At 60.5% G+C, this 49,099-nt stretch carries 43 protein-coding genes; 21 read left to right on the forward strand and 22 right to left on the reverse strand.

Features of this window, described 5'->3' with window-relative positions:
* The first annotated feature begins 580 nt into the window (after positions 1–580).
* Positions 581–2,146 (forward strand): sensor domain-containing diguanylate cyclase, encoded by a 1,566-nt coding sequence (locus YA0848_RS31200; protein WP_198712342.1) that lies wholly within the window; start codon positions 581–583, stop codon positions 2,144–2,146.
* Between the two features lie 30 nt (positions 2,147–2,176).
* Here YA0848_RS31200 and YA0848_RS31205 read toward each other — a convergent pair whose 3' ends face one another.
* From YA0848_RS31205 to YA0848_RS31215, 3 genes are all read right to left on the reverse strand, one after another.
* Entirely contained in the window at positions 2,177–3,217 is a 1,041-nt protein-coding gene (locus YA0848_RS31205) for a DMT family transporter (RefSeq protein ID WP_169902496.1), read from the reverse strand.
* 61 nt (positions 3,218–3,278) lie between these two features.
* Complete coding sequence (locus YA0848_RS31210) at positions 3,279–3,614, reverse strand: hypothetical protein (RefSeq protein WP_034099746.1); 336 nt, start codon at positions 3,612–3,614, stop codon at positions 3,279–3,281.
* 114 nt (positions 3,615–3,728) lie between these two features.
* On the reverse strand, positions 3,729–4,307 hold the full coding sequence (locus YA0848_RS31215; protein ID WP_034114842.1) for a DUF4337 domain-containing protein: 579 nt from the start codon (positions 4,305–4,307) through the stop codon (positions 3,729–3,731).
* 164 nt (positions 4,308–4,471) lie between these two features.
* On the opposite strand from YA0848_RS31215, the gene YA0848_RS31220 reads away from it, so the two are divergent.
* Entirely contained in the window at positions 4,472–5,158 is a 687-nt protein-coding gene (locus tag YA0848_RS31220; RefSeq protein WP_034099744.1) for an HAD-IA family hydrolase, read from the forward strand.
* A gap of 48 nt (positions 5,159–5,206) precedes the next feature.
* On the opposite strand, the gene YA0848_RS31225 is transcribed toward YA0848_RS31220, so the two are convergent.
* Entirely contained in the window at positions 5,207–5,953 is a 747-nt protein-coding gene (locus tag YA0848_RS31225) for a 3-oxoacyl-ACP reductase family protein (protein WP_169902495.1), read from the reverse strand.
* Positions 5,954–6,079: 126 nt separating this feature from the next.
* On the opposite strand from YA0848_RS31225, the gene YA0848_RS31230 reads away from it, so the two are divergent.
* Positions 6,080–7,003, forward strand: a complete 924-nt coding sequence (locus tag YA0848_RS31230) for a LysR family transcriptional regulator (RefSeq protein ID WP_169868641.1) — start codon at positions 6,080–6,082, stop codon at positions 7,001–7,003.
* Between the two features lie 13 nt (positions 7,004–7,016).
* On the opposite strand, the gene YA0848_RS31235 is transcribed toward YA0848_RS31230, so the two are convergent.
* The 3 genes from YA0848_RS31235 to YA0848_RS31245 all read right to left on the reverse strand — a co-directional run bounded on the left by YA0848_RS31235 (position 7,017) and on the right by YA0848_RS31245 (position 10,491).
* Positions 7,017–7,745, reverse strand: a complete 729-nt coding sequence (locus YA0848_RS31235; RefSeq protein WP_099312247.1) for an aspartate/glutamate racemase family protein — start codon at positions 7,743–7,745, stop codon at positions 7,017–7,019.
* A 13-nt stretch (positions 7,746–7,758) separates the two neighbouring features.
* A complete protein-coding gene (locus YA0848_RS31240; protein WP_169902494.1) occupies positions 7,759–9,288 on the reverse strand; it encodes an NCS1 family nucleobase:cation symporter-1 in 1,530 nt (509 codons plus the stop codon).
* 468 nt (positions 9,289–9,756) lie between these two features.
* Entirely contained in the window at positions 9,757–10,491 is a 735-nt protein-coding gene (locus YA0848_RS31245) for a phosphoadenylyl-sulfate reductase (protein ID WP_184315809.1), read from the reverse strand.
* A gap of 151 nt (positions 10,492–10,642) precedes the next feature.
* Between YA0848_RS31245 and thrH the strand changes: the two genes are divergently transcribed.
* Positions 10,643–11,260: a bifunctional phosphoserine phosphatase/homoserine phosphotransferase ThrH gene (gene thrH, locus YA0848_RS31250; protein WP_034114837.1), complete on the forward strand. Its 618-nt coding sequence runs from the start codon at positions 10,643–10,645 to the stop codon at positions 11,258–11,260.
* Positions 11,261–11,364: 104 nt separating this feature from the next.
* On the opposite strand, the gene pabB is transcribed toward thrH, so the two are convergent.
* The 4 genes from pabB to rloA form a co-directional block, all read right to left on the reverse strand.
* Positions 11,365–12,708, reverse strand: a complete 1,344-nt coding sequence (pabB, locus tag YA0848_RS31255; protein WP_123478839.1) for an aminodeoxychorismate synthase component I — start codon at positions 12,706–12,708, stop codon at positions 11,365–11,367.
* Between the two features lie 100 nt (positions 12,709–12,808).
* A complete protein-coding gene (locus YA0848_RS31260; protein ID WP_034099736.1) occupies positions 12,809–13,795 on the reverse strand; it encodes an alpha-L-glutamate ligase-like protein in 987 nt (328 codons plus the stop codon).
* Entirely contained in the window at positions 13,795–15,327 is a 1,533-nt protein-coding gene (rloB, locus tag YA0848_RS31265) for an osmotic stress tolerance membrane protein RloB (protein ID WP_034099735.1), read from the reverse strand. Before rloB ends, YA0848_RS31260 begins: the two co-directional genes overlap by 1 nt.
* 5 nt (positions 15,328–15,332) lie before the next feature.
* Positions 15,333–15,869: a retropepsin-like aspartic peptidase RloA gene (gene rloA / locus YA0848_RS31270; protein ID WP_034099734.1), complete on the reverse strand. Its 537-nt coding sequence runs from the start codon at positions 15,867–15,869 to the stop codon at positions 15,333–15,335.
* A gap of 268 nt (positions 15,870–16,137) precedes the next feature.
* On the opposite strand from rloA, the gene YA0848_RS31275 reads away from it, so the two are divergent.
* From YA0848_RS31275 to YA0848_RS31305, 7 genes are all read left to right on the forward strand, one after another.
* A complete protein-coding gene (locus YA0848_RS31275; RefSeq protein WP_034099733.1) occupies positions 16,138–16,860 on the forward strand; it encodes a GntR family transcriptional regulator in 723 nt (240 codons plus the stop codon).
* Positions 16,857–17,750 (forward strand): methylisocitrate lyase, encoded by an 894-nt coding sequence (gene prpB, locus YA0848_RS31280; RefSeq protein ID WP_034099732.1) that lies wholly within the window; start codon positions 16,857–16,859, stop codon positions 17,748–17,750. Before YA0848_RS31275 ends, prpB begins: the two co-directional genes overlap by 4 nt.
* 41 nt (positions 17,751–17,791) lie before the next feature.
* Complete coding sequence (gene prpC, locus YA0848_RS31285; protein WP_034099731.1) at positions 17,792–18,919, forward strand: bifunctional 2-methylcitrate synthase/citrate synthase; 1,128 nt, start codon at positions 17,792–17,794, stop codon at positions 18,917–18,919.
* A gap of 137 nt (positions 18,920–19,056) precedes the next feature.
* Complete coding sequence (gene acnD / locus YA0848_RS31290) at positions 19,057–21,651, forward strand: Fe/S-dependent 2-methylisocitrate dehydratase AcnD (protein ID WP_034099730.1); 2,595 nt, start codon at positions 19,057–19,059, stop codon at positions 21,649–21,651.
* 11 nt (positions 21,652–21,662) lie between these two features.
* Positions 21,663–22,853, forward strand: coding sequence for a 2-methylaconitate cis-trans isomerase PrpF (gene prpF / locus YA0848_RS31295; protein ID WP_169902493.1), 1,191 nt, complete (start codon positions 21,663–21,665; stop codon positions 22,851–22,853).
* Between the two features lie 129 nt (positions 22,854–22,982).
* Positions 22,983–24,467, forward strand: coding sequence for a 2-methylcitrate dehydratase (gene prpD, locus YA0848_RS31300; protein WP_034099729.1), 1,485 nt, complete (start codon positions 22,983–22,985; stop codon positions 24,465–24,467).
* 148 nt (positions 24,468–24,615) lie between these two features.
* Entirely contained in the window at positions 24,616–25,530 is a 915-nt protein-coding gene (locus tag YA0848_RS31305; RefSeq protein ID WP_169902492.1) for a hypothetical protein, read from the forward strand.
* A gap of 67 nt (positions 25,531–25,597) precedes the next feature.
* Here YA0848_RS31305 and YA0848_RS31310 read toward each other — a convergent pair whose 3' ends face one another.
* Genes YA0848_RS31310 through YA0848_RS31330 form a run of 5 tightly spaced genes read right to left on the reverse strand, consistent with a single transcriptional unit; the run spans position 25,598 to position 31,092 of the window.
* Positions 25,598–26,326 (reverse strand): alanyl-tRNA editing protein, encoded by a 729-nt coding sequence (locus YA0848_RS31310; protein ID WP_034099727.1) that lies wholly within the window; start codon positions 26,324–26,326, stop codon positions 25,598–25,600.
* A 2-nt stretch (positions 26,327–26,328) separates the two neighbouring features.
* Positions 26,329–27,321: a serine O-acetyltransferase gene (locus YA0848_RS31315; RefSeq protein WP_034099726.1), complete on the reverse strand. Its 993-nt coding sequence runs from the start codon at positions 27,319–27,321 to the stop codon at positions 26,329–26,331.
* A gap of 37 nt (positions 27,322–27,358) precedes the next feature.
* Positions 27,359–28,273, reverse strand: a complete 915-nt coding sequence (locus YA0848_RS31320; RefSeq protein WP_034099867.1) for a PLP-dependent cysteine synthase family protein — start codon at positions 28,271–28,273, stop codon at positions 27,359–27,361.
* A 24-nt stretch (positions 28,274–28,297) separates the two neighbouring features.
* Positions 28,298–30,160 (reverse strand): molybdopterin-synthase adenylyltransferase MoeB, encoded by a 1,863-nt coding sequence (gene moeB, locus YA0848_RS31325; protein ID WP_034099725.1) that lies wholly within the window; start codon positions 30,158–30,160, stop codon positions 28,298–28,300.
* Between the two features lie 38 nt (positions 30,161–30,198).
* Positions 30,199–31,092, reverse strand: coding sequence for a DMT family transporter (locus YA0848_RS31330; protein ID WP_167389909.1), 894 nt, complete (start codon positions 31,090–31,092; stop codon positions 30,199–30,201).
* Positions 31,093–31,252: 160 nt separating this feature from the next.
* On the opposite strand from YA0848_RS31330, the gene YA0848_RS31335 reads away from it, so the two are divergent.
* Positions 31,253–32,677 carry an aminotransferase-like domain-containing protein gene (locus YA0848_RS31335; RefSeq protein ID WP_040269118.1) on the forward strand — a complete coding sequence of 475 codons (1,425 nt, stop codon included), beginning with the start codon at positions 31,253–31,255 and terminating at the stop codon, positions 32,675–32,677.
* A 69-nt stretch (positions 32,678–32,746) separates the two neighbouring features.
* Here YA0848_RS31335 and ppsR read toward each other — a convergent pair whose 3' ends face one another.
* Positions 32,747–33,565: a posphoenolpyruvate synthetase regulatory kinase/phosphorylase PpsR gene (gene ppsR, locus YA0848_RS31340; protein WP_034099722.1), complete on the reverse strand. Its 819-nt coding sequence runs from the start codon at positions 33,563–33,565 to the stop codon at positions 32,747–32,749.
* 177 nt (positions 33,566–33,742) lie between these two features.
* Here ppsR and ppsA point away from each other — a divergent pair, with 177 nt between their 5' ends.
* The 8 genes from ppsA to YA0848_RS31380 all read left to right on the forward strand — a co-directional run bounded on the left by ppsA (position 33,743) and on the right by YA0848_RS31380 (position 41,838).
* On the forward strand, positions 33,743–36,118 hold the full coding sequence (gene ppsA / locus YA0848_RS31345) for a phosphoenolpyruvate synthase (protein ID WP_184315807.1): 2,376 nt from the start codon (positions 33,743–33,745) through the stop codon (positions 36,116–36,118).
* Between the two features lie 105 nt (positions 36,119–36,223).
* On the forward strand, positions 36,224–37,213 hold the full coding sequence (locus tag YA0848_RS31350) for an alpha/beta fold hydrolase (protein WP_034114829.1): 990 nt from the start codon (positions 36,224–36,226) through the stop codon (positions 37,211–37,213).
* Between the two features lie 187 nt (positions 37,214–37,400).
* A complete protein-coding gene (rraA, locus tag YA0848_RS31355; protein WP_034099719.1) occupies positions 37,401–37,892 on the forward strand; it encodes a ribonuclease E activity regulator RraA in 492 nt (163 codons plus the stop codon).
* Between the two features lie 25 nt (positions 37,893–37,917).
* On the forward strand, positions 37,918–38,913 hold the full coding sequence (locus YA0848_RS31360) for a zinc transporter ZntB (protein ID WP_034099718.1): 996 nt from the start codon (positions 37,918–37,920) through the stop codon (positions 38,911–38,913).
* Between the two features lie 86 nt (positions 38,914–38,999).
* Positions 39,000–39,245 (forward strand): hypothetical protein, encoded by a 246-nt coding sequence (locus YA0848_RS31365; RefSeq protein WP_005790375.1) that lies wholly within the window; start codon positions 39,000–39,002, stop codon positions 39,243–39,245.
* 2 nt (positions 39,246–39,247) lie between these two features.
* Positions 39,248–40,072: a mechanosensitive ion channel family protein gene (locus tag YA0848_RS31370; RefSeq protein ID WP_034099717.1), complete on the forward strand. Its 825-nt coding sequence runs from the start codon at positions 39,248–39,250 to the stop codon at positions 40,070–40,072.
* A gap of 87 nt (positions 40,073–40,159) precedes the next feature.
* Positions 40,160–40,750, forward strand: coding sequence for an RNA polymerase sigma factor SigX (sigX, locus tag YA0848_RS31375; protein WP_034114827.1), 591 nt, complete (start codon positions 40,160–40,162; stop codon positions 40,748–40,750).
* 107 nt (positions 40,751–40,857) lie between these two features.
* A complete protein-coding gene (locus YA0848_RS31380) occupies positions 40,858–41,838 on the forward strand; it encodes an OmpA family protein (RefSeq protein WP_034099715.1) in 981 nt (326 codons plus the stop codon).
* Positions 41,839–41,897: 59 nt separating this feature from the next.
* Here YA0848_RS31380 and cobA read toward each other — a convergent pair whose 3' ends face one another.
* From cobA to YA0848_RS31405, 5 genes are all read right to left on the reverse strand, one after another.
* On the reverse strand, positions 41,898–42,641 hold the full coding sequence (gene cobA / locus YA0848_RS31385; protein WP_034099714.1) for a uroporphyrinogen-III C-methyltransferase: 744 nt from the start codon (positions 42,639–42,641) through the stop codon (positions 41,898–41,900).
* Between the two features lie 24 nt (positions 42,642–42,665).
* Positions 42,666–44,336: a bifunctional protein-serine/threonine kinase/phosphatase gene (locus YA0848_RS31390; protein ID WP_169868875.1), complete on the reverse strand. Its 1,671-nt coding sequence runs from the start codon at positions 44,334–44,336 to the stop codon at positions 42,666–42,668.
* Entirely contained in the window at positions 44,336–45,547 is a 1,212-nt protein-coding gene (locus tag YA0848_RS31395) for a nitrate/nitrite transporter (protein WP_034099712.1), read from the reverse strand. The genes YA0848_RS31390 and YA0848_RS31395 overlap by 1 nt, the downstream gene beginning before the upstream one ends.
* Positions 45,548–45,754: 207 nt before the next feature.
* A complete protein-coding gene (locus YA0848_RS31400) occupies positions 45,755–46,330 on the reverse strand; it encodes an ANTAR domain-containing response regulator (protein WP_034138952.1) in 576 nt (191 codons plus the stop codon).
* Positions 46,331–46,343: 13 nt separating this feature from the next.
* Entirely contained in the window at positions 46,344–47,570 is a 1,227-nt protein-coding gene (locus YA0848_RS31405; protein WP_099312259.1) for a CmpA/NrtA family ABC transporter substrate-binding protein, read from the reverse strand.
* Positions 47,571–47,841: 271 nt separating this feature from the next.
* Between YA0848_RS31405 and sctC the strand changes: the two genes are divergently transcribed.
* Positions 47,842–49,099: type III secretion system outer membrane ring subunit SctC (sctC, locus tag YA0848_RS31410; protein ID WP_198731490.1), on the forward strand; the 1,258-nt coding region annotated here is incomplete at its 3' end.

A 49,099-nucleotide genomic window follows, 5' to 3' on the forward strand; every position in this document is an offset into this window, starting at 1 on the left:
ATTCAATAATACTTAAAGGTTACCTTTTGGACTATACATAAAATCCTTTAAAATCAATATGTTGAGCTTGAAAATCGGTCAAGATTACTTATGTTACTCTTTTTTTGTCCCCCCTCAAGATTTCGAATTTCAGCCCCCTACACGTGTGATGCGCACGCGTGCTGAGGTGCATGCAGATGCTGGTGGGAATGGCGTGGGAATGCTTTCGGGCAACAGGCACCGCTGGAGCCCTTGTATTCCGTGGCCTCCCCCTGCCGATCGAGGGTGCGGGTACTTTCGAATCTCTCCTTCACCGCCACATTCTACAAACACAAACCCCCGGTTTCTTAACAAGATCCGGGGGTTTGTGGTTTCTGGCGTTCTTAAATACAGGGCTTGGCAGGCTGCGCCGTGCCCTCGCATGCAGTCACTCAAACCCCGCAAGCCCTTGATGCCTCAAGTGCCTGATGGGCGCCAAGCTCGGCTTGAGATGCCCGCATTCTTGCCGGTATTCACTTCGAATCGGTCTGGCTACCTGTGCGGGGCGACTCATACGTTATCTTGTTCGTTATACAACCTCTGCCTTGCCCGGATTGTGTAGATGACCACTCGACCGAAGCCCACGCTCAACCTTCGTAGTTTGATTCTTATTTTTGTACTGCTTTCTGCTGTTGCGACCCTGGTCAACAGTTTCTGGGTCATGTTCAAGATCCAGAAGCAGGAACTCATTGAAGGGGCGCTGGACGTCAATAAAAACTACGCCGCCCGTATCGCCCGCAGTGTCGAGCAGGTATTGGACGCCGATCTCGATAAATTGAAATATGGTGCAGCGGGTATTGGCAAAGCGTTTGGCGACAAAAGTGCTTTGAGCCGTGAGGCCAAGCGCTTATTTGAGCAGGACGCCAGTTTCAACTCCGTACTGGTCGCCAGCGCGGACGGTACCATCATTGCTTCCGCGCCTGAAAACCTTCAACTCAATGGCCGCACGTTGCAGCACAAAGAACCTTTGACGCTGCGCACGCCGAAAATCAGCAACGCCTTCAGGTCGATCTCCGGCAATTTGGTGGTGTTTATCTCTCAACCCATATTCGGTACGGGCGGAGAGTATCTGGGCTTGATCGGCGGCACTATCCGGTTGGAGCAGAGCAACACCCTTCAAGCCCTCATGGACACGAATGTGCGCAAGGATGGCGCGCATTTCTACTTGGTCGACGCTGCGCGCCAGGTGCTCTATCACAGCGATCCTGCGCAGATAGGCAGTGTCAGGGGCACGGACCTGATCGCCAGCGCATCGCTCCGCGAGGTCTCAGGCACCTTACAGGCTAAGGATGAGTACGATGTGCAAATGCTCGCCGGTTTCGCTCGGGTGCCCAGCAGCGGTTGGGGGGTGATCTCGCAGCAGCCCTTGGAGAATATCCAGGCAGTTCTGCGCCGGACGATGACCAAAGTCGCTCAAGGTATAGCCCCGTTGGCGCTGTTCGGGATCGTTCTGATCTGGTGGTTGGGCGCAAGGATCTCGGCCCCATTATCGCGGCTGGCCGACTGTGCCAAACGGCTGGACATGCCTGACAGCTACGCGCGCATCAGCGCAGTGCCTGCGCGTTATTTCGAAAGTTGGCAGATCCGCCGAGCGCTGTTGCTGGGCGCGACCCTGTTGCAGGAAAAGATCGGCAAGCTCAATCATCAGGCCCATACGGATGCGCTGACGGGGCTGGCCAACCGCCGGGCCATGCAGGACGTTCTGGCGTTGTGGCAGGAGACAGGCAAAGCGTTTGCCGTGGTTTCGGTCGACATCGATCATTTCAAGCACGTCAACGATACGTTCGGCCACGGTGTGGGGGATGAAACGCTGCGCGCCATTGCCGAACTCATGCAGCAGAACTCACGCGCCAACGACATGCCTTGCAGGGTGGGGGGAGAGGAATTCGTCTTGTTATTGCCGGGCAGTTCGCTGCAAATAGCGGCCGATGTCGCTGAGCGGCTGCGCGCCTCAATCGAGGCGGCCAGCATCGAGACGGTCGGGCGTATCACCGTCTCAATGGGGGTGGCGCTGTGGCGTCCTGAGGTCGAGTCGATATCGGCCGTCCTTGAGAGAGCTGATCAACTGCTATACCAAGCCAAGCAAAGCGGCCGCAATCGCGTGGTGGTTGAGCAGGTGCCGGACTGAACTGCGACCAGCCGTCACGCCATTGGGCCCTCAATGCCTGTGGCGATGATGCACATCCGGAAAATGCGCGTGGCTATGCTTGATCGGGCTGTGCACGTGCACATGGCTGTGTGGCTGATTGGGGTCCCAATCAAACGCATGTTCATGCTGATGATGTTCGTCATGCACATGCCGGTGCCCGTGTTGCGTGGCTTCGTGCTGATGTTCATGGGCGTGGCGTTCGGTCAGGTGCAGCCACACGCCTACCGCCATTAACGCCGAGGCCACCCAGAACGCGATCGACACCGACTCGCCCATCGCCAGTACCGCCAGGGCGGCGCCGAGAAAAGGGGCGGTGGAGAAATACGCCCCGGTGCGTGCGCTGCCCAGGCCGCGCAGGGCCAGTACAAACAGGACGAGGCTGATGCCGTAGCCGAGGAAGCCCACCAGCAGGATTGGCATCAGTTGAGCTGTGGCCGGCCATTGCGCGCCGAGGTAAACGGCCAGGCCGGTATTCACCAGCCCGGCGATCAAACCTTTGATGCCGGCGATAAATACTGCGTCCGAAGCGGAAACCTTGCGCGTCAGGTTGTTATCGATGCCCCAGCACAGGCAGGCCAGCGCAACTGCCAGCGGCCCGGTCCAGTCGCGACTGGCGCCGGCGCCGTCCGACCAGGACAACACCACACCGCCCAGCACAATCGCGATCATCCCCAGGACGATACGGCGGTCGGCGTTTTCTCGGAACACCAGCCAGGCGATCACGGCGGTGAGCACCGATTCCAGGTTGAGCATCAACGAGGCCGTTGCGCCGGCGGTGCGGGTCAGGCCGTACATAAGGGCGACGGGGCCGAGGATGCCGCCGAAGAGAATGGCGCCGAGCAACCAGGGCCATTCATGGGGTGTCAGCCCGCTGTGCTGCCAGCCGCGATCGCGGATCAGGCGCACCACGCCGAGGCCGAGGCCACTGCCGAGGTATAGCAGGCCGGCCAGCAGAATGGGCGAGAGGCCCAGGCCGAAGTGTTTTGCGAGCGGGGTGCTGGCGCCGAACAGGGCGGCGGCGCAGAGGGCATAAACGATGCTGAGGTTCATGGGCCATCCTCGGAGGGTCAGCCCATGATACGTCGCGGGCGCAGGGGAACGCCCGAGGGATTTACTGCGCGGTTTTCAGCTTGACCACATCACCGGAGATCTTGGTGGTGTAACCGCTGAGCACCCAGGCCCAGAACCATTTTTCCTGCACTTGGGTGTTGATCAGAGCGTCGCCGCCTTTTGCCTTGATGGCCGCTTCTTGTGCGCGGACGAAACGGCTGTTCTGACCGATCGGGATCACGCCGAACAGCATGATGCCGGTGGCGCTGGCTTCACTGTGACCCAGCACGGTGTATTGGTTGCTGTCGTACTGTGGGGATTTGATGGCGGTGCCGGTGCAGCCGGCCAGGGCGAAACCGAGTACTGCGGCTGCAACTACTTTGCTGACGTACTTCACTGTGTAACTCCATGGTCTAAAGCCCAAGATTCAATTCCTGGGGGCGCGTACTGTAATCGCTGCATAGACGAATTGAAACGAATCTGAACGATTAGGCTCGTTCACGCCGCGCGGCTAAACATGCAGCCACGCCAGCCCGCCCAGCACCATGGCCACGCCTGCGGCCGTATACGAAAGTCGCTTCAACCACTCCTTCCTCGTCAACAAGGTAATTGCCGCCAACGAAATCGCGATCTGAATCGCAGTCATCGCCTGGGCCCAGCGGTGGTGCCGATGCAGCGCCTGTTCAGATTTTTCATCCCACTCCCGTGAGGTGGCTTCAAGTTTTTCTGCCTGTTGGCGCACGGCCTCCTTCTGGCTTTTGTAGCGTTCGATCTCTTCCCGATAATGCGCAGCATCCACGCCGGGGATATGGGTGGCCAGCTCCGCCAGGTTTTGTCGGCTGGACTTGGCCTGGTAGTAATTCCACTGGTTGGCGGCTTCGGTCTTGATGATCGCGGCGTTGTTCTTGTCCATCGCCGCTTCACTCTCGGTGGAACCGGCCTGGTAGCTGAGCATGGCGCCGAGGGTGGCCATTAACGCGGTCATCACGGCGATGCGGCTGGCGAAACTATCCCCTCGGGCGTGGGCATGTTCGGTGGTGTGTTCGATATGTTTTTCGTGGGGGCTGGGGACTTCGAAGGCTTCGGACATGGCGGCCTCTGTGAACGGCGTGAGGGATACTGATTCTTCACCAGCCAAGCTGTCGCGATCCTGTCCGCGACGCAGGATCAACCTCGCCCAAAGGGTTGCCCGCAGGTCAATGTGACCGCTATTGTGCTGAAACCTTTTAGTCCTTCCCCCAAGGATCCGTTGTGATGAATGCACCGCGTACCGCTGTCCCGATCAAGGCTGTGATTTTCGATATGGACGGATTGTTGCTGGACACCGAAGGCATCTACACCGAAGTCACGCAGATCATTGCCGAGCGCTACGGCCGTTCTTATGACTGGGGGATCAAGCAGCACATTATCGGGCGGGGTGCCCAGGACCTGGCCGAGTATGTGGTCAAGGCGCTGGAATTGCCGATCACCCCGGCCGAATTTCTGCGCATCCGCGAACCGTTGATGAGCGAGCGTTTTCCCAAGGCATTGGGCATGCCCGGCGCCGAAGCGCTGGTTCGGCATTTGAAGGCGCACAACATCCCGATTGCCGTGGGCACCAGTTCCTCGCGCAATTCGTTCGGCCACAAGACCACCTTGCACCGCGAGTGGTTTGCGTTGTTCGACACCATCGTTACCGCCGATGACCCGGAAGTCGGTGCCGCTAAGCCCGCGCCGGACATTTTCCTCACCGCCGCACGCCGTCTGGGGGTCGAACCCAAGGATTGCCTGGTGTTCGAAGATTCGCCGTTCGGCGTGACCGCGGCAAAGGCTGCGCAAATGACCGCCATCGCTGTGCCCGATGAAGCCATGGCCGACAGCAAGTACCACCACGCCGACCAGATCATCCGCAAACTCGCGGACTTTGATCTGGCGGCGTATGGCTTACCGCCGATGTCCTGATCACGCACGGCCAAAACAGGGAAGGGGGCTTGCCCCTTCCCTGTTGGCTCAGGCGCTGAAACCACCGTCGATAGTCAGGCTGGCACCGGTGATATATCCGGCCTCTGGCCCCGCCAGATACGCCACAAAACTGGCAATCTCCTCCACATGCCCGTACCGCCCAATGGCCATCAAGCCGACCAAGCTCTTGGCAAAATCGCTGTCGGCTGGGTTCATGTCGGTGTCCACCGGGCCGGGTTGCACGTTGTTGATGGTGATACCGCGCGGCCCCAGGTCCCGTGCCAAACCTTTGGTCAACCCCACCAGCGCGGCCTTGCTCATGGCATACGGTCCGCCGCCGCCGAAGGGCATGCGCTCGGCGTTGGTGCTGCCGATATTGATCACACGGCCGCCTTCGCTCATGTGCTTGGCGGCTTCTTGAGTGGCAATAAATACGCTGCGCACGTTGATCGCCAGGGTCTGGTCGAAGTCCTCCAGCTTGAAGTCTTCCAGCGGCGCAATGGCCAGCACGCCGGCGTTGTTCACCAGGATATCCAGGCGACCGAACGCCTTGACGGTGGCGCTGACGGCGTTGCGGATCGCGGTGGCGTCGGCGCTGTCGGCGTGGATGGCCACAGCTTGGCCGCCTGCGCTGATCACGCTGTTTTGCAACGCCTCAGCCTTGGTCGCCGAGCTGACGTATGTAAAGGCAACGGCGGCCCCTTGGGCGGCCAGACGCTGGACGATGGCGGCGCCGATGCCGCGGGAACCGCCTTGAATCAAGGCGACTTTGCCGGTCAGGTTGTGTGCAGTCATGTCGATCTCCTGTCTGTTCAAGGCGGTATGCCCTGTTGTTGCAGCCAAGTATCGACCTGCCTCACCCAGGCCGGTAGACCGTGATTGCTATAGTCTGTGTAAACCAAAAGTTTAGGGTGAGGCGGTATGGAAAGCTTTGGCAGTATCGAATGCTTTGTGCGCAGCGCCGAAGGCGGCAGCTTTGCCGAGGCTGCGCGGCACTTGAGCCTGACCCCGGCGGCGGTGGGCAAAAGCGTGGCCAAGCTTGAAGCGCGCCTCGGCGTGCGCCTGTTTCAGCGCAGCACGCGGCGCCTGACCCTCACCGAAGCCGGCAAGCTGTTCCTCGATGAAGTCAGCGCAAGCCTTATCACCATCCAGAACGCCGTGGCCAACCTGGCCAGCGCCGAGGGGCGGCCGGCTGGCACACTCAAGGTGAGCATGGGCACGGTGTTCGGTAATCGTTATGTGATGCCGCTGCTGGGGCAATTCACTGAGCGCTACCCGGATATCAGCCCGGACTGGCACTTCGATAATCGCCAGGTGGACCTGATCGGCCAAGGCTTCGATGCGGCCATCGGTGGTGGCTTCGAACTGCCCCAGGGCGTGGTGGCGCGCAAACTGGCGCCGGCTCATCGGGTGTTGGTGGCGTCGCCGGATTACCTGGCCAAACGCCCGCCGGTGCAGGGGCCCGAAGACCTGGGGCGTTGCCTGGGTATCCTGATCCGCTCGCCGCAAACCGGCCGCGTGCGCACCTGGCAATTGACCGGTCCCGACCGCGAGCAACGCCCCTTGACGCTCAAACCGCGCATGACCTTGAGCGACTCCGAAGCCGCCTGCTGCGCCAGCGCCCAGGGCCTGGGCATTGCGCTGGTGAGCATGCCCATGGCCGTGCCGTTTCTGGACAGTGGCGCGGTGGTACGGGTGCTGCCTGAGTGGTATGTGGACGACGGCAATATTTCCATCTACTACGCCGAGCACAAGCTGCTGCCCGGCAAGACCCGGGCATTTGTGGATTTCATCATCGAGCAGTTTGCCGAGCAGCGCCTGGGGCAGCGCTTTAGCGCGGTTTAATCGAAGCGCGGCCCTAGCGCCCGGACATCCCCGGCCAACCGATCACTTTCTTCGGCCTTGGCGTGGCATAGGTCCTGATCTTCGAGGTCGACAACCCAAGGCGTACCAGCGATTCGGCAATGGTCACGGCCGCCGTTACGCCGTCCACCACCGGCACGCCGGTACGCTGGCGAATCTGCTCATCCAGCCCGGCCATGCCGCCGCAACCGAGGCAGATCACTTCGGCCTTGTCCTCGTGGATGGCCAGTTCGGCCTGGCGCACGATGGCTTCCATAGCGGCCAACGGGTTTTCTTCCAGTTCCAGCACGGCCATGCCACTGGCGCGTACCGAGGCGCAGCGCGCATAGAGGCCGGCGAGCTTCAGGCGGTCTTCGATCAACGGCACGGTGCGATCCAGAGTGGTGACCACCGAGTAGGCATGGCCAAGGAACATTGCGGTGCTGGCGGCCGCTTCGGTGATATCCACCACCGGCACGTCGAGCAACTCCTGCAGGCCTTCGCGCCCATGTTCGCCGTAGCCGGCCTGGATGACCGCATCGAACGGCTGGTCGTATGCCATCACGCGGTCCATCACGGCGATGGCGGCCAGGTAGCTTTCGAAATTGCCTTCCACCGATTCGGCGCCGAAATACGGGGTGAGCCCGACAATCTCAGTGCCCGGTGCGGCCACGGCCCGCGCCTGCTCGGCAATGGTGTCGGTGATGGAAGCGGTGGTGTTGACGTTGACCACGAGGATGCGCATGGGGTGTCCTTGATTAATGACTGACGTTATCGACTGCAATGCTTTCGCCGCTGACATCGGCATAGAAAGGCTGGCGCTTGGCGATCAGCCGGTACAGCAGCCCTGCAATACCGGCGCCAAACAACCAGGAAAAGGGCGAGACGCTGGCGAACCCTGGCAGCAGGGCCAGCAGAATGGCGATCACCGCCGCCGGAATAAACGCCGCCACCGCACGCAAATTGACCCCGCGGCTGTAGTAATAAGCGCCTTGCGGGTCTTCGCTGTAGAGCTGCGGTACGTTCACCTGGCTTTTTCGGATCAGCCAGTAATCGACCATGATCACGCCGTACAACGGCCCCAGCAGTGCGCCCAGGCCCGAGAGGAAGTACACGATCACCAGCGGGCTGTTGTAGAGGTTCCACGGCAGGATCAGCACCGCCACGGTGGCGCTGATCAGCCCGGCGCGGCGGAAGTTCAGGTACTTGGGCGCCAGGTTGCTCAGCACAAAGGCCGGCGCCACAAAGTTGGCCATGATATTCACCGCCACGGTCACGATCAGGAACGCCAGGCAACCGAGCACCAGGAACACGGTGTTGGGGATCGCTGCGATGATCTCGGTGGGGCTCTCGATCACGCGCCCATTGAGTTGAAACTGCCCGCCGCACAGCAGCACGGTGATGGCGGCGAACACTAGGATATTTACCGGCAGGCCCCAGAAGTTGCCGATCACGATGGTTTTGCGGCACGGCGAGGAACGGGCGAAGTCGCAGAAGTTGAGGATCAGCGTGCCGTAGATCGCCAGCCACAGCGCGCCGCCGGCAAAGATATTGCGCCACATCTCACCGCCGCTCAGCGGCTCCCGCACCGACCAGGCAATATGGCCGTCCACTTGGAAGTACATCCAACCGGCCAGCGCGGCCATGGTCAGCAATATCACGGGGCCTGCGAACCCTTCATAGCGCCGCACCATTTCCATGCCGTAGGCCAGGATCACCAGCTGCACGAACCAGATCGCCACGAAACACACCCAGCCCAGGGTGGACAGGCCGAGGATCGAGTTGTGGTCGTAGTCGGCAAAGCCTGGGTGAATCGCCGTAAGCAATACGCGGAAAACCACCGAGGCCAGGTAGGTCTGGATACCGAACCAGGCAATCGCGATCACCGCGCGGATCAGCGCTGGAATCTGCGCCCCGTGGATGCCGAAGCTGATGCGGCTGATCACCGGAAACGGCACGCCGGTTTTTTGCCCCATATACCCCGACAGGTTCATGAAGAAGTACACCAGCGCCGCGCCGATCCCCAAGGACAGCAGAATCTGCCAACCGCCCAGGCCCAAGGCGTATAGGCCGATCGCGAATGAATAGTTGGCGATGTTATGCACGTCATTGGTCCACAGCGCAAAGATGCTGTAGCGCCCCCAACGGCGACCTTGCGCCTTGGTCGGCGCCAGGTCCTTGTTGTGCAGGCGTGGGCTTAGTACGAGCGGGCCAGGATCTGGGGCTTGGTTATTCAGGGCGGAGGAGGGCAGATCCAGTGCGATGTTATTCGAGAGGCTTGTACGCATTCCGGCAGGCTCCAAGGCATCTGCAGCAACGCCGCGGATGGCAAAGTGTATGTAGGTTTTGTATTAATTGTATACAAATCACTTTTCACCTTAAGCCACATGCGTGCCAGTTTTTGGCATATCAAAACTGTAGGTAATTTCGTTTTTAGAGGTGAGGTAAATAACTGGCTGAATTCAAAGCAATATAAATTGACCGTTTGAACAGCTATTTATTTTTCTGTTGAAGAGGGGCTATTCGCCAGTACGCAGGATGATGCGGAGGAGGTGTTACGTTATGGTGCGAATTTATGAGGATTGCACACATAAATGGCACCTATGGTTACAGGTGTGTGTACATCTAGAGGTCAAACTCAAAACAAATGTGGGAGGGGGCTTGCCCCCGATAGCCCAGTGTCAGTCACCACTGAGCTGGCTGATCCACCGTTATCGGGGGCAAGCCCCCTCCCACCTATTTAACTGCGTCAGCCCTTAGGCTGTGCTGATGATATTCCCGGCGTGCAGCCCGCATTCTTTTTGCGTGGCTTCTTCCCACCACCAACGCCCTTCGCGTTCGTGCTGGTTCGGTAGCACCGGGCGGGTGCACGGCTCGCAGCCGATGCTGATAAAACCGCGCTCGTGCAAGCTGTTGTACGGCAGCTCCAGCATGCGGATATAACCCCAGATTTCCTCGCTGCTCATCTGCGCCAGGGGGTTGAACTTGTACAAGGTGCGCTCTGGCGTGGAGAACGCTGTGTCGATCTCCAGCACCGCCACCTGGCTGCGAGTGCCGGGGCTCTGGTCGCGACGCTGGCCGGTGGCCCAAGCGCTTACACCGGCGAGCTTGCGCCGCAGCGGTTCGATCTTGCGGATGCCGCAGCATTCGCCGTGGCCGTCCTTATAAAAACTGAACAGGCCCTTTTCCTTGACGAAGGGTTCCAGCTTGCTCTGATCCGGCGAGATCAGTTCGATGTCGATCTTGTAGAACTCACGTACCTGCTCGATAAACCGGTAGGTCTCCGGGTGCAGGCGGCCGGTATCGAGGCTGAACACTTTGACGTTCTTGTTCAGCTTCCAGGCCATGTCCACCAGCACCACATCCTCGGCGCCGCTGAAAGAGATCCACAGGTCGTCGCCAAACTGGCTGAATGCCAGTTTGAGGATGTCCTGGGCGGATTTGTTGGCATAGGTCGCGGCGAGTTCAGCGACATCGAAGGCTTGGTTCATCAGCACGGTTCCTGCAGGTCAGTGGCGCTGAGCGCTCTATAGGTGGGCGATGGTATCAAAATCCGCCCTGCGTTGCGGCTTCGGGCTTGAATCGCTAGAGTTCGGCAGGCCTTTTGCTCGCTCAACCAATAACATCCAAATGGAGTGTCTTGTGGAAATTGCCTGTCTTGACCTGGAAGGGGTGCTGGTGCCGGAAATCTGGATCGCCTTCGCCGAAAAAACCGGTATCGAAGCCTTGCGGGCCACCACGCGGGACATTCCCGACTACGACGTGCTGATGAAACAGCGCCTGCGCATCCTTGACGAACACGGTCTGAAGCTTGCCGACATCCAGGCCGTGATCGCCACCCTCAAGCCGCTGGACGGCGCCGTCGAGTTCGTCAACTGGCTGCGCGAGCGCTTTCAGGTGGTGATTCTGTCCGACACCTTCTACGAATTTTCCCAACCGCTGATGCGCCAGCTGGGCTTCCCGACGTTGCTGTGCCACCGCCTCATCACCGACGAGACAGACCGCGTGGTGAGTTACCAACTGCGCCAGAAAGACCCCAAGCGTCAGTCGGTCCTGGCCTTCAAGAGCCTGTACTACCGCGTGATCGCCGCCGGCGATTCCTACAACGACACCAGCATGCTGGGCGAGGCTGACCAGGGGATCTTGTTCCATGCGCCGGACAATGTGATCCGCGAATTCCCGCAGTTTCCGGCGGTGCATACGTTCGAGGCGTTGAAGCAGGAATTTATCAAGGCGTCGAATCGGTCGTTGAGTCTTTAAAGCTTTGCAGCGCGGCTGAAGGCCCAATCGGGGGCAAGCCCCCTCCCACCTGAATGCAGCAGGTCCAGGAGAGAGGGGGCTTGCCCCGATGAACTTTCCAGCACCTACAACCCTTCCAACGTCCGCAACAACACCCGCACCTTGGTCAACGATTCCTGATACTCCGCTTCCCACTGCGAGTCCGCGACGATCCCGCCGCCGCCCCAGCAGCACACTTGCCCGTCCTTGACCAACAGGCTGCGGATGGCAATCGAGCTGTCCATCTCGCCGCGTACGTCCAGGTACATCAGCGAGCCGCAGTACAGGCCGCGCCGGGTCGGTTCCAGTTCGTCGATGATTTGCATCGCGCGGATTTTCGGTGCGCCGGTGATGGAGCCGCCGGGGAAGCTGCCGGCGATCAGGTCCAGGGCGTCCTTGTCGTCGGCGAGGGTGCCGATGACGCTGCTGACCAAGTGATGCACGTTGGGGTAGCTTTCCAGGCTGAACAATTCCGGCACGCTGACCGAGCCGGTGCGGCAGGTGCGGCCCAGGTCGTTGCGCAGCAGGTCGACGATCATCAGGTTTTCCGCGCGGTCCTTGGGGCTGCTCAGCAGTTCGGCGGCGTGGGCGGCATCTTCTTCGGGTGTCAGGCCGCGCGGGCGGGTGCCTTTGATCGGGCGGGTTTCGACCCGGCGCGCGCTGATGTGTACGAAACGCTCCGGCGACAGGCTCAGCACCGCGCCGTGGTCGGGCAGGCTCTGGAACCCGGAAAACGGCGTCGGGCAGGCTTCGCGCAGCGCGCAGTAAGCCGCCCAGGGATCGCCGCTGCACGGCGCGCGAAAGCGCTGGGCGAAGTTGACCTGGTAGCAGTCACCGGCCTGGATATAGTCATGGATACGCACGATGGCCTGGCGATAGGCCTCGGCGCTGATGTCCGGTGTCATCGGCCCCTGCAAGGCAAAGGTGGCCGCAGCAGCCTTGGGTAATGAGTTGAACAGCGCGATCAGGCGCTGTCGCTCGCTGTCGGCCAGCGTGGGGTGGAACACCAGTTGGCTGGTCTGCGCCTGGTGATCACTGACCAGCGCCCAGGCGTACAGGCCGAAACGCGCGTCCGGCAGATGCAGATCGTCCACCGCCAGGTGCGGCATTTGCTCCAAATGCCGGCCGAAGTCGTAACTCAGGTAACCGATCAAACCGCCGGCGAACGGCAGCTCATATCCGGCCGGAAGCTCTGCCTTACCCAACAGCGCGAGGTTTTCCCGCAAGCGTTGCAGGAAATCGCTGCCGCTTTCATCAGGCGAAACCGTCAACGTGGCTTGCGGCCAAGCGCTGAGCAGGTCATAGCGGCCGCGGTCCGCAGCCGGGCGGCCGCTGTCGAGCAGTACCGCGCCGGGCGCGTGGCGAATCGCCGCGAAATACTCGGCGGGGTTGGCCCGGTAGGGCAGCGGGTAAACGGTGCAGGTCGACATGCGGGGTGGATCAGCCAGGGAGCGGGGGGAGGGGATTGTAGTCCCCCGTAGGATTTGCTCCTAGGGGGGATGTCGGGGATAGACAGATGGAGCGTTCGGATCAGCCTTCCACCGGGGGAATATGCCCGAACATTGCCTGCACGAACTTCACCCGCTCTTCCACGGTTTCTGTCACGCCGGCAGCCTTGAGTTCTTCCAGGCGCGCTTCTACCGCATGGGTGCGCAAGGTCAGGCCGCAGTCGTTGGCGATCTGGATGTTCAGCCCCGGCCGCGCGTTCAGCTCCAGGATCAGCGGGCCTTTCTCCTGGTCGAGCACCATGTCGACACCGATATAGCCCAGCCCACACAGTTCGTAGCAGCCCGCTGCGAGCTTCATGAAGCCGTCCCAGTTGGGCAGTTGCACGCCATCCACCGCGTTGGTGGTGTCCGGGTGTTTGGTGATGATGTTGTTCAGCCAGGTGCCACGCAGGGTCAGGCCGGTGGCGAGGTCGACACCCACGCCGATTGCGCCCTGGTGCAGGTTGGCCTTGCCGCCGGACTGCCGGGTCGGCAGCCGTAGCATGGCCATTACCGGGTAACCCATCAGCACGATGATGCGGATATCCGGCACGCCTTCATAGCTGATGCTCTTGAAGATCTGGTCGGGCACCACGCGGTATTCGATCAGCGCGCGGTCGCGGTGGCCGCCCAGGGAGTACAGGCCGGTAAGAATGCTGGAAATCTGATGTTCGATTTCCTCGTGGCTGATGATCTTGCCGGACACCGTGCGGTAGCGCCCTTCAAAGCGGTCGGCCACCACCAGGATGCCGTCACCACCGGCGCCCTGGGCCGGCTTGATTACAAAATCGCTACGCCCGCCGATGATCTCGTCGAGCTTGTCGATTTCCTTCTCGGTGGAGATCACCCCGTACATTTCCGGCACATGAATGCCAGCCGCCAGCGCCCGTTCCTTGGTGATGATCTTGTCATCCACGATGGGGTACAGGCTGCGCTTGTTGTACTTGAGCACGTAGTCGGCGTTACGCCGGTTGATGCCCATGATCCCCCGCGCCTCCAGGGCCTTCCAGGTCTTCCAGAAGCCGAACATTACGAGTCAGCCTTGAGGAAGGCCTTGAACCGCACCAGTTCGGTCAGGCGGTAGCCGCGATAACGACCCATGGCCAGCATGAAGCCCACCAGGATCAGCAGGATCGCCGGGAAGGTAAATACGAAGTAGATCAGCTCCGGCACGCTCATGATGATGTGCGCAAGGGATGCGGCAAACAGCGTACCGATCGCCACTTTCATTGCATGGCTCGCGCCGCGTTCTTCCCAGGTGATCGACAGACGCTCAATGGTCATGGTCAGGATCACCATCGGGAACAGCGCCACCGACAAGCCGCGCTCCAGGCCCAGCTTGTGGCTGAACAGACTGATCGCAGCGATCAACACCACCACGAACGTCAGCACCACCGACAAGCGCGGCAACATCTGCAGTTTCAAGTGTTCCAGGTACGAACGCAGGGACAGCCCCAGCGCCGTGATGATGGTGAACAGCACAATCCCGAAGCCCAGCTGTGTTTCGCGGAACGCCAGGGCGATCAGCACCGGGGTAAAGGTGCCCAGGGTCTGCAGGCCGATCAAGTTGCGCAGGATCAGGATCACCAGCACGCCGATCGGGATCATCACCATGATCATAAAGGTCTGCTGGGTCTGCAGCGGCAGGCCGTACAGCGAGTATTCGAGGAAATTGGCGTCGGTGTTCTCGTCGGTCAGCTTGGCCAGGCGAATGGCGTTCATTTCGCTGTTGTTGAGGCTGAAGGTGACCATGGCTTTCTTGCCGCCATCGACGGTGATCAGGTTTTCATCGCCGGTCCACCACAGCAGGCGGTCGGCGGGCAGGCCCTGTTCGCCGGTTTCCGGGTTGAAGTACAGCCAGTCGTTGCCGTTGAAGCTGCGCAGCCACAGTTCCGGGGTTTGCGGCTGGTCGGCGACCAGGCGGATGGTGTGGACCTTTTCCACCGGCACATGGGCGATGGACAGCAACAGTTCGACGATCTTGGCCTTGTGCGGCGTGGACGGGTCGCCTGCCAGCAGCAGTTTCACATTGTCGTCGTTGAGGTTGTTGGTGCGCTTGATGGCTTCGGTGATAAAGGTCTCGACGTCGGCCGAGTGCTGGCGGATCGGCGCCAGCAGGGCTTCGGCGGCGATTTTCTCCGGGCCTTCCACGGCGATGCTGTCACGGAAGGTCGGGCCTTTGATCTTGGTTTTTTCGCCGCTGTAACGCTTGGTCAGCACCAAACGGTAGTAGAGGGTCTGGTTGCCCTTGGCCCGGCGCGCCGACCAGGTGACCTTGCGGTTGCCGTCGATGCGGTTGACGCTGACCCCGTAGTTATTGGAGATGAAACTCTCGTTGAGGCTGACGAAGTCGCGGCTCAGGGGCGGCACGAACATCTGGATCTTGACCGGGTCCTTGGGGCTGGCCACGAACTCTACCTTGGCGTCGATGTTCCACAGGTCGTCCGTGGCGTCTTCTGTCACGGGGATGCCCAGCACGAAGATTTGGTAGGCGGTGACCGAAATGCCCAGCACCACCAAAAGGGTGATGAGGATTTTCAGGTGCAGGGTCAGAGAGCGCATTCGGGTTACTCGGCGGTATGAGCGTCGGCGGCGCAGGCGGGTTTGCCTGCTGCATATTTAAGACTGGGATCGACCAGCGCATCAAAGCGTTTGAGTGCTTCGGAGCCGATCAGCAGCGGGTATTGGAAAGCGCTGCGGTCAGTCAAGTTCACTTCGATGCTGCGTAAAGCGGTGCCCATGCAGATATCCAGGGCAATCACCGGGCGGGCGGTGTAGTTCTTGTCCTCATCGGGGTCGTAGTCACCGGCGCGGCGCTTGATTTTGCTGACCCGGGCCAGGGGGCGTTCGATGGGGTGGGAGTGGGCGGTGTCGATCGCCAGGTAAAAGCGCACCCAAGACTCACCGTTGCGCTTGAAGCGTTTGATATCGCGGGCGCTGAGGGAGGCGGTCTTGGCGCCGGTGTCCAGTTTGGCGGCGACTTCCAGGTCGATGCCGGCCAGTTGGGCGTATTCGTTGAGGCCATACACAGTCTTCTCGGCGGCAGCGCCAAGGCTTGGGATGGCCAGCAGGCAAAACAATAGGGGGAGGGGCTTGAGTGTCATAGATCCTGAGGCAGTGCAGTGCGATGTTCATTCATGGCGACTGGCATGACTGCGCAATCTCTGGTACGCCCTTTCATCAAAAGACGTCAGTCAAAGGCGGCGGGCATTCTAGCATGATGCTTTTCTGACGCCAGCGCTGGCAGCCGGCCATGTTGTGCGCAATCGCAGGGAGGTTATTAGACGATTGTCGACAATGTGCATTTATTCTTTGACTAGCTGCGGTCTATTGGCTAGTTTTTGCCGCATTGGTTTTAAAGGTGTCGACAATATGCGGGTTCAAGCAGAGCTTCCGACGGTGGCGTCGGACGACTCCCAAACAATGTCGGAGAACGTCTTTCGGCGTATCCAGGCCGCCATCGTCAAAGGTGAGATCGCCCCCGGCAGCAAGATCTCCGAGCCGGAACTGGCGCGCACCTATGGCATCAGCCGCGGCCCGCTACGTGAAGCGATCCATCGCCTGGAAGGCCAGCGCCTGCTGGTGCGGGTGCCCCATGTAGGCGCGCGAGTGGTTTCGCTCAGCCATGCCGAGCTGATCGAGCTGTACGAAATCCGCGAATCCCTGGAAGGCATGGCCTGCCGCCTCGCCGCCGAGCGCATGACCGACGCCGAGATCGAAGAGTTGCGCCAGGTGCTGCATACCCATGAGCGGGATGCGGCGTTCCAGGCCGGTGTCGGCTATTACCAGCAGGAAGGCGACTTCGATTTCCATTACCGCATCATTCAAGGCGCGGGCAACCGTACCCTGACCCAGATGCTCTGCGGCGAGCTGTACCAATTGGTGCGCATGTACCGCATCCAGTTTTCCGCCACGCCTAACCGTCCACGCCAGGCGTTTGCCGAGCACCATCGCATTCTGGATGCGATTGCCGACCGCGACGGCGAACTGGCCGAATTATTGATGCGCCGGCATATCGGCGCCTCCAAGCGCAATATCGCCCGTCATTTCCCCGACGGCGCCACCCAGACAGCCACTCAGCGAGGTGAGTCATGAGTTCCAACAATAACAGCACGCCAGGCCAGCGTTTCCGTGATGCGGTGGCCAGTGAGCACCCCTTGCAGGTGGTCGGCACGATCAACGCCAACCATGCGCTGCTGGCCAAGCGCGCGGGGTTCAAGGCCATCTACCTGTCGGGCGGCGGGGTGGCCGCCGGCTCCCTGGGCGTGCCGGACCTGGGCATCACCGGCCTGGATGACGTGCTGACCGACGTGCGCCGCATCACCGACGTGTGCGACCTGCCGCTGCTGGTGGACGTGGACACCGGTTTCGGCTCCTCGGCGTTCAACGTGGCGCGCACCGTCAAGTCGATGATCAAGTTCGGCGCGGCCGCCATCCATATCGAGGACCAGGTCGGCGCCAAGCGCTGCGGCCATCGTCCGAACAAAGAAATCGTGTCCCAACAGGAAATGGTCGACCGCATCAAGGCTGCCGTGGATGCGCGCACCGATGACAGCTTCGTGATCATGGCGCGCACCGATGCCCTGGCCGTCGAGGGCCTGGAGTCCGCTCTGGAGCGTGCCGCAGCGTGCATCGAAGCCGGCGCTGATATGGTGTTCCCGGAAGCAATCACCGAGCTTGAGATGTACAAACTGTTCGCCGCGCGGGTGAAAGCGCCGATCCTGGCCAATATCACCGAATTCGGCGCGACCCCGCTGTACACCACCGAACAGTTGAAATCTGCGGATGTTTCCCTGGTGCTGTACCCGCTCTCGGCCTTCCGTGCCATGAACAAGGCCGCCGAAAACGTGTACACCGCGATCCGTCGCGACGGCACTCAACAGAATGTGATCGACACCATGCAAACCCGCATGGAGCTTTACGATCGCATCGACTACCACACCTTCGAGCAGAAGCTCGACGCGCTGTTCGCCGCCAAGAAATAAGCGCAGCGCCTCCCAGATAACTACAAAATTGGAGAAGAACCATGGCTGAAGCAAAAGTATTGAGTGGCGCCGGCCTGCGTGGTCAGGTGGCCGGGCAGACTGCACTGTCCACCGTGGGCCAGGCCGGTGCCGGCTTGACCTATCGCGGCTACGACGTGCGTGAACTGGCCGCCGACGCGCAATTCGAAGAGGTCGCCTACCTGCTGCTGTACGGCGAGCTGCCGAGCAAAACCGAATTGGCGGCCTACAGTGCCAAGCTGAGCAAATTGCGCGACCTGCCTCAGGCGCTCAAAGAAGTGCTCGAACGCATCCCCGCCGACGCCCATCCGATGGATGTGATGCGCACCGGTTGCTCGTTCCTGGGCAATATCGAGCCGGAAAAAGACTTCAGCGCCCAGCGCGATGTCACCGACCGCCTGCTCGCTGCCTTCCCGGCGATCATGTGCTACTGGTACCGCTTCAGCCACGACGGCCAGCGCATCGACTGCGTGAGCGACGAGCCGAGTATCGGCGGCCACTTCCTGCACCTGCTGCACGGCAAGACGCCGAGCGAGTTGCACGTCAAAGTGATGAACGTGTCGTTGATCCTCTACGCCGAGCATGAATTCAACGCCTCGACCTTCACCGCGCGGGTCTGTGCCTCGACCCTGTCCGACCTGTATTCCTGCGTCACCGCCGCCATCGGTTCCCTGCGCGGCCCGCTGCACGGCGGCGCCAACGAAGCGGCGATGGAAATGATCGAGCGCTTCGCCTCGGCCGAAGAAGCGGTGGAAGGCACCCTTGGCATGCTGGCGCGCAAAGACAAGATCATGGGGTTCGGCCACGCGATCTACAAAGACAGCGACCCGCGTAACGAAGTGATCAAGGGCTGGGCGAAGAAACTCGCCGATGAAGTGGGCGACACCGTGCTGTTCCCGGTGTCCGAAGCCATCGACAAGACTATGTGGGAGCAGAAGAAACTGTTCCCCAACGCCGACTTCTACCATGCCTCGGCATACCACTTCATGGGCATCCCGACCAAGCTGTTCACGCCGATCTTCGTGTGCTCGCGCCTGACCGGCTGGGCCGCCCATGTGTTCGAACAACGTGCCAACAACCGCATCATCCGTCCGAGCGCCGAGTACATCGGCGTCGAGCAGCGCAAGTTCGTGCCAATCGAACGTCGCTGAATGGGAACACCGACGATCTCGAAGTAGAAACCGGACCCAGTGTGGGAGGGGCAAGCCCCTTCCACATTGAAGTCGCATTTCAATTTTGGATCGGCGCAGGTCTTCCTTTTGCAATCACCGTGACCGAGTCCTGACCGATGAACACTGAATTTCGCAAACCGCTCCCTGGCAGTCGCCTGGATTACTTCGATGCCCGTGCGGCGGTCGATGCCATTCGTCCCGGTGCCTATGCCACGCTGCCTTATACCTCTCGTGTGCTTGCCGAGAACCTGGTGCGTCGCTGCGACCCCGCCACCCTCAACGCCTCCCTGAGCCAACTGATCGAGCGCAAGCGCGACCTGGACTTTCCGTGGTTCCCGGCACGTGTTGTGTGCCATGACATCCTCGGTCAGACCGCCCTGGTGGACCTCGCCGGCCTGCGCGATGCCATCGCCCAACAAGGCGGCGACCCGGCGCAGGTCAATCCGGTGGTGCCGACGCAGTTGATCGTCGACCACTCCCTGGCCGTCGAAGCGGGCGGTGCCGATCCGCAGGCTTTTGAGAAAAACCGCGCCATCGAAGACCGTCGCAACGAAGACCGTTTCCACTTTATCGAGTGGACCAAGAAGGCTTTCAAGAACGTCGACGTGATCCCGCCGGGCAACGGCATCATGCACCAGATCAACCTGGAGAAAATGTCTCCGGTGATCCAGGTGCGCGACGGGGTGGCGTTCCCCGATACCTGCGTCGGCACCGACAGCCATACCCCCCATGTGGATGCCCTGGGTGTGATCGCCATCGGCGTCGGCGGCCTGGAAGCCGAGAGCGTGATGCTTGGCCGCGCCTCATGGATGCGCCTGCCGGAAAGCGTGGGCGTGGAGCTGACCGGCAAGCTGCAACCGGGCATCACCGCCACCGATATGGTGCTGGCGCTGACTGAGTTCCTGCGCCAACAGAAAGTGGTTGGCGCCTGGCTGGAATTCTTCGGTGAGGGCGCGTCCAAACTGACCCTCGGCGACCGCGCGACCATCTCCAACATGGCCCCGGAGTACGGCGCCACCGCGGCGATGTTCTACATCGATCAACAGACCATCGCGTACCTCAAACTCACCGGGCGTGAAGACCAACAGGTCGCGCTGGTCGAGCAGTACGCGCGTCACACAGGGTTGTGGGCCGACGATCTCAAGGGCGCGCAATACGAGCGCGGCCTGACCTTCGACCTCTCCAGCGTCGTGCGCAATATGGCCGGCCCGAGCAACCCCCACGCTCGCGTCGCCACCCGCGACCTGGCCTCCAAAGGCATCAGCGGCCAATGGGACGAAGTGCCCGGTCAAATGCCCGACGGCGCCGTGATCATTGCCGCCATCACCAGCTGCACCAACACCAGCAACCCGCGCAACGTGATCGCCGCCGGCTTGCTGGCGCGCAATGCCAACAAACTGGGGCTGACACGCAAGCCGTGGGTCAAATCGTCCCTGGCACCGGGTTCGAAAACCGTGGCCATGTACCTGGAAGAAGCCGGCCTGGGCCATGAACTGGAAAAACTCGGTTTTGGCGTGGTGGCGTTTGCCTGCACTACCTGCAATGGCATGTCCGGCGCGCTGGACCCGGTGATCCAGCAGGAAATCATCGACCGCGACCTGTACGCCACCGCCGTGCTGTCGGGCAACCGCAACTTCGATGGGCGTATTCACCCGTACGCCAAGCAGGCGTTTCTCGCGTCGCCGCCGTTGGTGGTGGCCTACGCGATTGCTGGCACCATCCGTTTCGATATCGAAAAGGACGTGCTCGGCCACGACGCCCATGGCAAGGAAATCCGCCTGCAGGACATCTGGCCAAGCGATGAGGAAATCGACGCGGTGGTTCAGGCGTCGGTCAAGCCGGAGCAGTTCCGCGCCGTGTATATCCCGATGTTCGCGGTGCACGAGGACACCGGCCCGAAAGTCGCGCCGCTGTACGACTGGCGCCCGCAAAGTACCTATATCCGCCGTCCGCCGTACTGGGAGGGCGCGCTGGCCGGGGCGCGGCCGCTCAAGGGCATGCGCCCGCTGGCGGTGCTGCCGGACAACATCACCACCGATCACCTGTCGCCTTCCAACGCGATCATGCTCGACAGCGCCGCCGGCGAATACCTGGCGAAAATGGGCTTGCCGGAAGTGGACTTCAACTCCTACGCCACGCACCGTGGCGACCACCTGACCGCGCAGCGCGCCACTTTCGCCAACCCGAAACTGTTCAACGAAATGGTCGTCGAGAACGGCAAGGTCAAGCAGGGCTCCCTGGCGCGCATCGAACCGGAAGGCAAGGTCACGCGGATGTGGGAAGCCATCGAAACCTACATGGAGCGCAAGCAGCCGTTGATCATCATCGCCGGCGCCGATTACGGTCAGGGCTCGTCCCGTGACTGGGCGGCCAAGGGCGTGCGTCTGGCCGGTGTGGAAGCGATTGCCGCCGAAGGCTTCGAGCGTATTCACCGCACCAACCTGGTGGGCATGGGCGTGTTGCCGCTGGAGTTCCTGCCGGGCACCAACCGCCATACCTTGCAGATCGACGGCAGCGAAACCTATGACGTGGTCGGCGCCCGCACCCCGCGCGCGCAATTGACCCTGGTGATCAATCGCAAGAATGGCGAACGTGTCGAAGTGCCGGTGACCTGCCGCCTGGACACTGCCGAAGAAGTGTCGATCTACGAAGCGGGCGGCGTGTTGCAACGTTTTGCCCAGGACTTCCTGGAATCGGCGGCGACCGCCTGAAGAGGATGAACATGGCACACGCACCGCAAATCAAAATCCCCGCCACCTATATGCGTGGCGGCACCAGCAAGGGCGTTTTTTTCAGCCTTAAGGACTTGCCCGCGTCGGCGCAGGTGCCGGGGGCCGCACGCGACGCCTTGTTGCTGCGGGTGATCGGCAGCCCCGACCCCTACGACAAACAGATCGACGGCATGGGCGGCGCCACGTCGAGCACCAGCAAAACCGTGATCCTGGCCAAAAGCACTCGCCCCGAGCACGACGTGGACTATCTGTTCGGCCAGGTCTCCATCGACAAGCCCTTTGTGGACTGGAGCGGTAACTGCGGCAATCTGTCGGCGGCGGTGGGCTCGTTCGCCATCAGCGCCGGCCAGGTGGACCCGGCCCGCGTGCCGCGAGATGGCGTGGCCGTGGTGCGCATCTGGCAGGCCAATATCGGCAAAACCATCATTGCCCATGTGCCGATCACCGACGGCGCGGTCCAGGAAACCGGCGACTTCGAGTTGGACGGCGTGACCTTCCCGGCCGCCGAAGTGCAGTTGGAATTCATGGACCCGGCGGCGGAAGAAGAGGGCGGCGGCGGCTCGATGTTCCCCACCGGCAACCTGGTGGACGAGCTGGAGGTGCCGGGTGTGGGCACGTTCAAAGCCACGCTGATCAACGCCGGCATCCCGACGATTTTTATCAACGCCGAAGACCTCGGCTACACCGGCACCGAACTGCAAGGCGCGATCAACAGCGACCCCAAGGCCCTGGCGATGTTCGAGACCGTGCGCGCCCATGGCGCCTTGCGCATGGGCTTGATCAAGCATCTGGACGAAGCCGCCCAGCGTCAGCACACGCCGAAGGTCGCGTTTGTGGCCAAGCCCGCCGATTACGTGGCGTCCAGCGGCAAGGCAATCAAGGCCGGCGATGTCGACCTGCTGGTGCGCGCCCTGTCCATGGGCAAGTTGCACCACGCCATGATGGGCACCGCGGCGGTAGCGATCGGCACTGCGGCGGCAATCTCCGGGACGCTGGTCAACCTGGCGGCCGGGGGTGTCGAGCGCAACGCCGTGCGTTTCGGGCATCCGTCCGGCACCTTGCGCGTTGGCGCCGAGGCCACTCAAGTGAACGGTGAATGGGTGGTGAAGAAAGCCATCATGAGCCGCAGTGCGCGGGTGTTGATGGAAGGTTTCGTACGCATCCCCGGCGACGCTTTCTAAGCCCGGCACCCATCCTCTGTGGGAGGCGGCAAGCCCCTCCCACAGCCATAAGCAGGCACTCAGACCTGCGAAGCGATCAACCCTGACCCTGAGGACGGAGCAACCCCTAACCCACTGTGGAGAACTGCCATGAGCGCCAATGTCGACCAGAATAATCGTCCTGACTATGACCAGGTCTTGCAGGACATCGCCGATTACGTCCTCACCTACCGCATCGAGTCGCAAACCGCGCTGGACACCGCACGCTACTGCCTGATGGACACCCTCGGCTGCGGCCTGCTGGCCTTGCGTTTTCCGGAATGCACCAAGCATCTGGGGCCGATGGTGGAAGGTACGGTGGTGCCGTTCGGCGCGCGGGTGCCGGGTACTTCCTATCGACTGGACCCGGTCAAGGCGGCCTGGGACATCGGCTGCAGCGTGCGCTGGCTCGACTACAACGACACCTGGCTGGCCGCCGAATGGGGCCACCCCTCGGATAACCTGGGCGCCATCCTCGCCGTGGCCGATCACCTGTCGCAAAAGCGCGTGGCCAATGGCGATGCGCCGCTGACGGTACGTGCGGTGCTGGAAGCGATGATCATGGCCCATGAAATCCAGGGCGTAATTGCCCTGGAAAATTCGTTCAACCGTGTCGGCCTCGACCATGTGCTGCTGGTGAAAGTCGCCTCCACCGCCGTCAGCGCCAAACTGATGGGGGCCAATCGCGAGCAGTTGCTGTCGGCGCTGTCCCACGGGTTTGTCGATGGGCAGGCACTGCGCACTTATCGCCATGCGCCGAATGCCGGTTCGCGCAAATCCTGGGCGGCGGGGGATGCTTCCAGCCGCGGCGTGCGCCTGGCGGACATCGCGCTGCGCGGCGAAATGGGCATCCCCGGGGTGTTGAGCGCGCCGCAATGGGGCTTCTATGACGTGCTGTTCAGCCACACCAACCAGGACTTGGCCCTCAAGCCCGAAGACAAGCGGGCGTTCAGCCTGAGTCAGCCTTATGGCACTTACGTGATGGAAAACGTGCTGTTCAAGATCAGCTTCCCCGCCGAGTTTCACGCGCAGACCGCTTGCGAAGCGGCGGTGACGTTACATCCGCAGGTCAAGAACCGCCTGCACGAGATCGAACGCATCGTGATCACCACCCACGAGTCGGCGATTCGCATCATTTCCAAGGTCGGCCCACTGGCCAACGCCGCCGACCGCGATCACTGCTTGCAATACATGACCGCCGTGCCCTTGGCGTTTGGCAACCTGGTGGCCGAGCACTACGAAGATGCGTTCCACGCTGCGCACCCGATCATCGACGAGCTGCGCGACAAGATGGTCATCGTCGAAGACCCGCGCTATAGCCGCGAATACCTGGAGGCCGACAAGCGTTCGATTGCCAATGCGGTGCAGGTGTTCTTCACCGATGGCAGCTGCACCGAAGAGGTAGTGGTGGAGTATCCGATTGGTCATCGTCGCCGTCGGGTACAGGGCATTCCGTTGCTGGAAGACAAGTTCAAGGCCAACCTAGCCACGCGGTTCAGCGCGCAGCGCAGTGCCGAAATTTTTGCGTTGTGTAACGACCAGGCACGGCTTGAAGCGACGCCGGTGAACCGGTTTGTGGACGCGTGGGTGATCTGACGGTGACTTTCGAGGCATAGCGAAGACGCTCTTTGAGAGTCATGTTTCCTACTTATGAGGAACCGTTTTCAGGTAGCTGCCAATCAGGTAGTCAGACGGCCCGCCACCGGGCCGTCTTGTATAACTTCTTGAACCTGAGAGATGCCTCATGACCAGTGTAAACACTCAACAGTACGCGCCTTATCACGCAAACTACGAAATGCCTCCTAAGCCATCGTCCGATCGGAATGAGGGCAATGCCGAAGTGCAGGAATCGCCAAGCAGCCATTCCCCTTCAGCGTCACCCCGGCATTCGATGTCGCCGCAACAACGCGGGCAGTTTTCTGCACATCGTGGCATCGTCAACTCGACTGCAGCGGCCACACAAGCTGATCCCGCCGCACTGGCGCAGCTGTCTAAAGAAAACCAAGAACTGCGTGCAAAGCTAGAACAAATGAGGACTGAGTTCTCGCCGCAAATTATCAAACTTAGCCAGCAACTGAATAATCTCCAGGAACAATTCGGCAAAAGCGGGGCGCCTGTACAAGAAGGTTCGCCATCGACGCCAGACGCTAGTAGCGGTTCCGGGAGCAGCGCACCGTCTGAAGTAGCAGCCCGGTCAGAAAACCCACCGGTGTCAGAGCAACAGACGCCGCAGAGTTTTCAGCAGCTGACGCTCGAAAATAAGCAACTGAAGGAAGCGGTTGTGCGCATGCAAACTCAATTCGAAGCGATCGTCACGAAGTTTCAAGAGCAAATACAAGCGTTGGCTGAGAGGCTGCACGAGGGCGGGGCTCCATCCAACCAGGTTGCTCCTCAAGGCTCGGACGCTCGGGGCACGACCCCCTCGGATCCTTCCGCGGTCGATGATACGCCAGACACGAATAACGCAGCTCCGTCCACTCAGGCAGCCAACGACACACCGTCCGAGAATCCCGGCGTCAATGATTACCTGCGTGAAAACCAGCAACTTCGTGCCCGTATAGAACAGATGTCCGTTCAGTACGGCAAGGTGCTCGAACATCTGCAGCGGCAAGTAGAGGAGCTCACTAATCTCCTAAAAGCCAAAGCAGCAAAATCTTAAGGCAACAATCAGGTCGATAGAGAGGAGGTCTATCCACCCCTCTATTGACCGCCACCTATGGGTCGTTTCATTCGAACCGCAAAATCACCCGGCGGTTGTGCTTGCTCTTCTTCTCGATCTTCTCGCAGAACACCCGCCCAATTTCCTCGGTGTTGAGCACATGGGTGCCGCCGCAAGGCTGGATATCGATACCGGCAATTTCAATAACCCGCACCGAGCCCTGCATCACCGGCGGTGCGACGGCCTGGGTACGGGTGATCTGCAATAAAGTGCTGTATTCCGACGCGGGCATCGACAGGGTGTTGACCGGGTGCGCCTGTTCGATCAGGGCATTGAGGTCGCGGGTGAGGGTGTCTTTGTCGAGGGTCATTTCCGGCAGGTCGAAATCCAGGCGGCCTTTGTCGGCGCTGATGCTGCATCCGGTCACTGGCGCATCGATAAGCGAGCACAGCAGGTGCAAGCAAGTGTGCATCTTCATGTGCTGGTAGCGCCGCTCCCAGTCCAGGCCGGCATCCACCTGCACGCCGGCGGTCAACTGTTCGGGCCGCTGCTCGACCTGGTGCCAGATAATCGAACGCAAGGCCGGGTCGCGCACGGTGCCGATCACTTCCACCCGGGTGCCGTCCGGCAAGGTGAAGTGCCCGGTGTCGCCTGGTTGGCCGCCACCGGTGGGGTAGAACAAGGTGTGCTCCAGCGCGATTCCGTGTTCGCTGACCGCAATCACCCGGGCGCTGAAGGCGTTCTGATAGGGCGCGCTGTCGAACAGCGCCAGGGTTTCCATGGTATGCACGGACATGTTCATCCTCCGACGATCAGTGGGCTGGCTTGCAATAGATGACGCACCATTGCACTCAAGCCAGGGGGAGAGAGCAGGGTGATCTCGAATTCCGGCCCGCAGACCTTGAGGTTCAGCGGCAGGCGCGGCAGGTGGCTGGCGGGTTCCACGCGGTGCAGACGAAACTGCAGGTGATGGCGCTCCTTGACTGTGGGCTCCAACATCAATCCCGGCAGCGGGTGGAAATCGGCATCGAGCACGGTGACCTTGTGGCTCGTATTGATCTCGCCGACCACATGCAGGCGCTCGTCCAAGGCGAACGCACCGAGGTACTTGCTGTTGTCCGACTCATCGTGCTTTTGCAGCTGGATCTGGTTGACCACCTTGACCTTGGTGCCGGCCGGCACGTCCTGGGTAATCACACAGGACGGGCTGATAAATACGTTGTCACCGATCAGCACATAGCCGAGCACGCGGGCCCCGGAGCCGACCTCGACGTTGTTGCCCAGGCGCGGATGGCGCTTGCCGTCGGGGTTGTTGGCAATGCCCCGGGCACCCAGGGTCACGCCGCAGAGGATGTAGCAGTCGTTGCCGATCTCGCAGGTTTCGCCAATCACCGTGCCGTAGCCGTGGTCCAGCACAAAACGCCGGCCGATACGGGCCGCCGGGTGAATTTCGGCACCTGAGAGCACCTTGCCCTGGTTGCTCAGTTTGAGGGCGATGCGCGAGAACATGCCGTTGGGGGTGTCGGGAAAATTCCACACCAGATGGGCCAGGCGGTAGTACAGCACCGCTTTGAACGACGCATAGGACTCCAGAATCAGCTCGCCCCGCCCACGGGATGCCGGGTCGCGATAGGCATAGGCGATCAAATCCTCGGCAATCGCTTGGGCGGCGTTCTGGATCAGCGGCGCCAGATGCGGCTCCAATTGCTTCATCTGCGCGGGCGTCAGGGTCTTGATGAGATGGGTGAGCAACTCATCGTGCAGGTGTTGCATGTCGATAAAGCCGCCCATGGAGGCATCCCCGCATTCTGGAGGGTTGGAAAACCGGTTAGTCGAAACTAGGCAGGTAGCTGTCGGCATTGTCGTAGACCATGGTCAGCACCACCGTTTCGGGCGGTAATTCGGGAGCGAGCCTGGCGATGGCCACCATATTGGCGGCAGATGACAGGCCCAGGCTGATGGCATCGGTGCGCATGATGCGTTTCATCATGTCCTTGCAGTCCTGGTGCGACACCTTGAGCATGCCGTCGATCACATCCACGTTGAGGATGCTGGGGATCAGCCCGATCGACAGACCCTGGATATGGTGCGGTGCGTGTTGGTTTTTCAGCAGGTCGCATTCTTCCGGCTCCACGCCCATCACACGGATGGCGGGCCAGGCGGTCTTCAGGGTTTCGCCGATACCGGTGATATGCCCGCCGGTGCCGATGCCGCTGACGAAGTAGTCCACATGGCGGTCGCCGAAGGCGCGGATGATTTCCCGTGCGGTGGTGTCGCGGTGGGTTTGCGGGTTGGCGCCGTTGCGCTGCTGGTTGAGCATCACGTAGCTGGGGTTTTCCAGCTGTAATTCCATGCACTTTTCGCCATGGGAGTTGTTCCCGAGACGGCTGTCCGACAGCACCACTTTGGCCCCGTAAAGGCGCAGTAATTTTTGTTTTTCCGGGCTGTAATTGTCGGGAATCACCAGCACCACCTTATAGCCGAGCACGTTGCCGGCCATGACCAGGCCGATGCCGGTGTTGCCGCCGCTGGGCTCGATGATGGTTTGCCCGGAGTCCCGGATCAGCACGCCTCGGCGCTCGGCATCGAGGATCATGCCCAGGGCGATGCGCGCCTTGTGACTGCCGCCGGGGTTGAGGGATTCCAGCTTGGCGTAGACCTCGATGCCGAGGTCTTCGGAAAATTGCGCCAGACGCACGATGGGCGTCTGGCCGATGGCGTCGAGAATAGAGTTATGCAGCATGAGGTAGGAACCCATGGCCGGTGGTCAGTACAAAGGCATGTCGGGTTCGACGTCGCGAACCCAGTGCTTCATGCCGCCTTGCAGGACTTTGGTGTTGGCAAAGCCCGCCGCCAGCAACGTGCTGGCGGCCTGCTCGGCGCGGGTGCCGGCATAGCAGATCAGGTAATGGGTGTTGTCGCGGCTGAGGCGATCCAGCTGCCCATCCAGCTCCGCCAGGGGGATATGCACCACTCCCGGCAACTTGCATACCTCCAGTTCACTGGCGTCGCGTACATCCAGCAGTACGTCGGCGCTGCTGGGGTGTTCGATGACCTGTTTGAGCCCTTGGGGCTTGATGTAGCGTTCCTCGGCCAGTGAAGGTGCGCGCGGCATGGCATCGGCGCACACGGCCGGCGCTATTGCTTGGCTGTGACGCAGGTCCGAACAGCACGGGCAGTCGGCGCGGCGCTTGAAGCGGATCTCGCTGAATTTCATCGCCAGGGCGTCGAAGCGCATCAACCGGCCGGACAATGGTTCACCAATGCCGATCAACAGTTTGATGGCCTCGGTGGCCTGGATCATTCCGACCACTCCCGGCAGCACACCGATGACACCGCCGGCGCTGCAATTGGGCGCCAGTTCGGCGGGCGGTGGGCTGGGGAACAGGCAGCGGTAGCACGGCCCGCCCTGGTAGTTGAGCACGCTGATCTGCCCGTCGAAACGGTAGATCGCGCCGTATACCAAGGGCTTGCCCAACTGTACGCACGCGTCGTTGACCAGGTAGCGGGTGTCGAAGTTATCGGTGCCATCGATCACCAGGTCATAGGCGCCCACCAGGTCCAGGGCGTTGTCGGCATTCAGGGCGGTGTCGTGGGCATTGATCCGGATATGCCGGTTGAGGTCCAGCAAGCGCTGTTTGGCTGATTCGACCTTCGGCAGGCCGAGAGTGCTGTTGCCGTGGACGATCTGGCGTTGCAGGTTGCTGCTTTCCACCACGTCGAAGTCCACCAGCCCCAGGGTGCCCACGCCGGCCGCCGCGAGGTACAGGCTGATGGGCGAGCCGAGGCCGCCGGTGCCGATGATCAGCACCTTGGCTTTCTTGAGGTTCAACTGACCTTCGCGACCCACGCCGGGGAGCGTGATGTGGCGCACGTAGCGCTGTACTTCTTCGTTGCTCAGGGTGTCCACGTCCATCCCACCGGACGTGGCGAGCAGCACTTCGATGCTGGCTTTTTCCGGCAGCGGGTCGTCGGCGCTGATCAGCTCTTGCTCGGCGGTAAACAGGAAGTGTTCCTTGAGCTGGTTGTTCTTTTCGTGGAACAGATGCGGACGCAGTTGCGGGTGGCTGCTGCAGAGGTTTTCAATGACTTCGCGCAATGTCGATCCGGTGCCCTCAAGGGTCGATTCCGGCAGCTTGGCCACGCGGACCAGAATGTCGGGGAAAGAGACAGCGTTCATGGACAACTCCGTGTGCAGGTCGTTGAAAGGGTTAAGAGCGAACTGTTTGCCATCCCAGGCAAACAGCTTGGAACCCAGGGCCTGGCCCTGGCGAACATCGACCACCAGGTAGCTGACCGGGTAGATCGGTTCGCCCATGAACAGTGCCTTGTCCTGGTCTTCGTCGCTGAAATAGGCGCCGACATCCGGGTGTGAGTGGTAGATCACTACCACCGGGTTGTCGCTGCGAAACGCCTTGTTCATCAGCAGGGTGTCGGCTACCGAGAAGGTGTAGCCATTGGCCGCGCTGCGCGGGTACATCTCGGGGTTTTTGCGGTGCAGCTCATTCTGGATATTGCTGCCCTGGTACACACTGCCGTCGGCGAAGACGAAGCCACAGCATTCCTCTGGATAGGTGCGGCTGGCGTGGGTGTAGATCTGTTCCAGGGCGTCGGGGCGGAGCACGTCCATGTTTCTCTCGCGTGGTTGAAGGTGATGGGTCGGGCAGGTCAATTTTTCTTGGCCAGCAATTTTTCGATCGGCAGTTTGGTGATTGCAAAACCGGCCAGCAGGATGGCCGAGTACAGCATCAGGTCGCGGGAAATCGGCACGCCTTCGTACCAGGCGCCGATGATCACTGCGAACACCGGAAAAATGATGAACACAAACGACAGGATGATCGGGCTCAAGCGCTTGAGCAGCATGAAATACACGATGAACCCGCCCACCGAGGCCACCAACCCGAGGTAAACCAGCGCGCTCCATGAACGCAGGGTAATGGCATCGAAAGTGGGAGTTTCAAATAACAGGCCGGCGATAAACAGCATCATTCCGGCAATCCCGATGGGCAGGGTGTTGTAGGTGATCACGCTGATGGCGCTACCTTTTTGCTTGGTAATGACATAGCACAAGGCATGCATGATCGCGGCGGTCAGAATCGCCAACACCCCGAAGAACTCGGCGTGGTCCAGGTGCAGGCCCTGGCTGCGGATGATCATGTAGAGACTGCCGAAGCCGATGCCGATGCCGACCACCTGGGAAAAATAGATGCGCTCGCGCAGGAACAGCGCCGAGAAAATCAGGATAAACACTGGCATGCAGCTGAACAGCAGGGCGGTGAGGCCGGACGACACATGCATCTCACCGTAATTGAGCAGGTAGTAGGGCACGCTGAAGTAGGACAGGGTCACGAACACAAAGAACCAGCGGCTCTCGCGGGGAAACAGAATCGGCTCGCGACGGGCCATGGCAAAGCATAGGAACAGTGGAAAGGCGATCAGAAAACGCAGGCCCGCCGAGGTCAGTGGCGGCACGCTCTCCACGGCGATCTTGATCCCCAACCAGGTGGTGCCCCAGCTCAGGCAAACGATCAGAAACATGACGCTGGTGACCAGCCCGGCCACCCACTGTTTCTGGGTTTTGGTTTTGGCGGTGTTTTCGAGGACGGCGGACATTGGCATCGTTTATTGCTTCCCTGAGCCGGAATTGAACTCTATATTGAACTTGTAATGAGTGGTTAAATTCGGCGATTGAACCCGTAAAAGCACACTATTAGGGCGAAAGATGGCTGTCAAAACAAATATTGACATGGTGTCAATTATGCGTGAGGGGCTGTCCAGCGGGCAGGGCGTGAAGTACAAGCGCCTGTCTGATGTGATGGAGCGAGGCATCCTTGAAGGCTTGATTGAACCGGGGCGAAAACTGCCGCCCCATCGGGTGCTGTCCGATAACCTGGGGGTGACTATCGGCACCATCAGCCGGGCTTACGGTGAACTGGAGCGCCTTGGGTTGGTGGTGGCTCGGGTAGGTGACGGCACTTTCGTGCGCAAGCGTGGGATGGAGCGCCAGCGCGATGAAGGGTTTCGCAACTTCAGTGAGGAACCGCGCCAGTACTTCGACATGAGCCGCAATATGCATATCCCAGGGCAGGAGACCGCCTTCCTGGCCCAGAGCTTTCAGACCCTGTCGACCAACGCCAAGTTCTTGCAGGACATCAGTGCCTACACCCCGGATGCCGGTCTGCCGCGCTACCGCGACGCGGGCGCGCAGTGGCTGGTGCAGCGCGATTTCCATCCGATTCCCGAACAGGTTATCTGCGTCAATGGCGGCCAGCATGGCTTGCTCTGCGCAATGATGGCGCTGTTGCGCGCGGGCGACACCGTGGTCACCGAACAACTGACTTACCCTGGGCTGATCACTGCCGCGCGTATGCTCGGCGTCCGCTTGATCGGCCTGGAAATGGACGACGAAGGGGTACTGCCCAGTGCGCTGGATGAAGTCTGTCGTAATCACCGGATTTCGGCGTTGTACTGCACACCGACGATTCAGAACCCGACCACCGCAGTGCTATCGGTGGCGCGTCGCGAAGCACTGGTCAAGGTGTGCCGCGAACACAACCTGTTGATTCTGGAGGACGAAGCCCATGGTGTGCTGGTGGAAGATCGGCCGCCGCCGCTGAGTTTCTTCGCGCCTGAGCGTACGATTTTGATCAGTAGCCTGAGCAAGGCCGTATCCGCGGGCCTGCGGGTGGGCTATGTGCATGCACCGCCGGCGTTGGTCAGCCGCATTTCGGCAGCGTTGCGTTCGACGTGCTGGATGGCCACGCCGGTTACCCTGGAACTGGCCACGCAGTGGATCGAAAATGGCACGGCGCAATACCTGCTCAGCCAGCAAATCAATGAGATCAGCCGGCGCAAAGCCCTGGTGCGCGACCTTCTGGAGGGGCTGGAGTACCGCACCCATCTCAACAGTCCGCACTTCTGGATTGAAGTCCCTGAGCCGTGGCGTGCTTCGGAAATCGAGGCGGAACTCAAGCAGAATAATTACCTGATCGCCACTGCCGAAGCTTTCGCCGTGGGGCAGACCGCCGTGCCGCAATTTATCCGGGCGAGTATCTGCAACACCTCGGGGGACGATCAGTTGTTGCGCGCGGGGTTCGATGCGTTGGCCACGGCCTTGGGGCAGGGAGGGGGGCGGTTTCAGCTGTAGTTGGGATAGCGACAAGCTGCAAGCTTAGAGCTGAGTGGCCGTGGCTTGCGGCTTCAACTTGCAGCTGCCTCACTTAAACCTACGCTCTACGCCCTTTTCCACCAGAATCTTCGCCGAGATCTCCTCCACCGAAAAATGCGTGGAATTGATGTGCGCAATATTCTCGCGGCGGAACAGATTTTCCACCTCGCGCACTTCAAACTCGCACTGGGCGTAGCTCGAATAGCGGCTGTTGGGCTTGCGTTCGTTGCGGATGGCGGTGAGGCGGTCCGGGTCGATGGTCAGGCCGAACAGTTTGTGCGAATGGGCGCGCAGAGCGGCCGGCAGGGTCAGGTGCTCCATGTCATCCTCGGTCAGCGGGTAGTTGGCCGCGCGGATACCGAATTGCATGGCCATATACAAACAGGTGGGCGTTTTGCCGCAGCGCGACACGCCCACCAGAATCAGATCGGCCTTGTCGTAGTAGTGGGTGCGGGCGCCATCATCGTTGTCGAGGGCAAAGTTCACCGCCTCGATACGCTCCATATAGTTGGAGTTATGCCCAATGGAATGGGACTTTCCGACCGAATAGGAGGAATGTTCGCTTAACTCCTGTTCCAGTGGCGCCAGGAACGTGGAGAAAATGTCGATCATGAAACCATTCGAGGTTGCGAGAATCTCACGAATGTCTTGATTGACGATGGTGTCGAAAATGATCGGCCGAAAACCGTCTTTTTCAGCCGCCAGATTGATTTGTTGTACCATGGCCCGCGCTTTTTCCACGCTGTCGATGTAAGGCCGCGTGAATTTGGCGAAGGTAACGTTTTCGAACTGCGCGAGCAGGCTTTGACCCAGTGTTTCGGCTGTAATGCCGGTGCCGTCGGAAATAAAGAAAGCAGATCGTTTCATTTGAGCCCTGGGCCTTAAGCTGATGACGAATCTTGGATATGATAGGCGCGATTTTGCCGTCCCACAGTGGGCCGCATTCTCACTTATTTTCCAGGTCCAGGCCACAAACGCTGGTGAATGCTCCCACGAGCAGCCGGCGTCCTGAGCTTTTCCAACACAGTTAGTGGAGAGATCACCTTGGTAGAGTACGTAGTTTCCCTCGATAAGCTCGGCGTCCATGATGTAGAGCATGTGGGGGGCAAGAACGCATCCCTCGGCGAGATGATCAGTAATCTTGCGGGCGCCGGTGTCTCGGTGCCGGGTGGTTTCGCCACCACGGCCCAGGCTTACCGCGATTTCCTCGAACTGAGCGGCCTCAATGCTCAGATCCACGCCGCGCTGGATGCCCTGGACGTCGACGACGTCAATGCCCTGGCCAAGACCGGTGCCCAGATCCGCCAATGGATCATGGAAGCCGAGTTCCCCGAGAAGCTCAACGAAGAAATCCGCACCGCGTTCGCCACCTTGTCGGCCGGCAACCCGGACATGGCCGTTGCCGTGCGCTCGTCGGCTACCGCCGAAGACTTGCCCGACGCTTCTTTCGCCGGCCAGCAGGAAACCTTCCTCAACATCCGCGGCGTGGAAAACGTGATCCGCGCGGCCAAGGAAGTATTTGCCTCGCTGTTCAACGATCGCGCGATTTCCTACCGCGTGCACCAGGGCTTCGACCATAAGTTGGTTGCCCTGTCTGCCGGCGTGCAGCGCATGGTCCGTTCCGAAACCGGCACCGCCGGCGTGATGTTTACCCTCGATACCGAATCCGGCTTCCGTGACGTGGTGTTTATCACCGGCGCCTACGGCCTGGGTGAAACCGTCGTACAGGGCGCGGTCAACCCCGACGAATTCTACGTACACAAGGGCACCCTCGAAGCGGGTCGCCCGGCCATCCTGCGCCGTAACCTGGGCAGCAAGGCCATCAAGATGATCTATGGCGACGAGGCCAAGGCCGGTCGTTCGGTAAAAACCGTTGAAGTCGACAAGGCCGAACGCGCGCGTTTCTGCCTGACCGACGCTGAAGTCAGCGAGTTGGCCAAACAAGCGATGATCATCGAAAAGCACTACCAGTGCCCGATGGACATCGAATGGGCCAAGGACGGTGACGACGGCAAGCTGTATATCGTGCAGGCCCGTCCGGAAACCGTGAAGAGCCGCACTTCGGCCAATGTCATGGAGCGCTACCTGCTCAAAGAAACCGGTACCGTATTGGTGGAAGGCCGCGCCATCGGCCAGCGCATTGGCGCCGGCAAGGTTCGCATCATCAGAGACGTCTCCGAGATGGACAAAGTCCAGCCAGGCGACGTGCTGGTCTCCGACATGACCGACCCGGACTGGGAACCGGTGATGAAGCGCGCCAGTGCCATCGTCACCAACCGTGGCGGGCGTACCTGCCACGCAGCGATCATCGCTCGTGAGCTGGGGATTCCTGCGGTAGTGGGTTGCGGCAATGCCACGCAGTTGCTCAAGGATGGCCAGGGCGTGACCGTATCCTGCGCCGAAGGCGACACCGGTTTCATCTTCGAAGGCGAGCTAGGCTTCGATATCAAGCAAAATTCCATCGACGCCATGCCGGACCTGCCGTTCAAGATCATGATGAACGTCGGTAACCCGGACCGCGCCTTCGACTTCGCGCAGTTGCCGAACGCCGGCGTGGGCCTGGCCCGCCTGGAATTCATCATCAACCGTATGATCGGCGTGCACCCCAAGGCTTTGCTGAACTACGACGGCCTGCCGCTGGATATCAAGGAAAGCGTCGATAAGCGCATCGCTGGTTACAACGACCCAGTGGGTTTCTACGTCGAGAAACTGGTGGAAGGCATCAGCACTCTGGCGGCGGCGTTCTACCCGAAAAAGGTCATCGTGCGTCTGTCGGACTTTAAGTCCAACGAGTACGCCAACCTGATCGGCGGCAAGCTCTACGAGCCGGAAGAAGAAAACCCGATGCTGGGCTTCCGTGGCGCCTCGCGTTACATCAGCGAAACCTTCCGCGACTGCTTCGAGCTTGAGTGCCGCGCGCTCAAACGCGTGCGTAACGAGATGGGCCTGACCAATGTCGAGATCATGGTGCCGTTCGTACGGACCTTGGGCGAGGCGAGCCAGGTGGTTGACCTGCTGGCTGAGAACGGCCTGACCCGCGGCGAGAATGGCCTGCGTGTGATCATGATGTGCGAACTGCCATCCAACGCGATCCTGGCTGAAGAGTTCCTGGAATTTTTCGACGGTTTCTCCATTGGTTCCAACGACCTGACTCAGCTCACCCTGGGCCTGGACCGTGACTCCGGGATCATTGCGCACCTGTTCGACGAGCGTAACCCGGCGGTCAAGAAGCTGCTGGCCAATGCTATCCAGGCCTGCAACAAGGCCGGTAAGTACATCGGCATTTGCGGTCAGGGCCCTTCGGACCACCCTGACTTGGCCAAATGGCTGATGGAGCAGGGCATCGAAAGCGTTTCGCTGAACCCAGACTCGGTGCTGGAAACCTGGTTCTTCCTGGCGGAAGGCCAAGCGTCCGCCTGAGGTCGATCCGTGAAAAGTGCCGGTCAGCCGTGAGGTTGACCGGCATTCTTATCTGTATAGGGCGGGAATCCATGTGGACGCCGCCCTTTTTTGTGCAAGAACATTATGCAAAGCAGCAGCAACCTGTTTCCCGTCGCCTTGATCAGCGCTGAGCGTCGTGGCGACCTGAGTGAAGATGTGTATCGCCTCAAACCCGGCAACAGTCCGGACGGCAGCGTCGAACTGGCGGTGACCCGTTTGGGGCTGGCCGATGTCCCGGAAAACCGGGGCATCCCGGTTATTTTGTTGCACGGCAGTTTTTCCAATCGACGTTTCTGGTACTCGCCCAAGGGCATTGGCCTGGGCGCCTATCTGGCTCGTCGAGGCTTTGACGTGTGGATTGCGGAAATGCGCGGCCATGGTCTGTCCAAGCGCAATCAAGCGTATGCGCGTAACCGGGTGGCCGATTATGCGCGTTACGACTTGCCGGCCATCGGCGCGTTCGTGCGTGAGCAAAGCGCGCAGATCCCGCACTGGATCGGCCATTCTCTGGGCGGCACGACCTTGGCGGCGGCCCTGGGCGGTCAGTATCTGGGTGCGCCGGCGGTGGCTTCGGTCGCGTTATTTGGCTGCCAGGTCAGCCGCACCTACTGGCCGTTGAAAATTCCACCAGTGGAGTGGGGCGGGCGCTTTATTCTCAAGCGAATGGCTGAAGTGTCCGGTGCGCGTTTCAAACGCGGGCCCGAAGACGAGCCGGTGGGGGTATTGATTGAAAATATGCGCTGGCACGGGCTGTTCGGGCGTTTCGGCGATGCCGAGCGTGACTGGTGGAAGGGCTTGGCGGACGTCGACGTGCCGTTGTTGGCGGTAAGTGCGGCGGGCGACCATCAGGACCCGGACTGGGCCTGCCGCAAGCTGTTCGAACAAGTCGGCACTGAGCATCGGCAATATGTGTGTCTGGGACGCAAGCACGGGTTTACCGAAGATTTCGGGCACGTCGAGATGCTGGTCAGCAAAGCTGCCCAGGCCGAGGTCTGGCCTCTGGTGGAGCAATGGTTGAAAGACCCTATAACACCTTTGTTCGGCGCCCCGGCGCAGGCTCTCGCCGCTGTTTGACCAAGCGCTCTACCAAGGGCGTTTCACTCCTGCGAGGTTGCGGCTAAGATATGACGCGCCGGACGCTTCTGGTCATATTCAGTCGCGTAGAGGCTATTGCGTTGCAGTGAAACCGATGGGATGTTTCCCACCCGTTTCGCCCGGTACTTCTTTGAAAGACACTTCTCTGGCAGAAAGGAATTTTTCGATGAACCATTACGTGACCCCCGACCTGTGCGACGCCTACCCCGAATTGGTGCAGGTGGTCGAGCCGATGTTCAGCAATTTTGGCGGCCGAGACTCCTTTGGCGGCGAGATTGTTACCATCAAGTGCTTTGAGGATAACTCGCTGGTCAAGGAACAGGCCGACCAACCGGGGACCGGCAAGGTGATGGTGGTCGACGGTGGTGGTTCCCTGCGCCGCGCGCTGCTGGGCGACATGATCGCCGAGAAAGCTGCGAAAAACGGTTGGGAAGGGCTGGTCATCTACGGTTGCATCCGCGATGTCGACGTCATCGCCCAGACCGACCTGGGCGTACAAGCCCTGGCCAGTCACCCGATGAAAACCGACAAGCGTGGCATTGGTGACCTGAATGTGGCGGTCACGTTTGCCGGCGTCACCTTCCGCCCGGGTGAATACGTGTATGCCGATAACAATGGCGTGATCGTGTCGCCCAGCCCGTTGAAAATGCCTGAATAAATCGTAAAAGCCGACAGGGGTGAGGATGTTCGAGGAAGAAAACGCGCAATGGGGGCTGGTGCATGCCCTGGTGCTGGACGGTAAAGGCGGTGCGCGTTCGATTGCCCGGACTGAGCTGGATGACCTGCAGTTGCAGCCAGAGGAAAGTCTGTGGCTGCACTGGGATCGCAGCCATCCCCAGACGCAGACCTGGCTGCGCAAATCCAGTGGCTTGAGTGAATTCGCCTGCGACCTGTTGCTGGAGGAAAACACTCGCCCGCGCCTGTTGCCGCTGCCGGATTCGCAGCTGTTGCTGTTTCTGCGAGGGGTCAACCTCAATCCAGGCGCCGAACCGGAAGACATGGTCTCGGTGCGCATTTTCGCGGCGGCCAACCGGGTGATTTCCCTGCGTCTGCGCCCGTTGCGCGCCACCGATGAGTTGCTGGTGCAACTGGCGGACGGCAAGGGGCCGCGTACCGCGTCGGAGCTCATCCTTTATATGGCGCAGTACCTGACCAATAAAGTGCAGGATCTGGTCACGGATTTGTCTGAAATCGTCGATGCCGAGGAAGAAAAACTCGATACCGACGAACGGTATACCCCAGAGCATGGCAGCGTGTTGCAGATCCGCCGGCGAGCGGCCGGGCTCAAGCGATTTCTGGCACCGCAGCGGGATATTTTTGCCCAGCTCACGCGGATCAAACTGCCGTGGTTCTGTGACGACGATGCTGATTACTGGAACGAATTGAACAACAGCCTCACACGCTATCTGGAGGAGCTCGAATTGACCCGGGAGCGCGTGGGGCTTGTGCTGGAGGCCGAAGACCGGCGTTTGAGCGTACGCATGAACCGCACCATGTACCGCTTCGGAATCATCACTGGAATCTTCCTGCCGATGAGTTTCCTGACCGGTTTGCTGGGCATCAATGTGGGCGGCATTCCGTTCTCGGCCAGCCCCTATGGATTCATGCTTGCGTGCCTGCTGATGGTCTCGGTGGCGCTCGGGCAATGGTGGCTGTTTAGACGGTTGCGTTGGGTTTGAGCTGAATATGAGCTGAACGTAGGAAGGGTCTCATGTGACCCCATGAAATTTACCCTCGTCTTTTAAATCACTTGCGAGAGGTCTTTATGCACGATCCGTTCGAACAGTCTTTGCGTGACATGCTCAATGCTTCGCCGTCCAACCGTGATGACGATGCTTGCCTGGGGCGCGTGTTGAAAACCGCCAACCGTCAGGTCGGGGCGGGGGATCTGTTCGGTCTGCTCGGTCGTTGGCTGCCGGCCTTGATGATGGCGCTGAACAATGGTTCTGCCCATGTTTCACCGGTTTCCCGTCGAAAACCTCTTGCTCGCACTGCTGATAAGGCTGATTGAATATGGAACTTGATCTCTGGACCCAGAGCCTGGTCACCGCGATGACCGCATTGTGGACCAAGGTGGCGAACTTCATTCCCAACCTGTTCGGTGCGCTGGTCCTGGTGTTGCTGGGTTTTGTCGTGGCCAAGCTGCTCGACACCCTGCTGTCCAAATTGCTCGCGAAACTGGGCCTTGATCGCTTGATGGCAGGCACCGGCCTGACCAAGCTGCTGGGGCGTGCCGGGTTGCAAGTGCCGATCTCCACACTGGTCGGCAAGATCGTCTACTGGTTCGTGTTGCTGATTTTTCTGGTTTCTGCCGCTCAATCCCTTGGCCTTGAGCGAGTTTCAGCTACGCTCGACATGCTTGCGCTGTATTTGCCGAAGGTTTTCGGCGGCGCGCTGGTGCTGTTGGTAGGTGTTTTACTGGCGCAGTTGGCCAACGGGCTGGTGCGCGGAGCCGCCGAAGGCGTGGGGTTGGACTACGCTGCCGGCCTGGGGCGGATCGCCCAGGGGCTGGTGATCATCATCAGTATTTCGGTCGCGATCAGCCAGTTGGAGGTCAAGACTGACCTGCTCAACCATGTGATTGTGATCGTTTTGATTACCGTTGGTCTGGCCGTTGCGCTGGCCATGGGCTTGGGTAGCCGGGAAATTGCCGGTCAGATTCTTGCAGGAATCTATGTGCGCGAGTTGTACCAGGTGGGCCAACAGGTGCGTGTGGGCGAGGTCGAAGGGCAAATCGAGGAGATCGGCACAGTCAAGACGACCGTGTTGACCGATGACGGCGAGCTGGTGTCGCTGTCCAATCGCATTCTCCTGGAACAGCAGGTCAGTAGCCGCTAAACCGGCAAACCCTGCTAATGTACGCCGCCGCGAACCCGGGTGACCGGGCCGCAGCGGACATTGACCTGACTGTCGGCACGACTTGTTTTGAATAAAGCCCAATCGCTGTCCACGCGCTATGACCCCCGTGAGCTCTCTGATGAGGAGTTGGTCGCGCGTTCGCACACGGAGCTGTTTCACGTAACTCGCGCGTACGAAGAATTGATGCGCAGATATCAACGCACTCTGTTCAACGTTTGTTCAAGGTATTTGGGGAACGATAGAGATGCTGACGATGTCTGTCAGGAAGTGATGCTCAAGGTGTTGTACGGCCTGAAGAACTTCGAGGGCAAATCGAAGTTCAAGACCTGGCTCTACAGCATCACGTACAACGAGTGCATCACGCAGTATCGAAAGGAACGGCGAAAGCGTCGCTTGATGGACGCTTTGAGCCTGGACCCCCTTGAGGAGGCGTCTGAAGAAAAGGCGCCGGCACCCGAGGAAAAGGGCGGGCTCGATCGCTGGTTGGTGCATGTGAATCCGATTGACCGAGAAATTCTGGTGCTACGTTTTGTCGCAGAGCTGGAGTTTCAGGAAATCGCCGACATCATGCATATGGGTTTGAGTGCTACAAAAATGCGTTACAAACGTGCTCTTGATAAATTACGTGAGAAATTTGCGGGCGAGACTGAAACTTAGTGCGTGGCAAATATCTCTTACGTGTAGGCAAGTTCTGTTAGACTTGTCGCCGAGTTGTCCCCCGGTTTGTGGGACTGCTTTACAATCACCAGATGGGGATTTAACGGATGAAACTGAAAAACACCTTGGGCTTGGCCATTGGTTCTCTTATTGCCGCTACTTCTTTCGGCGTTCTGGCACAAGGCCAAGGCGCAGTTGAAGGCGAGCTGTTCTACAAGAAGCAGTACAACGATAGCGTCAAGCACATCGAAGACGGCTTCAATCCTGGCGCTCGCATCGGTTACTTCCTGACCGACGACCTGTCCTTGAACCTGTCCTACGACAAGACCAACCACACCCGTTCGAACGACGGTACTGGTAACCAGAAGATCAAAGGCGATACCGGCAGCCTGGTTGCCCAGTATCACTTCGGTCAAGCTGGCGTAGACTCCCTGCGTCCATACGTAGAAGGCGGTTTCGGTCACCAGAGCCGTACCAACGTACAAGCTGACGGTCACAGCGGTCGCGATCAGACCACTTTCGCCACTGTCGGTACCGGCGTTAAGTACTACTTCACCAACAACCTGTACGCTCGTGCCGGTGTTGAAGCTGACTACGGTCTGGACAACGGCAAGTGGGATTACTCCGCACTGGTCGGCCTGGGCGTGAACTTCGGCGGTAACGCTGGCGCAGCTGCTCCAGCTCCTACCCCAGCACCAGCTCCAGAGCCAACTCCAGAGCCAGAAGCTCCAGTTGCTCAGGTTGTTCGTGTTGAGCTGGACGTTAAGTTCGACTTCGACAAAGCCGTTGTTAAGCCTAACAGCTACGGCGACGTGAAAAACCTGGCCGACTTCATGGCTCAGTACCCATCTACTAACGTAGAAGTAGCTGGTCACACTGACTCCGTAGGTCCAGACGCTTACAACCAGAAGCTGTCCCAGCGTCGTGCTGACGCTGTTAAGCAAGTCCTGGTTAAAGACGGCGTGGCTCCTAGCCGTGTAACTGCTGTAGGTTACGGCGAATCCCGCCCAGTTGCTGACAACGCAACTGAAGCTGGTCGCGCTATCAACCGTCGCGTAGAAGCTTCGGTTGAAGCTACCGCTCAGTAATTACTGAGTTGTAGAAAAAACCCGGCTCAGGCCGGGTTTTTTTTCGCCTACCATTTGTGTCATGCGCTGGCGGCGGCTGCGACATATGCAGCTTGTTCTCTGGCGGCAACACGGCCAATGACCAGGATCGCCGGGCTTTTAAGGGCGAATGCGTGGGCATCCTTGTGCATGCGCGATAACAGGCTACGGTACTCGCGCTGCTGGGGCAGCGAGGCATTCTCGATCATCGCCACGGGCATATCTGCCGCCATGCCACCCTCCATCAACTGCTGACGAATCTCTTCCAGTTTTGCCACCCCCATGTACACGACCAGGGTAGTCCCGCCCTCGGCCAGGGCGCGCCAGTTCAGTTGGCTGTCATCCTGGGTGTGCGCAGTAACCAGCGTTACGCCACGGCTTACACCACGCAATGTCAGAGGAATCCCACAGTTGGTCGCGCCTGCCAGCCCTGAGGTGATGCCATTGACCAGTTCCACCTCAATGCCCCGATCCCGCAGCCACAGCGCCTCTTCGCCGCCTCGTCCGAAAATGCACGGGTCACCGCCCTTGAGGCGTACCACGCATTTGCCCTGGCGTGCATAGCGCAACATCAGGCGGTGGATAAAGTCCTGAGGGGTGGAGCGGCAGCCACCGCGTTTGCCCACGGTGATCACGCGCGCCGCGGCGCAGTGGTCCAAAACTGCCGGGTTGACCAGATCATCGATCAACACCACGTCGGCTTCACACAGGGCGCGGACCGCCTTGAGGGTCAACAACTCCGGATCGCCGGGACCTGCGCCCACCAACCAGACTTTTGCGTTCATAGGGTTGCCCTCGTGTAGAGATACTCAGTTGTGAAGGAGTGCATACAGCAGCACCAGATTGATCAGCACCGACAGCAGTGCCACGGTTTGCCAGACTTTTAGCGGTTCTCGCTCCAGCAAAGGCCTGGGGCGGACGCTCAGCTCGCGCCGGTCAGCCTGCTCCAGTACCAGTAGCCATTCTTCGGCGGTTTCGTAACGCTGCGACGGCTGGGCGGACACCGCCCGTTCCAGACTCAGCGGCAGCCAGTCCGGTAGGTCGGGGCGATAGCGGCTCGCGCTGACAGGCTGGGTGAATCTGGGCCGTTGGAAGGCTTCGATTTCGCCGTAGGGGTAATGCCCGGTCAGCAGGAAATACAAGGTGACGCCAACGCTGTATAAATCTTGCTGGGCGGTAGGCCCTTCGCCATTGAAGGCTTCGGGCGCGATAAAACTTGGAGTGCCCGGCAGTTCGTGGGCACGGTCTTCCGACAGGCCGGGGCAGTAAGCCAGGCCGAAATCCAGCACGCGCAACTCGCCGTCGTCCCCCAACAACAGGTTTTCCGGTTTGATATCGCGGTGCAGGATTTGCCGCCGGTGCAGCAGGCCCACGGCCCGCAGCAAGCGCTCGGCGACGGACTGCCATTGGGCCAGCGGTAGGGGCCCCTGAAGCTGGAACAGGGTGGCGAGGGTCTGTCCGGGATATTCGCGCATGACGTAATACAAGTGCTGCCGGCTACCGGCGCTGTGCACTTCTGGGAATGCGCGTCCGGCCATGCGCCGCAAAAACCACTCTTCGGCCAGCAAAGCCTGGCCGGCTTGGCTATCGTCGTCATGGCTCAGTGGCAAGGTTTTCAACAGCCAGGGCTGTTGCTGGGTATCGCGGACCCGGTAGAGCAAGGATTGTCGACTTTGCGCCACTAATGCTTCCACCCGCCAGCCTTCGAACGGTTGGCCGGGTTTCAATGGCGGTGGCAGCGGCCATTGCTGCAACTGCCCCAGGGCGTCGCCGAGGGTGGCGGCACCCAAGGCATCAACGCGTACCAGCAACGCGCTGGCATTGTCTTGGCTGCCGGCCAAGTGGGCAGTATTGACCAAGGTGGCCACAGCTACGTCCAGGTCCGCCTGCTCACGCAGGATGGTCTGGATGCTGTGCTCGGCCAAGGTTGCCCATACGCCGTCGCTGAGCAGCAGGAAGCACTCGCCCTCGCGCAAGTGGCCGTCTAGAAAATCCAGCACCACATGTTGATCCAGGCCCAGCGCACGTTTAAGGACGTGCTGCATGCCCGGCTGTTCCCAGACGTGATCCTCGCTGATACGTTGCAGCTGGCCGTCCAGCCAGCGATAGACCCGGCAGTCTCCTACATGGGCCAGGGTAAAGCGCTGGCCCCGAAACACCAGGGCACTTAGAGTCGTTAGCAGCGGCTGGCCACCACCGTTGGCTTGCAACCAGCGATTCTGGGCCAGCAGTAAACGTTCCAGTGCCTGGGCCACGCTCCAGGTTTGCGGCGTGGCGTAGTAGTCCATCGCCAGGGCTTGCAACGTCGAGCGCGCGGCCAATCCGCCATCGGCACATTGGCTGACGCCGTCGGCCATGGCGCACAGATAGCCTTTGCTGGCCGCCAGTTCCGCCACGGGGGTGACCACCCGCAGCGCATCCTGGTTTTCCGGGCGCGGGCCGATGGCACTGGCCTGGGCGACGCTCAGTTGCAGGCTCATCAGACGCGTGCAGCCGTCACGGCGGCCGAGCCCCAAGTGGTTCTCCAGCGACGCTTGACGCCGTGCAGACCGAACCATGCCAATACGCCCAGGCTGGCGAACAACCACAGGGCCAGTTGATAGCTACCGGTGCTCTGTTTGATCGCGCCCATGCCGGCCGCGAGCGCGAAGCCACCGATGCCGCCGGCCATGCCGATCAACCCGGTCATCACGCCGATTTCACGGCGAAAGCGCTGCGGAACCAACTGGAACACCGCACCGTTGCCTGCGCCGAGACCGAGCATGGTGCAGACGAAAAGCGCCAATGCCGCGTACGAACTGGGTAGGTTGAAGCCCACGGCGGCAATGCAGATGGCCGCGATGCTGTACATGCCCAGCAGGGTGCGGATGCCGCCGAATCGGTCCGCCAGAGCACCGCCCAGCGGACGCATCAGGCTGCCGCCAAACACGCATGCGGCGGTGTAGTAGCCGGCAGTCACCGGGCTGAGGTGGTATTGATCGTTGAAATAGCCGGGCAATGCGCTGGCCAGGCCGATAAAGCCGCCGAACGTTACGCTGTAGAAAAACATGAACCACCAGCTGTCACGATCGCCCAGGGCCTTGAAGTAGTCGGCCATGGATTTGGCTTTCGGCCGTTCAGGGGCATTGCGCGCCAGCCAGGCGAAGACCACCAGCGTCAAGATCAACGGAATCAGCGCAAACCCGAACACATTGCTCCAGCCAAACGCCGCTGCGAGCACCGGGGCCAGCAAGGCAGCGAATACCGTGCCCGAATTGCCGGCACCGGCAATTCCCATGGCTTTGCCCTGGTGTTCGGCGGGGTACCACTGTGAAGCCAGGGGCAGCGCCACGGCGAAGGACGCGCCGGCCATACCCAGAAACAGCCCCAGCAGCAGGGCCTGTTCGTAACTGTGGATGCCCAGTTTCCAGGCCCCGAACAGCGCGACAATCACGATCACCTGGCCGATCAGCCCGGCGGTCTTGGGCGACAGCCTGTCGGCCAGCATTCCCATCAGAAAACGCAGTACCGCACCGGCCAGGATCGGTGTTGCCACCATCAGGCCGCGTTGCTGGGTGGTCAATTGCAGGTCGGCGGCAATCTGCACCGCCAGCGGGCCCAGCAGATACCAGACCATGAAACTCAGGTCGAAATACAGGAACGCGGCAAACAGGGTCGGGGTGTGCCCGGATTTCCAGAAGCTTGATTTCATCACGCACCTCAACGGTTAGGAGTCTTGTAAGAAGGCCTGGTGATGGAACAGCCACTACGGCCGCCCCACCGGCCCCACACAGGGGCCAAAACGAAAAAACGCCGCCACCGGGTTCGCGAGGGCAAACCGGATGTGCGACGTCTTTGTCGTGGAGGGGCAACCGCCGTTGGTTACCTGTGATGATTCATTAGCAAGAGCTGAGCCAAATCAACCGAGCAGCTCACTCATGGCGATGATCTGCTCCGCCACCTGGATCAATTTCTGCTGGCGGCTCATGGCTTGGCGGCGCATCAAGGTGTAGGCCTCTTCTTCATTGCAGTCCTTCATTTTCATCAGCATGCCCTTGGCCAGCTCGATGCGTTTGCGTTCCGCCAGCTGTTGGTCCCGCGCCTGCAACTGCGCGCGCAAGGCCTGATCGCTCTCGAAGCGGGCCATGGCCACATCGAGGATCGGCTGCAGACGCTGGGCCTGGATGCCTTCCACGATATAGGCACTGACCCCGGACTTGATGGCCTGGCGCATCACATTCGGGTCATGTTCATCGGTAAACATCACGATGGGGCGTGGCTGGTCGCGACTGACCAGCACCACTTGCTCCATCACATCGCGGCCCGGTGACTCGGTATCGATCAGGATCACGTCCGGACGCACCGTTTCGACGCGCGCCGGCAGGTCGATGGTCAGGCCGGACTCGTCGATTACCTCAAAGCCGGCCTCTATCAGCGCCGTACGCAGGCGCCCGACCTTGCGGGGGGTGTCATTGATCAACAGGATACGCAGCATGGCAGTTCTCCTGTCAGCGCAAGGCTTGGCGGTTGGCGTGATCGGCCAGCGCATGCAAGCGGAAGCTGCGGGCGTAGCCGCTCGGGTCCGAGCCGTCCCAGACTTTGCCGTCGATCAGCTGGCTGCTGCGCAGGTCCTGGTCCCCGGCGTTGAGGCCCAAGGCGGTGGCGGCCTCGCGATACAGCGCCAGTTGCTGCACCTGGCGCGCCACGCCCAGGTAATCCGGGTCGTCGCGCAACAGGCCCCAGCGGCGAAACTGGGTCATGAACCACATGCCGTCGGAGAGGTACGGCAGGTTGACCTGGCCACCCGCAAAAAACCGTAGCGCGTGAGGGTCCTGCCAGTGGTTGCCCAGGCCGTCGTCATAAGCCCCGAGTAAACGTGGCTCAATACAATCGAGTGGCGCGTCGAGGTATTCGCGGCCGCTGAGCAATTGCGCCGTGGAGCGCCGGTTCTCAATGCTCTGTTCAATGAAGCGGCTGGCTTCGAGGATGGCCATCACCAGTACCCGCGCCGTATTGGGGTATTGCTCGACGAACGCGTGGGTACAGCCGAGGACCTTCTCGGGATGGTTTGGCCAGATCGCTTGGCTGGTCGCCAGGGTAAAGCCCTGATCTTGCGCGACCGCGCTGGCGCTCCAGGGCTCGCCCACGCAAAACCCGTCGATCCGGCCGGCTTGCAGATGCGCAAGCATTTGCGGGGGCGGCACCACCACACTGTCAACGTCCTGCAACGGATGAATGCCTTGGCTCGCCAGCCAGTAGTACAGCCACATCGCATGGGTGCCGGTGGGAAATGTCTGAGCGAAGGTCAGTTTTGTTCGGCTTTGGTGCACATGGCGATCCAGTGCCTCAGGAGTGACCACCCCTTGTTGTTGCAGACCACGGGAAAGATTGATGCTCTGACCGTTTTGGTTCAGGCCCATCAACACGGCCATGTCGGTGGGCGCCACGCCACCGATACCCAGGTGTACGGCGTAGATCAGCCCATACAGGCTGTGGGCGGCATCCAACTCCCCACTGACCAGCTTGTCACGCAGGTTGGCCCATGAAGATTGACGTTTGAGATTCAGGGTCAGGCCGTAGGGTTGTGCGAAGCCCTGGGTCGCCGCCACTACCAGCGAGGCGCAATCGCTCAAGGCCATAAAGCCCAGGTCGAGGCTGCTCTTTTCCGGCGCATCGCTGCCGTTCACCCACGCCAGCGCGTTGCTTATCGGGCCGTTGCCCACCGAATCTTTCATCCGCACCTACCTTTTCATTCAAAAAAAAGCGTCGCCCCCTCAGATGGCGATGCAAGGCCATTGCGGGTAACGACGCCTTTGTCCGTAAGCCCGTTCCGCCGTTGGTACGCGCTTTGATGCAGAGTTCATAGCAAGGCACATGCCACGGGGTAAGCGTGATGGGCGGCCGTTAACTTTCCATCAAGATTGAAAAGAGGCGGCCTCGCAGTATGGCCGCTTCCCTCTGCAGGCCCCAGGAACTTCCACGGTGTACGCTGACTTCCTCGAACGCATGTCCCGCCGCCGCCTTCGCCACTGGTGGCTGTGTGCCCTGCTGTGGCTGGCATGTGCAGTGGCCTGGGGCGAGACCTATCAGGCACAGGAGGAGAGCCTGCACACGGTGTTCACCGCGCTGTCGGTACCCTTGGGGCTGCCGATCGTGGTGAGTCGCGAGGTGGCGCGCAAACGTGTCAGTGGTCTGTTTGATTTGACTGCGCCGCAGCAGACCCTGGAAGAACTGGCGCAGCAGCATGGCTTGATCTGGTACAGCGACGGCCAAGGGTTTTATCTCTATGACGCCAACGAAGCGAAAAGCTCGGCGGTGTCGCTGCGGCATATTTCCATCGATCGGTTTCGCAGCCTCATGCGTCGCGCTGGGTTGCAGGAATCCCACTTTCCCCTGCGTGCCGACGGCCCGCGAACGTTCTATGTGTCCGGCCCGCCGAGCTATGTCGACCGGGTGTTGCGGCTGGCGCAATTGATGGACCGCGAGCGCGCTGAACTGCGTGTGGGGGACCACGCCTTTGGGGTGGTTCAGGTACTCAACACCCATGTGGCGGATCGTGAGTACGCGATGGGTGAGGGCAAGGTCAGGGTCGCGGGGATAGCGTCAATAATCGAAGCGGTACTGGCCAGTGAGCACAAGGGGTTGCTGGCCGACAAAAGCCTTGCAGTCATTGCCTATCCGGATACCAACAGCCTGTTGATCAGAGGCAAACCGGCGCAGGTGCGGTTTATCGAACAACTGGTGGCGGAACTGGATACGCCCAGGCGATCGGTCGAAGTGTCGCTGTGGCTGGTCGACCTGGGCCGCGATGAGCTGAAAAAACTCAACTTGGCTATGGACGAAGATGCCAAAAACTCGACCACTCGTGTCATGGAGCCGCTGGAGGATAACCGCCTGATGGCGCAGATCGCTGCGCTGGAGCGCCGCCGTCGAGCAAAGGTGGTGACGCTGCCGGTGATTCTGACTCAGGAGAACGTGCCGGCGGTGTTTAACGACAACCATACGTTCTATCTGCCAGCCCGTGCGGATGACACCGCCGAGTGGAAGCCTGTGCATTACGCCACCCAGGTCAGTGTGCTGCCGCGTTTTGCTGAGGCGAACGAAATCGAGATGCTCCTGGATATTGAGGATGGTCGCCCCATGAGTGCCAAGGGGCAGCGCGATAAACCGGCAGGGGTCGGCCGGGTAGGGGTCAGAAGCGTGGTGCCAGTCTCAAAAACCCAACGGACGAGGCAGGGGGGCTTACCCCCGGACAACACCGAGC

Origin of the sequence: Pseudomonas sp. S4_EA_1b (assembly GCF_016307435.1) — a bacterium.
GTDB lineage: Bacteria > Pseudomonadota > Gammaproteobacteria > Pseudomonadales > Pseudomonadaceae > Aquipseudomonas > Aquipseudomonas rhodesiae.

Coding starts and splice junctions, on each gene's coding strand:
- prpC (WP_034099731.1), top strand. CDS start 17,792: ATGGCTGAAGCAAAAGTATTGAGTGGCGCCGGCCTGCGTGGTCAGGTG.
- YA0848_RS31370 (WP_034099717.1), top strand. CDS start 39,248: ATGGAACTTGATCTCTGGACCCAGAGCCTGGTCACCGCGATGACCGCA.
- moeB (WP_034099725.1), bottom strand. CDS start 30,160: ATGGACGTGCTCCGCCCCGACGCCCTGGAACAGATCTACACCCACGCC.
- prpD (WP_034099729.1), top strand. CDS start 22,983: ATGAGCGCCAATGTCGACCAGAATAATCGTCCTGACTATGACCAGGTC.
- prpF (WP_169902493.1), top strand. CDS start 21,663: ATGGCACACGCACCGCAAATCAAAATCCCCGCCACCTATATGCGTGGC.
- pabB (WP_123478839.1), bottom strand. CDS start 12,708: ATGTCGACCTGCACCGTTTACCCGCTGCCCTACCGGGCCAACCCCGCC.
- YA0848_RS31315 (WP_034099726.1), bottom strand. CDS start 27,321: ATGGGCGGCTTTATCGACATGCAACACCTGCACGATGAGTTGCTCACC.
- YA0848_RS31200 (WP_198712342.1), top strand. CDS start 581: ATGACCACTCGACCGAAGCCCACGCTCAACCTTCGTAGTTTGATTCTT.
- YA0848_RS31395 (WP_034099712.1), bottom strand. CDS start 45,547: ATGAAATCAAGCTTCTGGAAATCCGGGCACACCCCGACCCTGTTTGCC.
- YA0848_RS31335 (WP_040269118.1), top strand. CDS start 31,253: ATGGCTGTCAAAACAAATATTGACATGGTGTCAATTATGCGTGAGGGG.
- YA0848_RS31275 (WP_034099733.1), top strand. CDS start 16,138: ATGCGGGTTCAAGCAGAGCTTCCGACGGTGGCGTCGGACGACTCCCAA.
- YA0848_RS31365 (WP_005790375.1), top strand. CDS start 39,000: ATGCACGATCCGTTCGAACAGTCTTTGCGTGACATGCTCAATGCTTCG.
- YA0848_RS31310 (WP_034099727.1), bottom strand. CDS start 26,326: ATGTCCGTGCATACCATGGAAACCCTGGCGCTGTTCGACAGCGCGCCC.
- YA0848_RS31380 (WP_034099715.1), top strand. CDS start 40,858: ATGAAACTGAAAAACACCTTGGGCTTGGCCATTGGTTCTCTTATTGCC.
- YA0848_RS31400 (WP_034138952.1), bottom strand. CDS start 46,330: ATGCTGCGTATCCTGTTGATCAATGACACCCCCCGCAAGGTCGGGCGC.
- YA0848_RS31320 (WP_034099867.1), bottom strand. CDS start 28,273: ATGCTGCATAACTCTATTCTCGACGCCATCGGCCAGACGCCCATCGTG.
- YA0848_RS31350 (WP_034114829.1), top strand. CDS start 36,224: ATGCAAAGCAGCAGCAACCTGTTTCCCGTCGCCTTGATCAGCGCTGAG.
- rloA (WP_034099734.1), bottom strand. CDS start 15,869: ATGACACTCAAGCCCCTCCCCCTATTGTTTTGCCTGCTGGCCATCCCA.
- YA0848_RS31390 (WP_169868875.1), bottom strand. CDS start 44,336: ATGAGCCTGCAACTGAGCGTCGCCCAGGCCAGTGCCATCGGCCCGCGC.
- YA0848_RS31220 (WP_034099744.1), top strand. CDS start 4,472: ATGAATGCACCGCGTACCGCTGTCCCGATCAAGGCTGTGATTTTCGAT.
- rraA (WP_034099719.1), top strand. CDS start 37,401: ATGAACCATTACGTGACCCCCGACCTGTGCGACGCCTACCCCGAATTG.
- YA0848_RS31225 (WP_169902495.1), bottom strand. CDS start 5,953: ATGACTGCACACAACCTGACCGGCAAAGTCGCCTTGATTCAAGGCGGT.
- YA0848_RS31235 (WP_099312247.1), bottom strand. CDS start 7,745: ATGCGCATCCTCGTGGTCAACGTCAACACCACCGCTTCCATCACCGAC.
- YA0848_RS31305 (WP_169902492.1), top strand. CDS start 24,616: ATGACCAGTGTAAACACTCAACAGTACGCGCCTTATCACGCAAACTAC.
- YA0848_RS31205 (WP_169902496.1), bottom strand. CDS start 3,217: ATGAACCTCAGCATCGTTTATGCCCTCTGCGCCGCCGCCCTGTTCGGC.
- acnD (WP_034099730.1), top strand. CDS start 19,057: ATGAACACTGAATTTCGCAAACCGCTCCCTGGCAGTCGCCTGGATTAC.
- cobA (WP_034099714.1), bottom strand. CDS start 42,641: ATGAACGCAAAAGTCTGGTTGGTGGGCGCAGGTCCCGGCGATCCGGAG.
- YA0848_RS31360 (WP_034099718.1), top strand. CDS start 37,918: ATGTTCGAGGAAGAAAACGCGCAATGGGGGCTGGTGCATGCCCTGGTG.
- YA0848_RS31405 (WP_099312259.1), bottom strand. CDS start 47,570: ATGAAAGATTCGGTGGGCAACGGCCCGATAAGCAACGCGCTGGCGTGG.
- rloB (WP_034099735.1), bottom strand. CDS start 15,327: ATGCGCTCTCTGACCCTGCACCTGAAAATCCTCATCACCCTTTTGGTG.
- YA0848_RS31245 (WP_184315809.1), bottom strand. CDS start 10,491: ATGAACCAAGCCTTCGATGTCGCTGAACTCGCCGCGACCTATGCCAAC.
- YA0848_RS31260 (WP_034099736.1), bottom strand. CDS start 13,795: ATGTTCGGCTTCTGGAAGACCTGGAAGGCCCTGGAGGCGCGGGGGATC.
- ppsR (WP_034099722.1), bottom strand. CDS start 33,565: ATGAAACGATCTGCTTTCTTTATTTCCGACGGCACCGGCATTACAGCC.
- YA0848_RS31240 (WP_169902494.1), bottom strand. CDS start 9,288: ATGCGTACAAGCCTCTCGAATAACATCGCACTGGATCTGCCCTCCTCC.
- YA0848_RS31215 (WP_034114842.1), bottom strand. CDS start 4,307: ATGTCCGAAGCCTTCGAAGTCCCCAGCCCCCACGAAAAACATATCGAA.
- YA0848_RS31230 (WP_169868641.1), top strand. CDS start 6,080: ATGGAAAGCTTTGGCAGTATCGAATGCTTTGTGCGCAGCGCCGAAGGC.
- prpB (WP_034099732.1), top strand. CDS start 16,857: ATGAGTTCCAACAATAACAGCACGCCAGGCCAGCGTTTCCGTGATGCG.